Source organism: Amycolatopsis sp. NPDC051102 (assembly GCF_040682815.1).
GTDB lineage: Bacteria > Actinomycetota > Actinomycetes > Mycobacteriales > Pseudonocardiaceae > Amycolatopsis.
This window is the reverse complement of the sequence record NZ_JBFBBT010000010.1, coordinates 278,330-331,777: the sequence shown is the minus strand read 5'-3', so window position 1 is coordinate 331,777 and position 53,448 is coordinate 278,330. Positions and strand designations below refer to the sequence as shown.

Annotated in this window: 54 protein-coding genes (1 of these 54 running past the window's edge); 34 read left to right on the top strand and 20 right to left on the bottom strand. The window is 73.7% G+C overall.

Annotation, left to right across the window (positions count from 1 at the left end; translation table 11 throughout):
• Positions 1–161: 161 nt before the first annotated feature.
• Positions 162–1,667 carry a sialidase family protein gene (locus tag AB0M93_RS27815; RefSeq protein ID WP_364278011.1) on the bottom strand — a complete coding sequence of 502 codons (1,506 nt, stop codon included), beginning with the start codon at positions 1,665–1,667 and terminating at the stop codon, positions 162–164.
• A gap of 113 nt (positions 1,668–1,780) precedes the next feature.
• Positions 1,781–2,749 carry a putative sulfate exporter family transporter gene (locus tag AB0M93_RS27810; RefSeq protein WP_364278008.1) on the bottom strand — a complete coding sequence of 323 codons (969 nt, stop codon included), beginning with the start codon at positions 2,747–2,749 and terminating at the stop codon, positions 1,781–1,783.
• A 70-nt stretch (positions 2,750–2,819) separates the two neighbouring features.
• Between AB0M93_RS27810 and AB0M93_RS27805 the strand changes: the two genes are divergently transcribed.
• The 3 genes from AB0M93_RS27805 to AB0M93_RS27795 all read left to right on the top strand — a co-directional run bounded on the left by AB0M93_RS27805 (position 2,820) and on the right by AB0M93_RS27795 (position 5,627).
• Positions 2,820–3,722, top strand: coding sequence for a LysR family transcriptional regulator (locus AB0M93_RS27805; RefSeq protein ID WP_364278005.1), 903 nt, complete (start codon positions 2,820–2,822; stop codon positions 3,720–3,722).
• Between the two features lie 65 nt (positions 3,723–3,787).
• Complete coding sequence (locus AB0M93_RS27800) at positions 3,788–4,537, top strand: PadR family transcriptional regulator (protein WP_364278002.1); 750 nt, start codon at positions 3,788–3,790, stop codon at positions 4,535–4,537.
• 58 nt (positions 4,538–4,595) lie between these two features.
• Complete coding sequence (locus AB0M93_RS27795; RefSeq protein ID WP_364277999.1) at positions 4,596–5,627, top strand: methyltransferase domain-containing protein; 1,032 nt, start codon at positions 4,596–4,598, stop codon at positions 5,625–5,627.
• Between the two features lies 1 nt (position 5,628).
• On the opposite strand, the gene AB0M93_RS27790 is transcribed toward AB0M93_RS27795, so the two are convergent.
• The 4 genes from AB0M93_RS27790 to AB0M93_RS27775 all read right to left on the bottom strand — a co-directional run bounded on the left by AB0M93_RS27790 (position 5,629) and on the right by AB0M93_RS27775 (position 13,650).
• Positions 5,629–6,948 (bottom strand): M14 family zinc carboxypeptidase, encoded by a 1,320-nt coding sequence (locus AB0M93_RS27790; RefSeq protein WP_364277996.1) that lies wholly within the window; start codon positions 6,946–6,948, stop codon positions 5,629–5,631.
• A 177-nt stretch (positions 6,949–7,125) separates the two neighbouring features.
• Complete coding sequence (locus tag AB0M93_RS27785) at positions 7,126–12,591, bottom strand: biotin carboxylase N-terminal domain-containing protein (RefSeq protein ID WP_364277993.1); 5,466 nt, start codon at positions 12,589–12,591, stop codon at positions 7,126–7,128.
• A gap of 246 nt (positions 12,592–12,837) precedes the next feature.
• Positions 12,838–13,077, bottom strand: a complete 240-nt coding sequence (locus AB0M93_RS27780) for a hypothetical protein (protein WP_364277990.1) — start codon at positions 13,075–13,077, stop codon at positions 12,838–12,840.
• A 114-nt stretch (positions 13,078–13,191) separates the two neighbouring features.
• The gene (locus AB0M93_RS27775; RefSeq protein WP_364277987.1) at positions 13,192–13,650 is read right to left on the bottom strand and encodes a MarR family transcriptional regulator; all 459 of its coding nucleotides are present in this window, start codon (positions 13,648–13,650) and stop codon (positions 13,192–13,194) included.
• Positions 13,651–13,727: 77 nt separating this feature from the next.
• On the opposite strand from AB0M93_RS27775, the gene AB0M93_RS27770 reads away from it, so the two are divergent.
• The 4 genes from AB0M93_RS27770 (at position 13,728) to AB0M93_RS27755 (ending at position 17,117) form a co-directional block, all read left to right on the top strand.
• Positions 13,728–14,024: a DUF1330 domain-containing protein gene (locus AB0M93_RS27770; RefSeq protein ID WP_364277984.1), complete on the top strand. Its 297-nt coding sequence runs from the start codon at positions 13,728–13,730 to the stop codon at positions 14,022–14,024.
• Positions 14,025–14,332: 308 nt separating this feature from the next.
• Positions 14,333–14,653, top strand: coding sequence for a hypothetical protein (locus AB0M93_RS27765; RefSeq protein ID WP_364277981.1), 321 nt, complete (start codon positions 14,333–14,335; stop codon positions 14,651–14,653).
• Positions 14,654–14,732: 79 nt separating this feature from the next.
• On the top strand, positions 14,733–16,235 hold the full coding sequence (locus tag AB0M93_RS27760; protein WP_364277978.1) for a CehA/McbA family metallohydrolase: 1,503 nt from the start codon (positions 14,733–14,735) through the stop codon (positions 16,233–16,235).
• Positions 16,236–16,328: 93 nt separating this feature from the next.
• Positions 16,329–17,117, top strand: a complete 789-nt coding sequence (locus AB0M93_RS27755; RefSeq protein ID WP_364277975.1) for a hypothetical protein — start codon at positions 16,329–16,331, stop codon at positions 17,115–17,117.
• Here the strand turns inward: AB0M93_RS27755 and AB0M93_RS27750 are convergent.
• Positions 17,107–18,327: an MFS transporter gene (locus tag AB0M93_RS27750; RefSeq protein ID WP_364277972.1), complete on the bottom strand. Its 1,221-nt coding sequence runs from the start codon at positions 18,325–18,327 to the stop codon at positions 17,107–17,109. The two genes, AB0M93_RS27755 and AB0M93_RS27750, sit on opposite strands and share 11 nt — an antisense overlap.
• Positions 18,328–18,408: 81 nt before the next feature.
• On the opposite strand from AB0M93_RS27750, the gene AB0M93_RS27745 reads away from it, so the two are divergent.
• A complete protein-coding gene (locus AB0M93_RS27745) occupies positions 18,409–19,827 on the top strand; it encodes a PLP-dependent aminotransferase family protein (protein WP_364277969.1) in 1,419 nt (472 codons plus the stop codon).
• Here the strand turns inward: AB0M93_RS27745 and AB0M93_RS27740 are convergent.
• Together AB0M93_RS27740 and AB0M93_RS27735 are read right to left on the bottom strand one after the other, a co-directional pair.
• Positions 19,755–21,188 carry an MFS transporter gene (locus AB0M93_RS27740; protein WP_364277966.1) on the bottom strand — a complete coding sequence of 478 codons (1,434 nt, stop codon included), beginning with the start codon at positions 21,186–21,188 and terminating at the stop codon, positions 19,755–19,757. The two genes, AB0M93_RS27745 and AB0M93_RS27740, sit on opposite strands and share 73 nt — an antisense overlap.
• A gap of 57 nt (positions 21,189–21,245) precedes the next feature.
• The gene (locus AB0M93_RS27735) at positions 21,246–21,719 is read right to left on the bottom strand and encodes an SRPBCC family protein (protein ID WP_364277963.1); all 474 of its coding nucleotides are present in this window, start codon (positions 21,717–21,719) and stop codon (positions 21,246–21,248) included.
• 161 nt (positions 21,720–21,880) lie between these two features.
• Between AB0M93_RS27735 and AB0M93_RS27730 the strand changes: the two genes are divergently transcribed.
• On the top strand, positions 21,881–22,396 hold the full coding sequence (locus AB0M93_RS27730; RefSeq protein ID WP_354816713.1) for a bifunctional nuclease family protein: 516 nt from the start codon (positions 21,881–21,883) through the stop codon (positions 22,394–22,396).
• A 77-nt stretch (positions 22,397–22,473) separates the two neighbouring features.
• Positions 22,474–23,457 carry a sigma-70 family RNA polymerase sigma factor gene (locus AB0M93_RS27725; RefSeq protein WP_364277959.1) on the top strand — a complete coding sequence of 328 codons (984 nt, stop codon included), beginning with the start codon at positions 22,474–22,476 and terminating at the stop codon, positions 23,455–23,457.
• On the opposite strand, the gene AB0M93_RS27720 is transcribed toward AB0M93_RS27725, so the two are convergent.
• On the bottom strand, positions 23,421–23,900 hold the full coding sequence (locus tag AB0M93_RS27720) for a DUF2087 domain-containing protein (RefSeq protein ID WP_364277956.1): 480 nt from the start codon (positions 23,898–23,900) through the stop codon (positions 23,421–23,423). The genes AB0M93_RS27725 and AB0M93_RS27720 overlap by 37 nt on opposite strands.
• Before the next feature lie 91 nt (positions 23,901–23,991).
• Between AB0M93_RS27720 and AB0M93_RS27715 the strand changes: the two genes are divergently transcribed.
• The 5 genes from AB0M93_RS27715 to AB0M93_RS27695 are packed head-to-tail and all read left to right on the top strand — an operon-like array spanning position 23,992 to position 29,758.
• Positions 23,992–25,626 carry a fatty acyl-AMP ligase gene (locus tag AB0M93_RS27715; RefSeq protein WP_364277953.1) on the top strand — a complete coding sequence of 545 codons (1,635 nt, stop codon included), beginning with the start codon at positions 23,992–23,994 and terminating at the stop codon, positions 25,624–25,626.
• Complete coding sequence (locus AB0M93_RS27710; protein ID WP_364277950.1) at positions 25,619–25,882, top strand: acyl carrier protein; 264 nt, start codon at positions 25,619–25,621, stop codon at positions 25,880–25,882. The genes AB0M93_RS27715 and AB0M93_RS27710 overlap by 8 nt, the downstream gene beginning before the upstream one ends.
• Positions 25,879–26,196, top strand: a complete 318-nt coding sequence (locus AB0M93_RS27705) for a hypothetical protein (RefSeq protein WP_364277947.1) — start codon at positions 25,879–25,881, stop codon at positions 26,194–26,196. The genes AB0M93_RS27710 and AB0M93_RS27705 overlap by 4 nt, the downstream gene beginning before the upstream one ends.
• Entirely contained in the window at positions 26,196–29,378 is a 3,183-nt protein-coding gene (locus AB0M93_RS27700; RefSeq protein ID WP_364277944.1) for a WXG100 family type VII secretion target, read from the top strand. The genes AB0M93_RS27705 and AB0M93_RS27700 overlap by 1 nt, the downstream gene beginning before the upstream one ends.
• An 8-nt stretch (positions 29,379–29,386) precedes the next feature.
• Positions 29,387–29,758, top strand: coding sequence for a hypothetical protein (locus AB0M93_RS27695; RefSeq protein ID WP_364277941.1), 372 nt, complete (start codon positions 29,387–29,389; stop codon positions 29,756–29,758).
• Here the strand turns inward: AB0M93_RS27695 and AB0M93_RS27690 are convergent.
• Positions 29,742–30,536, bottom strand: coding sequence for a class I SAM-dependent methyltransferase (locus AB0M93_RS27690; RefSeq protein WP_364277938.1), 795 nt, complete (start codon positions 30,534–30,536; stop codon positions 29,742–29,744). The genes AB0M93_RS27695 and AB0M93_RS27690 overlap by 17 nt on opposite strands.
• A gap of 178 nt (positions 30,537–30,714) precedes the next feature.
• Between AB0M93_RS27690 and AB0M93_RS27685 the strand changes: the two genes are divergently transcribed.
• Genes AB0M93_RS27685 through ligD (AB0M93_RS27665) form a run of 5 tightly spaced genes read left to right on the top strand, consistent with a single transcriptional unit; the run spans position 30,715 to position 33,425 of the window.
• Positions 30,715–30,903, top strand: coding sequence for a hypothetical protein (locus tag AB0M93_RS27685; protein WP_364277935.1), 189 nt, complete (start codon positions 30,715–30,717; stop codon positions 30,901–30,903).
• Positions 30,903–31,079, top strand: coding sequence for a hypothetical protein (locus tag AB0M93_RS27680; protein ID WP_364277932.1), 177 nt, complete (start codon positions 30,903–30,905; stop codon positions 31,077–31,079). The genes AB0M93_RS27685 and AB0M93_RS27680 overlap by 1 nt, the downstream gene beginning before the upstream one ends.
• A gap of 56 nt (positions 31,080–31,135) precedes the next feature.
• Entirely contained in the window at positions 31,136–31,696 is a 561-nt protein-coding gene (locus tag AB0M93_RS27675) for a hemerythrin domain-containing protein (protein WP_364277929.1), read from the top strand.
• A complete protein-coding gene (locus AB0M93_RS27670; RefSeq protein ID WP_364277926.1) occupies positions 31,693–31,827 on the top strand; it encodes a hypothetical protein in 135 nt (44 codons plus the stop codon). Before AB0M93_RS27675 ends, AB0M93_RS27670 begins: the two co-directional genes overlap by 4 nt.
• A 17-nt stretch (positions 31,828–31,844) precedes the next feature.
• Complete coding sequence (ligD, locus tag AB0M93_RS27665) at positions 31,845–33,425, top strand: non-homologous end-joining DNA ligase (RefSeq protein ID WP_364277923.1); 1,581 nt, start codon at positions 31,845–31,847, stop codon at positions 33,423–33,425.
• Positions 33,426–33,428: 3 nt separating this feature from the next.
• Here ligD (AB0M93_RS27665) and AB0M93_RS27660 read toward each other — a convergent pair whose 3' ends face one another.
• On the bottom strand, positions 33,429–34,370 hold the full coding sequence (locus tag AB0M93_RS27660; RefSeq protein ID WP_364277920.1) for a PfkB family carbohydrate kinase: 942 nt from the start codon (positions 34,368–34,370) through the stop codon (positions 33,429–33,431).
• A 125-nt stretch (positions 34,371–34,495) separates the two neighbouring features.
• Here AB0M93_RS27660 and AB0M93_RS27655 point away from each other — a divergent pair, with 125 nt between their 5' ends.
• The 3 genes from AB0M93_RS27655 to AB0M93_RS27645 all read left to right on the top strand — a co-directional run bounded on the left by AB0M93_RS27655 (position 34,496) and on the right by AB0M93_RS27645 (position 37,545).
• Entirely contained in the window at positions 34,496–36,121 is a 1,626-nt protein-coding gene (locus AB0M93_RS27655) for a RecQ family ATP-dependent DNA helicase (RefSeq protein ID WP_364277917.1), read from the top strand.
• Between the two features lie 144 nt (positions 36,122–36,265).
• Positions 36,266–37,030, top strand: coding sequence for an ANTAR domain-containing protein (locus AB0M93_RS27650; protein ID WP_364277914.1), 765 nt, complete (start codon positions 36,266–36,268; stop codon positions 37,028–37,030).
• Between the two features lie 119 nt (positions 37,031–37,149).
• Complete coding sequence (locus tag AB0M93_RS27645) at positions 37,150–37,545, top strand: STAS domain-containing protein (protein WP_364277911.1); 396 nt, start codon at positions 37,150–37,152, stop codon at positions 37,543–37,545.
• Positions 37,546–37,551: 6 nt separating this feature from the next.
• On the opposite strand, the gene AB0M93_RS27640 is transcribed toward AB0M93_RS27645, so the two are convergent.
• Together AB0M93_RS27640 and AB0M93_RS27635 are read right to left on the bottom strand one after the other, a co-directional pair.
• Positions 37,552–38,958: a PP2C family protein-serine/threonine phosphatase gene (locus AB0M93_RS27640; RefSeq protein WP_364277908.1), complete on the bottom strand. Its 1,407-nt coding sequence runs from the start codon at positions 38,956–38,958 to the stop codon at positions 37,552–37,554.
• Between the two features lie 4 nt (positions 38,959–38,962).
• Positions 38,963–39,694, bottom strand: a complete 732-nt coding sequence (locus tag AB0M93_RS27635) for a GAF and ANTAR domain-containing protein (RefSeq protein WP_364277905.1) — start codon at positions 39,692–39,694, stop codon at positions 38,963–38,965.
• Positions 39,695–39,816: 122 nt separating this feature from the next.
• On the opposite strand from AB0M93_RS27635, the gene AB0M93_RS27630 reads away from it, so the two are divergent.
• The 3 genes from AB0M93_RS27630 (at position 39,817) to AB0M93_RS27620 (ending at position 42,187) form a co-directional block, all read left to right on the top strand.
• Positions 39,817–40,563, top strand: a complete 747-nt coding sequence (locus AB0M93_RS27630) for a GAF and ANTAR domain-containing protein (RefSeq protein WP_364277903.1) — start codon at positions 39,817–39,819, stop codon at positions 40,561–40,563.
• A gap of 9 nt (positions 40,564–40,572) precedes the next feature.
• Positions 40,573–41,493, top strand: coding sequence for a non-homologous end-joining DNA ligase (gene ligD / locus AB0M93_RS27625; protein WP_364277900.1), 921 nt, complete (start codon positions 40,573–40,575; stop codon positions 41,491–41,493).
• Positions 41,494–41,767: 274 nt separating this feature from the next.
• Positions 41,768–42,187 carry a DUF6292 family protein gene (locus tag AB0M93_RS27620; RefSeq protein WP_364277897.1) on the top strand — a complete coding sequence of 140 codons (420 nt, stop codon included), beginning with the start codon at positions 41,768–41,770 and terminating at the stop codon, positions 42,185–42,187.
• Between the two features lie 51 nt (positions 42,188–42,238).
• Here AB0M93_RS27620 and AB0M93_RS27615 read toward each other — a convergent pair whose 3' ends face one another.
• Together AB0M93_RS27615 and AB0M93_RS27610 are read right to left on the bottom strand one after the other, a co-directional pair.
• On the bottom strand, positions 42,239–43,120 hold the full coding sequence (locus AB0M93_RS27615) for a class I SAM-dependent methyltransferase (protein ID WP_364277894.1): 882 nt from the start codon (positions 43,118–43,120) through the stop codon (positions 42,239–42,241).
• The gene (locus AB0M93_RS27610; RefSeq protein WP_364277891.1) at positions 43,117–44,052 is read right to left on the bottom strand and encodes an alpha/beta hydrolase; all 936 of its coding nucleotides are present in this window, start codon (positions 44,050–44,052) and stop codon (positions 43,117–43,119) included. The genes AB0M93_RS27615 and AB0M93_RS27610 overlap by 4 nt, the downstream gene beginning before the upstream one ends.
• 69 nt (positions 44,053–44,121) lie before the next feature.
• Here AB0M93_RS27610 and AB0M93_RS27605 point away from each other — a divergent pair, with 69 nt between their 5' ends.
• Both AB0M93_RS27605 and AB0M93_RS27600 read left to right on the top strand, forming a co-directional pair.
• Complete coding sequence (locus AB0M93_RS27605; protein WP_364277888.1) at positions 44,122–44,682, top strand: TetR/AcrR family transcriptional regulator; 561 nt, start codon at positions 44,122–44,124, stop codon at positions 44,680–44,682.
• Between the two features lie 100 nt (positions 44,683–44,782).
• Positions 44,783–45,124: a DoxX family protein gene (locus tag AB0M93_RS27600; protein ID WP_364277885.1), complete on the top strand. Its 342-nt coding sequence runs from the start codon at positions 44,783–44,785 to the stop codon at positions 45,122–45,124.
• On the opposite strand, the gene AB0M93_RS27595 is transcribed toward AB0M93_RS27600, so the two are convergent.
• Together AB0M93_RS27595 and AB0M93_RS27590 are read right to left on the bottom strand one after the other, a co-directional pair.
• Positions 45,082–45,948: an alpha/beta hydrolase gene (locus AB0M93_RS27595; RefSeq protein ID WP_364277882.1), complete on the bottom strand. Its 867-nt coding sequence runs from the start codon at positions 45,946–45,948 to the stop codon at positions 45,082–45,084. The genes AB0M93_RS27600 and AB0M93_RS27595 overlap by 43 nt on opposite strands.
• Positions 45,948–46,970, bottom strand: coding sequence for an alpha/beta hydrolase-fold protein (locus AB0M93_RS27590; protein ID WP_364277879.1), 1,023 nt, complete (start codon positions 46,968–46,970; stop codon positions 45,948–45,950). Before AB0M93_RS27590 ends, AB0M93_RS27595 begins: the two co-directional genes overlap by 1 nt.
• Positions 46,971–47,104: 134 nt before the next feature.
• Between AB0M93_RS27590 and AB0M93_RS27585 the strand changes: the two genes are divergently transcribed.
• The 3 genes from AB0M93_RS27585 to AB0M93_RS27575 are packed head-to-tail and all read left to right on the top strand — an operon-like array spanning position 47,105 to position 48,743.
• Entirely contained in the window at positions 47,105–47,767 is a 663-nt protein-coding gene (locus AB0M93_RS27585) for a hypothetical protein (protein ID WP_364277876.1), read from the top strand.
• On the top strand, positions 47,767–48,318 hold the full coding sequence (locus AB0M93_RS27580; RefSeq protein WP_364277873.1) for a DUF6529 family protein: 552 nt from the start codon (positions 47,767–47,769) through the stop codon (positions 48,316–48,318). Before AB0M93_RS27585 ends, AB0M93_RS27580 begins: the two co-directional genes overlap by 1 nt.
• 14 nt (positions 48,319–48,332) lie before the next feature.
• On the top strand, positions 48,333–48,743 hold the full coding sequence (locus AB0M93_RS27575; RefSeq protein ID WP_364277870.1) for a Rieske (2Fe-2S) protein: 411 nt from the start codon (positions 48,333–48,335) through the stop codon (positions 48,741–48,743).
• Here AB0M93_RS27575 and AB0M93_RS27570 read toward each other — a convergent pair.
• Positions 48,740–50,197, bottom strand: a complete 1,458-nt coding sequence (locus AB0M93_RS27570) for a hypothetical protein (protein WP_364277867.1) — start codon at positions 50,195–50,197, stop codon at positions 48,740–48,742. The two genes, AB0M93_RS27575 and AB0M93_RS27570, sit on opposite strands and share 4 nt — an antisense overlap.
• A gap of 135 nt (positions 50,198–50,332) precedes the next feature.
• Between AB0M93_RS27570 and AB0M93_RS27565 the strand changes: the two genes are divergently transcribed.
• The 3 genes from AB0M93_RS27565 to AB0M93_RS27555 are packed head-to-tail and all read left to right on the top strand — an operon-like array spanning position 50,333 to position 53,065.
• Complete coding sequence (locus tag AB0M93_RS27565) at positions 50,333–51,259, top strand: DUF3800 domain-containing protein (protein WP_364277865.1); 927 nt, start codon at positions 50,333–50,335, stop codon at positions 51,257–51,259.
• A 13-nt stretch (positions 51,260–51,272) separates the two neighbouring features.
• Positions 51,273–52,175: a MarR family winged helix-turn-helix transcriptional regulator gene (locus tag AB0M93_RS27560; protein ID WP_364277862.1), complete on the top strand. Its 903-nt coding sequence runs from the start codon at positions 51,273–51,275 to the stop codon at positions 52,173–52,175.
• Complete coding sequence (locus tag AB0M93_RS27555; protein ID WP_364277859.1) at positions 52,175–53,065, top strand: NAD-dependent protein deacetylase; 891 nt, start codon at positions 52,175–52,177, stop codon at positions 53,063–53,065. The genes AB0M93_RS27560 and AB0M93_RS27555 overlap by 1 nt, the downstream gene beginning before the upstream one ends.
• Here AB0M93_RS27555 and AB0M93_RS27550 read toward each other — a convergent pair.
• A protein-coding gene (locus AB0M93_RS27550) for a TIGR03086 family metal-binding protein (protein ID WP_364277856.1) crosses the window boundary here: on the bottom strand, positions 53,016–53,448 show its 3' portion. The gene runs 149 nt beyond the window's last position; 433 of the gene's 582 nt are visible here — the last part of the coding sequence; its start codon lies beyond the right edge, outside the window; it ends in the stop codon at positions 53,016–53,018. The two genes, AB0M93_RS27555 and AB0M93_RS27550, sit on opposite strands and share 50 nt — an antisense overlap.

The window sequence follows — 53,448 nt, the reverse complement described above, 5'->3', positions numbered from 1 at the left end:
ACGGTGGCAATGGACGGCCCGCCCCGCCCGCGCCCGCCGGGGCGGGTGCGCGGCCCGCGTGCCCGGGTTGTTGACCCCCCCCCGGCCGCGGGGGGGGGGGGGGCGGCCCCCCCCGCGGGAGGGGTGGGACCCGGCCAGAGGGCGGGTCCCACCCTCGCGGTTCAGCCGCAGTGCTCGAACTCGCTGTCGTAGGCCTGGCCGCCGGCCGAGCCGCCCCACTTCACGCACTTGTCCGCCGCCGCGGCCTCGACCGGGCCGGCGAAGTAGGAGAACGCTCCCGAATCCGTCTGCCGCGCCGAACCCTTGACCTCCAGGTAGGCCGAGGTCGCGGTGGCCGACCCGGCGGCGGCGTTCTTCATGGTGCTGACGCAGTTCCGGCCGTTGGCCGCGTTGTACGACAGGTACACCGTGCCGGCCGCGCCGCCGGTGCCGAGCGGAGCCGAGTCGATGACGCCGTAGCCGCCACCGCAGGCCGGCGCGCCGAGCGCGGCGTCACCGACCGACGCGAACCGGATCGTGTCGTTCGCGTGGAACTCCGGGCCCGCCTCGAACAGCACGCCGACCGAAGCCTGCGACAGCTGGACCATGTCGGAGTACGCCGCGTCCTGGCCCCAGACGAGCAGGCTGCCCGCGGTGCCGGTCCAGTTGGCACCCTCGTCGAACGACGAGTGGATCCGCAGTTCCTTGCGCCGGTCGCAGACCGACGGCGCGGCGAACACGATGCGGTTGTACTTGCCGCCCGCGTCGGTGGCGCTCATCCGCGCCGTCGAGCCTTCGACGACCGGGGTGACCAGGTCGGTGGCGAAGGCGAACTTCGAGCTGAACGTCGCGCCGCCGTCGGAGCTGATCGCGAAGGCCCGGTTGTGGGTGCCGTCGGACAGGCACTTGTCGTCATCGTTGGCGTCGTTGCGCGCGGCGGCGTACACCCGGCCGTCCTGCAGCTCGGTGACGCTGATCTCCTGCGGGTTCATCAGGTCCGAAGTGGACGTGTCGGTCGCGCCGCGGTGCCAGGTGGTGCCCTTGTCGTCGCTGTAGACCAGCGCACCGGTGTTCTTGCCGCCGACGGTGTAGCTCACCCCGGCGACGAGCCGGCCGGCGTGCGCGCCGCGGCTCAGCACGATCCCGTGCGACGGGCCGGTCGCGAGCCAGCCGGGAGCGCTCGCGAAGCCGAGCTCCGTGGTCAGCACCTTCGGCGCCGCCCACGTCTTCCCGTTGTCCTCGCTGATGGACACGCGCGGGACCCGGCCGCACGACGGGTTCGTGAAGCACTGCATCGTCGACAGCAGCACGATCCGGTTGCTGCCCGGGACGACGATCGGCGCCGGGTTGCCCTTCACGTCGCCGAAGGCCTCGATGACGGTGTTCAGCGCACCCCACGTCTTGCCACCGTCGGTCGAACGCTTCATCACGAGGTCGATCTTGCCGAGGTCGTTGCAGAACGAGGCGCCGCCGTTGCGGCCTTCGGCGAAGGCGAGCAGGTCGCCGTTGTTCGCCTTGACGATGGTCGGGATGCGGTAGCAGTCGTGGCCCTCGGTGTTCTTGGTGAACACCAGTGTGCTGGCCACGTCGGCCTGGGCGGTCGCGGTGCCGATGGCGGCCGGGACGGCGACGGCGGCGCACCCCAGCAGCCCGGCGAGCAGGCCGCGGGCGAGTCGGGTGATCTTCACGGTACGGGCTCCCTACGGGTTTCTTCTACGTCTCGGCGACAGCGTCGACGCGGCCCGTACAAGAGGTGTACAACCTCGCGTATAACGAACTATACGTGTCCGGCAGGCGAATTTCAGGTGAACGCGGTCAGGGTGCCGAACCCGGTCGCCAGCACCAGCAGCGTGGAGAGGAACCCCAGGAGCAGTGCCCGCCCGCCGCCGCGCAGCAACGAGCCGAGCCGGACGGCGCAGCCGAGGCCGAACAGCGCCCCCGCGAGCAGGAGCGTCGACACGGTCTTCGCGCCGTCGAGCACGATCGCGGGGACGAGCCCGGTGCTGCGGACGGCGACCATCGCGAGGAAACCGAGGACGAACAGCGGCACGAGCGGCGCGTGTCCCTCGCGGCGGGTGCGTTCGGCGGCGCCGACGAGCGCGACCACCGGGGCGAGCAGGACGACCCGGCTGAGCTTCACCACGACGGCGATCCCGACCGCGGCGGCGCCCGCCGGCCCGGCCGCCGCGACGACCTGGGCGACCTCGTGCACCGAGATCCCCGCCCAGCTGCCGGTCCGGGTCGCGTCGAGGCCGAGGGCGCGGGCGAGGAGGGGGAGGACGGCCAAGGCGAAGCTGCCGTAGCAGGTGACGAGCGCGACGGCGGTCGCCACGTCCTCGTCGTCGCGGTCGACCACGCCCTCCACGGCGGCGATCGCGGACGCGCCGCAGATCGAGAACCCGGTGGCGACCAGCAGGGCGAGGCTGCGCGGCACCCGGACGAGCCGGGCGAGGCCGAGGGTGCCGAGGAAGGTGACCGCGACGGTCAGCACCACGGCGGCGAGCGTGCCGGGGCCGAGCGCGAGCACCGTGGGCACGGCGAGCTGCAGCCCGAGCAGGACGACGCCCGCGCGCAACAGACGTTTCGTGAGGCGGGCGACGGCCTGGCGGTGCTCGCCGGTCAGGACGGGCGTGCTGCCGAGGACGACGCCCAGCACGACCGCGACGGTGAGGGCGCCGACCACCGGCCAGGCCGAGCTGAGCGCGTACGCCGCGGCGACGCCGAGCCCGATGATCGCGAGGCCGGAGGTTTTCGCCGTCGTCAGTGCCATACCCGAAGCGTCGCCGCTCGCGGGCACGCGCGGTAGCCGTCAGTGCGAGGTGAGGTCATAGACTGAAGCTATGACCGGACCCGATCTGGATTCGCTGCGCCTGCTGGTGCTCGTCGACGACCTCGGCAGCATCGGCCAGGCCGCCGGGGCGCTCGGCATCGCCCAGCCGTCGGCGAGCAAACGTCTGTCTACTTTGGAACGCCAGCTGGGACTGTCCCTGGTGGACCGGACGCGCCGCGGCTCGGCCCTGACACCGGACGGCCGGGTGATCGCCGGCTGGGCCCACCGCGTGCTGGCCGAAGTGGACGGTCTGCGCACCGGTGCGGAGGCGCTGCGCACCCAGCGCGGTGCGCAGCTGCGGGTGGCCGCGAGCATGACGCTCGCCGAGCACTTCGTCCCTGCGTGGATCGGCGAGGTCAAGCGGACGGGGCCGGACACCTACGTCGGGCTCGAGGTGGTGAACTCCGAGCAGGTGGCCGAGCTGGTCGCGCGCGGCCGCGTGGACCTGGGCTTCGTCGAGTCGCCGGGGCCGTGGCCGGGCCTGTCGACGCGCCGGGTGGCGACGGACCGGCTCGTCGTCGTGGTCCCGGCCGGGCACCCCTGGGCCCGGCGCCGCCGCCCGCTGACCGCCGCCGAGCTGGCCGCGACGCCGCTGGTGGTGCGCGAGCCGGGGTCGGGCACCCGCGAGACGGTGGAGGCGGCCCTGCGCCGGGCCGGTGCGGGTCCGGTGCGGCCGTTGCTGGAGCTGGGCTCGGCGTCGGCGGTGCGCAACGCGGTGACGGCGGGTGCCGGGCCGGCGGTGATCAGCGACCTCGACGTCGTCCGCGAGGTCGCGGGGCGGCGGCTGGTCCCGGTGCCGGTGGACGGCGTGGAGCTGGGCCGGGTGCTGCGGGCGGTGTGGCCGGGGGGACGGCGCCTGACGGGGCCGGCGGCGGAGCTGCTGACCCTGGCGGTGAAGTCCGGCGCGGGCTGACACCTTGCCGCCGATCGAGCGGCGATATATCGTGTGAATGTCGCCGATACGACTGGGAGGTCGTCATGGACATGCAGACGGGAGCGGACCGGATCTTCGGCGGGTTCGGGCACCACCACCCTCACCACGGCCGGCCGGAGCACGCCGTGCCGGGGCACGAGGAGTGGCACGGCGGCCCCGAGCTGGCCCGCGGCGGGCCGCCCGGTGGGTTCCCGCCGCCACCACCGCACCCGCCGCAGCCACCGGGCTTCCCCGGGTTCCCGGGCGGCCCGGGCTCGTTCGGCGGCCCCGGCGGCTGGTTCGGCGGGCCGGGACCGTTCCAGCGGGTGCGCGAGTTCCGCGGCGGCCGGCCGCCGGCCCGCCCGGTGCGTCCGGCCGTGCTGGCGCTGCTGGCGGAGGAGCCCCGGCACGGCTACCAGCTGATGCAGGAGATCCGGCGCCGCACCCACGACCGGTGGCGCCCCAGTCCGGGCTCGGTGTACCCGATCCTGCAGCAGCTGGAGGACGAGGGCCTGGTCCACACGGTCGAGTCGGCGGGCCGCCGCGTCGCCGAGCTGACCGACGCGGGCCGCGCGCACGTCGCCGGCCGCGAGGAGGAGTTCGCGGCCCTGTGGGAGGAACCGGAGGAAGAGCCGGGCGCCGACCGGTTCGCGGCGCTGTGGCACGCACTGGGCGAGCTCTCGGGCGCGGCGGCCCAGGTGGGCCACAGCGGGACGGAAGCCCAGGTGGCGGAGGTGAAGAAGATCCTCGCCGACGCGCGCCGCCGGGTGTACGCGGTGCTCGCCGACGCGGGCCTGGAGGACGAGGACGCCTGAGGCCCGCCGGCCGGACCGTCCACATCGGACGGTCCGGCCGGCGGGTAAGCTCCACCCCATGGAGGCCGAGGACTTCGCCGCCCACCTGACCGCGACCATGACCGGCAGCGCGCTCACCATGCTGATCGGCGTGGGGCACCGCACCGGGCTGTTCGAGGCCGCCGCCCGCGGCCGGGCCACCAGCGCCGAACTCGCCGAGCGGGCCGGGCTCCAGGAGCGCTATGTCCGCGAGTGGCTCGGGGCCATGGTCACCGGCGGGATCTTCACCTACGCCGAGCCGCACTACACCTTCCCGCCGGAGCACGCGCGGTTCCTGCTCGGCGAGACGGCATCGAACATGATGTCGTCGCTGCTCACGCTGTCCGCCTTCACCGGCATCCTCCCCGACCTCGAACGCGCCTTCGCCGAAGGCGGCGGCGTGCCCAGGTCGGCCTACGGGCCCTACCTCGAAACCCTCGGCGCGAAACCCGGCGACAGCTGGAAGCACATCTACCGCGAGCACCTGGTGGACGGCTTCTTCGGCGCGGTCCCCGGCCTCACGGACCGGCTCACCGCCGGTGCCCGGGTGCTCGACCTCGGCTGCGGTACCGGGAACGCGATCGCCGTGGCCGCGCGGGCGTTTCCCGCCTCGCGGTTCACCGGGCTGGACATCAACCCGAACGTCGTCGAGCAGGCGCGGGGCATCGACCTGCCGAACGCCGGGTTCGCCGTCGGGGACGCCGCCGAGCTGAGCGCCGATCCGCCCTACGACGTCATCACCGCGTTCGACGCCGTCCACGACCAGGACCGGCCAGACGTCGTGCTGCGGCGGGTCCGGGGCGCCCTCGCGCCGGACGGCCTGTTCTTCATGGTGGACACCGACTTCTCCAGCGATGTCGCGGCGAACGTCGGCAACCCGCTGGCCGCCCTCACCTACTCGATCAGCCTGATGTACTGCACGACGACGTCGCTGGCCGAGGGCGGGGCCGCGCTCGGTGCGATGTGGGGCCGGGAAAAGGCGCGGCAAATGCTGGCGGACGCGGGGTTCCGGCACGTCGACGTGCTGGATTCCCCGCGTCCGCAGAACTGCATCTACGTCTGCCGGCCGTGACTCACTGCTGGTACGGCGCCGCCGCGGCCTTGGCGGCGGTCACCAGCGCGCCCTTGTTCTTCGGCCAGAACGTGCTGTCGACGCAGGTGTAGCGCGGCAGGAAGCCGCCGCACGTGCCGCTCGAACCGCCGACCTCGAACGTCACGCTGGCGACGCCGAGTTCGCCGTAGGTGAAGTCGTCGGTGGTGCCGGTCGTGTCGTAGCCGACGGTCTCCTCGTTCGTGCCGACGAGGTAGCCGTTGGACGCCGCGTACTTCGCGCCCAGCCGGCGGTACTGCGCGTCGTTCGGCGCGGTGGCCTGGGTGAAGCCCCACGGGATGATGATGTCGTTGCCGTAGCTGTGCAGCGTGATCATCGTGCCCTTGGCCGTCGCCGGCGCCGGGTCGTTGTCGCCGGTGCCGCGCTGGTCCGGGAAGATCGCGCGGGCCAGCTTCTCCAGCGCCTGCACCTCGGGCTCGGACCCGGCGCCCACGCCCTGGTAGGTCTCGGAGCACGCGGAGTTCGAGTCGCCGCCCCACTTGAACGTCGAGTTCCGGTTGAGGTCGACGCCGATGTTCGTGCCGGTGCAGCCGCCGCGGGAGTTGTTCGCGTTCTTGCGCTGCAGCTTCGGCGAGTTGCCGCCCGAGGCGACGATGTCGACGCCGTCCGGGTTGGCGATCGGCACCACCCACACCTCGGTGGTGTCCATGATGGACTTCGCGGTCGCGTCGGTGGCGTAGCCGTCGGCGAGGTAGTCGATGAAGCGCCACGCGAGCTCGCCGGTCGACAGCTCGCGCGCGTGGATCTGGGCCATCAGGAAGAACTTCGGCTTCGGCGACGTCGCCGACAGCGTGCAGTCGCCGGCCTGCTTCTTCGTCAGGCAGATGGCCTGGATGTCGTGGCCGCCTTGGCCCTTGGCCTTCTTCCAGGACTGCCCGATCGTGTACTTCGTGGCCAGATCGGGGTGCGCGGCGGCGACCTGCGTCAGGTGGTTCTCGTGCGCGGTGACGGTCCGGTACCCGCCGTAGAAGGTGTCCGCCGCCAGCCTGTTCGTCTCGGCGGGCAGGTCCTTGTAGACGGTGTCGAAGAACGACGGCCGGAAGCCGAGCGCCCGCAGCTTCCCGGCGACGGCCTGGCCACCGACGACGTTGACGGTGCCGGCGTCCCCCTCTTCGACGTCGAAGCCGGCCGCGGCCAGCGCCTGCGCTTGGGCGGCGGTGGCCGGGACGCGCCAGAACACCGGCGTGTCGGCGGCCTGCGCGCCGGCGGTGCCGCCGAGCAGGGAGCTGAGCAGGACCCCGCTCGCCACGAGGGCGAGCCGGGACAGGGACCTTGACGCCATCGGGGGATCTCCTCACGCCGCACGGATGGAGGTCCGGTCGGAACCCGTGGTCACCGTACCGGCACGCACAGTGTGTCGGTACGGCACAAAGGGGTCATACCCCCGAAAGTCGCGAGTCGCCGGAAGGCCGAAGGGCGGCACTTTCACGTGAAAGTGCCGCCCTTCTCGTGCGGCTCGCTACTTCTTCAGGCCGTGTTCGATGGCCTCGATGATCCGCGGCCGCAGCTCGGCCGCCGAGATGATCGCGTCCACCGAGCCGACCTCGACCGCGCGCTGGATGCTGTGCACGCGGTCGAACTCCGCCGCCACTTCGCTGACCTTCTCCGCGCGGACCGCCGACTGGACCTCCGCCAGCTGGGCGCTCAGCGAGGCGCGTGCCGCGCCGCTCGCCGCCGCCACCTGGGCCTGCAGCTCCGTCACGCGCGGGTCGTTCGCCGTGCGGTTGTTGACCTCGCCCGCGAACACCACCGCCGCCGCCGGGGCGCCGCCCAGCACCGAGGCGAACGAACCCTCCAGCGCCAGCACCGTCATGTTCGGGTTCAGCGCCTTGGAGAACACCACGAACGCGCCGCCGTGGTACCGCGAAATCACGCAGAACACGATGGGGCCCTCGAAGTTGACGATCGCCCGGCCGATCTCCGCGCCGTACTCCAGCTGCAGCTTGCGCAGCGACTCCGGCGAGCCGTCGAAGCCGGACAGGTTCGCCAGCACCACCAGCGGCCGGTTGCCCGACGCCGCGTTGATCGCCCGCGCCGTCTTCTTCGACGACCGCGGGAACAGCGTGCCCGCGGTGTAGGTGTCCGGGCCGTCGGTGGGCGGGAAGCCGCGGCGGGGGACCGACCGCGACTCGATGCCGATCAGGCAGACCGGGCGGCCGCCGATGTGCACGTCCTGCACCGCGGACGTCTCCGCGTCGGCCATGCCCGCCCAGCGCTCCAGCACCGGGTGGTCCTGGTCGGACAGCGCGCGCATCACCGTGCGGATGTCGAACGGCTTCTTGCGGTCCGGGTTGTGCTCGGCCGAGAAGATCTGGCCGACCGTCGTGAAGTCGCTGCCGACGATCGCGTGCGGGAACGGCGAGACGTCCCGGTCGACCGGGTCGCTCGTGCCCACCTTCCGCGGCCCGGCCTCACCCGGCACCACGTACGTGTGGTCGTAGTGCGCCATCAGCACTTCCCGCGCGGCCGGCAGGTTCGGCGCCCAGTACTGCGCCTGGCCGTTCGGGCCCATCACGCGGTCGTAGCCGCCGATGCCGAAGTTGTCCTCGGCCGACACGCCACCGGAGAAGTCGAGCGCCTGCTTGCCGGTGAGCACCATCGCCGAGTCCGGCGTCATGATCAGGACGCCCTTGGTGCGCATGAGCATCGTGGCTTCGGCGTTCCAGTACGGCTGGGCGCCGACGTTGATGCCGTTGACCACGATGTTGATCTCGCCGCCGTCCTGGGTGAACGTGACGATCCGCTTCAGCGCCGCGGCGACCCAGTCCATGTTCTCGGTGCCCGAGGACATCGAGATCCGCGCGCCCGAGGACAGCGCGAACCACTCCAGCGGCACCTGCATCCGCTCGGCCAGGTCGAGCGCCGCGATCACGCGCGAGCACTCCGGCTCCGACAGCGCACCGAGCGACTTCGTCGGGTCGCCGAGCAGCACGACACGGGTGACGCCCTCGGGGTGCCGCTCGGTCGGGGTCGTGACGACGCCGGCGATGATCGCCGCGGTGTTCTTGCCCTTCGGCCGATCCACCGGAACCAGGGCACCCGACCCATCCAGGTCGTGCTCGGTGAAGGTGCCCTCCGGGCCGGAGAGCAGGCCGGTGATCTCGTACGGGTAGACGGTCCCGCGCCGCGCCGCGCGCAGCACCTTCAGGCGGTAGTCGTCGAGAGGCTTCACCGGCTCGTCCGACGGCGCCTCGACGTGCAGCCGCGCGCCGTGCCCGGCGTCGAGGGCGATCCGGACGGCCAGTTCGGTCAGCTTGCCCGAGTCCGTCCGGCGCCGCGCCAGGAACTGGACCTCCTCCAGCCCGGCGCCCACCGACGTCGGCAGGATGCGCTGGACGAGCTGGTTGAGCTCCTCGGTGGTCAGGTCGGTCGGCGGCCAGACGTACATCATGATCCGGTTCGTGTCGAACCGCTTGTTCGGCGGCCGCTGCGCCTGGATGTTGCGGATCGCGTCGAGGCAGGCGGTGACCGCGTCCTCGAGCGCGGGCAGGGCGACCAGCCGCCCGTCGGCCTCGCGCAGCGGCGTCAGGTCGCGGACCTGGCCCATCGCGATCAGCCGCTCGTCGGCCGGGTTGGTCTTCGCCGCGGCCTTGAACAGGTAGATCTCCTCGTCCGCCGACGGCAGCCGGGTGAGGTCGAACTCGCGCAGCCGCTGCAGCTGCAGGCGCTGCGCGATCTGCGGGTGCAGGCCGCGGATCAGCCTGTCCTCGGTGAAGCCGTCACCTTCGCGCTCGAAGGTGAAGTGGTGGTGCATCACCGCGCCGCCGGTGCCGGCCACGGTGACCACGACCCGGCGGACGCCGGAGGGGAGCGGGTGCTCGGTCAGCAGCGCGCCGAGCCGCTCCGCGGCCGCGTCGACGTCCGGCTGGTCCTCCCAGCGCAGGTACAGGTCGGCGACCACGCCTTCGGTGGCCACCTCGCCGAGCGCGCGCAGGGCGCCGGGCAGCTCGGCGATGTCGACGGCGGTGGTGACCAGCGGCAGCACCCCGTCGGGGGCGTTCAGCTCGGCGGTCAGCCACCGGTGGCCGCCGGTGTCGCGCACGGCGACTCCGGACAGCCGGCGGTTGCCGTAGTACCGGCGGGTCAGGACCTCCAGCAGCGGCGCGTGATCGCGGCCCGGGCGGCCGATCCGCTGCCCGATCAGCCGCACCAGGGGCTGCGAGCCGGTGATCATGGCCTGGATCCGCTCCGCGCGGTCCGGTGCGTCCGGGTGCTGGTCGAGGTAGGTCAGCTCGGTGCGGACGGCGGCGTAGACGCGGGCACGGCTGCGGCGCAGCAGCGGCTGGGCGAACCAGCGGAAGACCACACCGCGGGCCAGGTCGGACACCACCGGGAACCGCACCTGCGTGGCCTCGACCAGGTGCTCCAGCGCGAGCCCGGCGCGTTCGCCCAGCGGCTCGGCCGGCGGCGCCCCGGCCAGCCACTGCCGCAGCAGCTCGGAGACGACGGCGACGTCGGCCGTCATCCGCTGCTGGGCCAGGAAGATCCGGAAGACCGCGGCCTCCAGCTCCGGCGTGCGCTCGAGGTCGGCGACGCCGTAGTGCGCGAGGACGCGCTTCAGCTTCGCCTGGAACCCTTCGGAGACGCCGGCGCGTTCGACGTCGAGGCTCTGCAGGTAGCTGTGGAAGAACTCGCGCGGGCTGTGCACCGCGCCGTTCGGCACGGTGTCCTCGCCGCCCGGGGTGTTGCGGCTCAGCTCGGACAGGTCGGCGAAGACGGTGAGCAGCTCCAGCTCGCCCTCGACCGGCCGGCCGCCGAGCTCGGCGCGGGCTTCCAGGTACGCGGCCAGGACGCGCTTGCGCTCGGCCGGGTCGACGTCGAAGCCGAGCAGCAGGCTGCGCAGGTCCTGGCGGCCGCGTTCGACGCGGTCGGCCGCGGACACGCCGTCCGGGACCGACGGCAGCTCGATCTCGACGGTTTCGCCGGTGTCGGCGGCTTCCTCGGCGTCGTCGTCGGCGAGGGGCTCCAGGCGCATCAGCGGCGCGCCCGTCTCGACCTGGCTGCCGACCGACACCGGGCACTCGCGGACGCGGGCGCGGAACGGCGCGCGCAGCACCGTCTCCATCTTCATGCTTTCCAGCACGAGGATCGGCGCGTTCGCCTCGACCTCGTCGCCGACGGCCAGCGGCGTCGCGACGACCAGGGCGGGCGCGGGGGAGCGGACGACGCCGCCCTCGTCGCGGCTGATGCGGTGGGTGACGCCGTCGACCTCGACCAGGTGGATCGGGCCGTGGGTGGCCGAGATGAGCCGGAAACCCCGCCCGTTGACGACGATCCGGCCGCTGTGGGCGTCGAAGCGGTCGATCTCGATGTCGGCGTGGTGGACGTCGGACGCGCCGGCCGAGATCCCGACGCGGAAGCGGGTGCGGCCGGCCCGGGCCACGGAGACGCGGTAGCCGATGCCCCGGAGCTTGAGGTCGAGCGGGCGGCTCTCGTGCTGCACCTGCGGGCGCCCGCCGTGCGCGGTGGACAGCAGCCGCTGGACGGAAACCTCTTCTTCGTCCTGGTAGGCCTCGATGGCGGCCGCGGCGAGCGCGATCGCGGAGTGCCGGTGGGTGACCAGGCGGCCTTCGGCGCGGACGCGGTCGATCCAGCCGGTGTCGGCGCTGGCGTCGATCACCTCGGGCTGGTCGAGCAGGTCGAGCACGAAGCTCTTGTTGGTCGCGCCGCCCTCGATGATCACCGTGGTCTCGGCCATCGCGCGGCGCAGGCGGCCGAGGGCCTCGTCGCGGTCGCGGCCGTAGGCGATGATCTTGGCGATCATCGAGTCGAAGTCGGCCGGGATGGTGTCGCCCTCGCTGACGCCGGTGTCGACGCGGATGCCGGGGCCGGCGGGCAGGGCGAGCCGCGCGATGCGGCCGGGGGAGGGGGCGAAGTCGCGGTCGGGGTCCTCGGCGTTCAGGCGCGCCTCGACGGCGTGACCGCTCTCGGCGGGCTGGTCGCCTTCCAGCTTGCCGCCGTCCGCCACGTGCAGCTGCAGCTTGACCAGGTCGGTGCCGGTGGTGATCTCGGTGATCGGGTGCTCGACCTGCAGCCGCGTGTTGACCTCGAGGAAGGCGAACAGCTTTTCGCCCGGGTGGTACAGGAACTCGACGGTGCACGCGCCGCGGTAGCCGACGGCGACGGCGAGCCGCTCCGCCGACGCCTTCAGCTCGGCCGTCTGCGGGGGCGAGAGGACCGGCGACGCCGACTCTTCGATGATCTTCTGGTTGCGCCGCTGCACCGAGCAGTCGCGGACGCCGAGCGCCCACGCCGTCGCGCCGTCGGAGATGACCTGGACCTCGACGTGCCGGGCGCCGGTGACCAGGCGCTCCAGGAACACGACGCCGGAACCGAAGGCCCGCAGCGCTTCCTGGCTGGTGCGCTCGTAGGCGTCGGCCAGCTCGTCGGCCGAGGACACCTTGCGGATGCCGCGCCCGCCGCCGCCCGCGGTCGCCTTCAGCATCAGCGGGTAGCCGATCTGCTCACCGGCCTTCAGCGCGTCCTCGAGGGTGGCGACCTCGCCGCGGCTCCACGGCGCGACCGGCACGCCGACCTCTTCGGCGATCAGCTTCGCGCCGATCTTGTCGCCGAGCTTGCGCATCGCGTCGGCGCTGGGCCCGACGAAGGTGATGCCGATCTTCTCGCACAGCTCGGCGAAGGCCGGGTCCTCGGCGACGAAGCCCCAGCCGACCCAGGCGGCGTCGGCCTTCGTCTCGACCAGCGCCTTCTCGAGCTTGGCCAGGTCGAGGTACGGGCGGGCCGCGGCCGGGCCCAGGTCGTAGGCCAGGTCGGCCTCGCGGACGAACGTGGCGGTGCGATCGGCGTCGGTGTAGAGGGCGACCGTCTCGATCCGCGTCCCGGTTTCCGCCGACAGATCCCGGACGGCGTGGATGAGCCGCATCGCGGCCTCTCCGCGGTTGACGATGGCGACACGACTGAACACCGGCTGAGCCTCCCAAGTACGCACGCGCAGAAGGCGACGTACCTGTCCTGGAACGTCGCCCGCACCTGTCTACACCCTGGTGGATGACCGCGGGGGAGACCAATGTCCGCCATGGCGCATGCCGGGGCGGCTGAGTTGTGGAGACCCGACAAAAAGCGACCGGCACCACACGTCCCGGACCGGCTTTCACGCGAGGTCTGCCACAAAACCCCTACACCAGGCGAACAGGGGGTGACGGGCGGGCGATCAGGAGGCGAGCAGGACGTCGGACTCCAGCACCTGCCCGAGCTCGCGGCGTTCGGCATCGGACAACGGGACGGCGGCGACCTCGCACCGGCCGTCGGGCCCGGGCGCGGTGGTGACGGCCAGCACGGGCCGTCCGTCGATCTCGCGCAGCGTCACGCGGCCCCCGCAGGACAGGTCGACGGTGACGCCGGGGCGGTCGCGATGCCTGCCCAGCCAGCGGCTGACGAAGTCGAAGGTCATCGCGGTCTCCCCTCGGTACAGCGTGCTCCCCTCGGAACACAGGTGGTCCTGACAGATGCCCCGGATACGGCGGGTTTACACCCGATCGGGCAAACCGGCGCCACGATCAGGGCGTCACCGCTTCGGCCCTTCCCGGTCCTGGCTTTCGAGCTCTGCCAGGTGCGCCAGCGCCGGAAGCGCCGCCACCAGGGCCTCGACCTCGTCGTCGGCGAGTTCGCCGATCAGCCGGGCGAACCCGTCGACGCCGGCCTGGTGCCGCGTCCGGACGTACGACGCGCCGGCCTCGGTCAGGCACACCAGCGTGACCCGCCTGTCGGACGCGTCGCCTTTCCGTTCGACCAGCCCGGCCTCCTCCAACGCCCGGACCAGAGTGGTCATCGCGGGCTGGGTGACGCCCTCGATCGCGGCCAGGTCGGTGATGCGGCGCGGGCCGGACCTGTGCAGGGTGGCCAGGGTGGTGGCGGACGTGATGCTCATGTCGCGCGGAAGGCGTCTCACCGCCCTGGTGGCCAGCCCGTAGAGGGCCGACCCGATCGCGGTGGAAGCGTCACGAGGGGCGCCTGGCCGGGTCATGACCGAAGCATAGAGTATCTATATTAAAGTCTTATGCATCTCGTCGCGAACGTCGCGGGTGATTCGAGGAGGTCTCCATGGCCAAGGGCTACTGGGTCAGTGTCTACCCCGCCATCTCCGACCCGGAGACGCTGACTGCCTACAACCAGCTGGCCGGCCCGGCCGTCCGGGCCGGGGGCGGGCGGGTCCTGGCCCGTGGCGGCGGCCGGGTCGTCGCCCACGAAGCCGGAATCACCGAACGCGTCGTGCTGATCGAGTTCGACAGCTTCGAACAGGCGGTCGCGGCCTACGAGAGCGAGGCCTACAAGAAGGCGCTGGCGGCCCTCCCCGACGGCTTCCGGCGCGACTTCCGCATCGTCGAAGGCATCGACTGACCGACGCGGCGCGGGCCGGAACCGGGTGCGCGAACCAGACGGCACGACGTGCGGTTTCAGCAAGGGGCCGGCTTGTCGTGGAGTCCCGCCGATCGTCCACAGTGGATGGTTCGGCTCGCCGGATCCGGTGGCATCGGGCTTGTTGCCGCGGCGGTCGTGCCCGCAGACTTCGCCCGCTCGCGTGCACGGGCCCCGGGGGCGCCCCCCGTTTTCCACTTTACCGGACACCACCGACAAAACCGGGCCGCGCGGGGTTGTCCGCCACCCATGAGGCGCGCCCGGCGCCGGTGCGCCGCCATGCTGGCCGGATGAAGCTCGGGCAGTTGGCATCGGCCGTGCGGGAGGTCTTCTCCGCCAGGCTGGTCTACGGCGAACCGGTGGACCGCGACGGGGTCGTCGTCATCCCCGCCGCGACCGTTTTCGGGGGCGGTGGTGGCGGTGCGGGTGACTCCGGGGCGCTGCCCGTGCGGGAGGGCGCCGGGTTCGGGGTGCTCGCCCGGCCCGCCGGGGCGTTCGTCGTGCGGGACGGCTCCGTGACCTGGGTGCCCGCCGCCGATGTCGCGCGGCTGGGGCTGGTCGCCGCCGTCACCGTGGTGGCGCTCGCGAAAATCCTCGCCAAGCGGTCCTGACCGGGTTCCGCCGAAAGTTCACCGCCGGTTCTTGTCCGCGTTCGCGTGGGCCGCCTAGCGTCGGGAGCCGGAGGTAGGCATGAACTCTGGGGACTTCAGCCGGCGGACGCTGCTGCGTGCCGGTGGGGTGGCCGCGGCCGCGGGGATGCTGCCCGGTGTCGCGTTCGCCGCTCAGCCGGACGGCAGCCAGACCCGGACCGTGACCGGCACCCTGAAACCGGACGTGCCCGACTGGTACTACCTGCCCGTCGACGTCCCGCGGGGCGTCCGGCAGATCGACGTCGTGTACTCCTACGACCGGCCGGCCGTGCCCGCCGGTACCCGCGGGAACGCCTGCGACATCGGCATCTTCGGGCCCGAAGGGCACGAGCTGGGCAACGCGCGCGGCTTCCGCGGCTGGTCGGGCGGCTTCCGCGACCGGTTCTCGATCAGCGCGTCCGAGGCGACGCCCGGCTACCTCGCCGGCCCGATCAGGCCCGGCCGGTGGCACGTCATCCTCGGCCCGTACACCGTGGCGCCGCAGGGCTTGAACTACCGCGTGGACATCACCCTCACCTTCGGCCCGGACGGCCCGCCCTTCAAGCCGGACCCCGCGCCGGAAACCGCTCCGGCGCGGGACAAGGGCCGCGCCTGGTACCGCGGTGACAGCCACCTGCACACCGTCCACTCCGACGGCCGCCGGACGCCGGAGCAGCTGGTCGCCGACGCCCGCGCCGCCGGGCTCGACTTCATCGTCTCCACCGACCACAACACCTCCAGCTCGCAGCTGCAGTGGGGGGCGCACGCCACCGACGACCTGCTCATCCTCAACGGCGAAGAGGTGACGACCCGCTCCGGCCACTGGCCGGCGATCGGCCTGCCCGCCGGCACCTGGATCGACTGGCGCTACCGCGCGGCCGACCCGCGCGACTTCCGGCGGTTCGCCGACCAGGTGCACCGCGCCGGCGGCCTGGTCACCGCGGCGCACCCGTTCGCCAACTGCTTCGGCTGCACCTACGAATTCGCCTACGAGCTCGCCGACCTGGTCGAGGTGTGGAACGGCCCGTGGACCCAGGACGACGAGGCGAGCGTCATCCACTGGGACGGCCTGCTGCGCGGCGGCCGGTTCATTCCGGCGATCGGCGACTCCGACGCGCACAACCCGGACCAGCGCGTCGCCCTGCCGCACACCGTCGTGCTCGCCGACCGCCTGCGCCGCCGGGAACTGCTGGCCGGCCTGAAGGCGGGACGCTCGTGGCTGGCCGAATCGGCGTCGGTCCGGCTGGACTTCACGGTGGCCGGTGGCGGCGCGGTCGCGGGCATCGGCGAGCGGCTCGCCGCGGGCACCGGGACGCCGGTGACCGTCAAGGCCGCCGTCGCCGGGGTGCCGGGCACCACGGTCACGTTCCTCGACCAGCTCGGCCCCGAGCACACCGAGACCATCGGCGACTCGGGGGCGGCCACCGTCACGTGGACGACCTACCCGCGGTACAGCCGGTGGGTGCGCGTCGAGGTCCGCCGCCCGTCCGGCGGTCCGAACACGACGGTGCCGAACGCGATGGTGGCGATGTCCAACCCGATCTTCCTCGGTCCCGATCACTGAACCCCGCCGGGCGCGCCGCGTCCTCCCATTGGGCAGACTGGTGCGAACGGGTGACGGGGAGGCAGTGTGCGTGGATGTGGCCTGAAGGTGGCCATGGTCCTGGGGGCGGTCGTCGTGCTGACCGCGGGGATCATCGTGGTGGTGGTGCTGACGCGCAGCCAGGTCCGGACGCCGGGGTGCACGGTGGCGCTGCCGGGTGAGAACGCCTCCGCGTACACGTTCACCCCGGAGCAGATGAACAACGCGGCGACGATCTCGGCCGTGGGGACCAAACTGGGCCTGCCCGCGCACGCGGCCACGGTGGCGCTCGCCACCGCGTTGCAGGAGTCGAAGCTGCGCAACCTCGAAGGCGGTGACCGCGACTCGGTCGGGCTGTTCCAGCAGCGGCCGAGCCAGGGCTGGGGCACGGTGGCGCAGCTGCGCGACCCGGTCTATGCGGCGACAGAGTTCTACCAAAAGCTCGAGAAGCTGGCGAACTGGGACACCCTGCCGATCACCGAGGCGGCCCAGGCGGTCCAGCGATCGGGCGTCCCGGACGCCTACGCCCAGTGGGAGCCGCAGTCCCGGGCGCTGGCGGCGGCGTTCAACGGCCAGTTCCCGGCCGCCCTGACCTGCCGCAACCTGACCTTGGCCGCACCCGGCGACCTGGCCGGAGCGGCCACGGAGGAGCTGGGCACCGCGAGCTTGAGCGGAGCACACCCGGCGGCCCAGGGCTGGACGTACGCGACCTGGCTGGTGGCTCGCGCGGAAGCACTGGGCGTGGACAAGGTGAGCTTCGCGGGCCAGACCTGGACGGCCGAGTCGGGCGCCTGGACCGCCGACTCGGCGGCCGGCCAGGACCTCTCGGTGCACCAAGCCCCGGCGGCCAAGGTCAGCGAGTAGCCGGGCGGGTGGCGGCCGCCCAGCGGACCGCCGGGCCCATCGCCCAGCCCGCCGCCAGGAACACCGCGCCCAGCAGCAGCCAGCCCGGCAGACCCCAGCCGACGACCACCGTGCTCAGCAGCAGCGGACCCACCGCGCGGGCCACCGAAATCCCGCTGCCGAAGAAGCCCTGGTACTCGCCCTGCTTGTCCGCCGGCGCCAGGGCGAAGCCGATCTCCCAGCTGCCCGCCGACTGCAGCATCTCGCCCACCACCTGCACCAGCGCCCCCACCACCAGCACCCCGAACGCCACCGAGGGCGACGTCCCCAGCGCCGACGACGCGAAAGCCACGCACGAGGCCAGCAGCAGGACCCCCGACCGGCGCACCATCCGCGCCGCCGAGCCGAGGGTCGTCAGCCGGCCCGCGACGCGGACCTGCAGCAGCACCACCACCAGCGTGTTGAGCACGAACAGCGCCGACACCGTCCAGCCCGGCGCCGCCGTGCGCTCGACGATCCACAATGGAATCGCGACGCTCAGCAACGGCATGCGCAGCAACAGGATCGCGTTGAGCAACGTCACCAGCGCGTACGGCCGGTCGCGCAGCACTGCCGGCTTCGGTGGCCCGGTGCGCGGTGAGGACGTCCGGGGCAGTGCCGGCAGCGCGCGCAGCAGGGCCGCCGTCGCCACGAACATCGCCGCGTCGAGCACGAAGACCGTCAGGTACGCCGAAGCCGTGTCGGCCGACAACGCGAGGCCGCCCAAGCCGGCGCCGATCGCCAGCCCGGCGTTGCCCGCCGACTGCAGGTGGGCCCGGATGCGCGTCCGCCGTTCCGGGTCGGCGAGGTCGGCCAGCAACGCCTGGCGGACGGCGGCCAGCCCGGTCTGGCAGCTGCCGTAGAGGGACGCGGCGAGGACGAACAGCAACGGGGACCGCACGAACAGGAACGCGAGGATCGACGCGCCCGTCGCCAGGGCCAGCAGCACCGCCGAGCCGCGGGTGCCGTGACGGTCGGCGAGCCTGCCGAGCGGCACGCCCGCGACCGAGCCGGCCGCCCAGCCGAGCGTGAGCCCGAACCCGACCTGGGCCGGGGTCAGCCCGGCGATCCGCGTGAAGAACAGCACCGAGCAGGTCAGGAACGCGCCGTCGCCGAGCGAGCCGGCCAGCTGGGCGGCCGCGAGGAGCCGACCGGCCCGCCGGGTTTCCGGACGGTCGTGAAGCACTGTCATGGGCAGTACGTTAGAGGTCCCTTTGGCCCGATCCCAGATCCAATTCTGACCCTCTGAATTGGACCAATGTAGGGTCGGCCGATGGACTTCCACGTCAGCCTGGCCGGGCGCGGCGACCTCAGCGTCCGGATCTACCGGCAGCTGCGGGACGCCGTGCTGGACGGCAGGCTGCGCGCGGGGGAGCGGCTGCCGCCCACCCGTGAATTGGCGCGGCGCCTGGCCGTTTCGCGCAACACCGTCGCCGTCGCCTACGACCGCCTCACCGCCGACGGCTTCCTCACCGGCCGCGTCGGCGCCGGGACGTACGTCTGCGCGGAATTCCCTTCGCCGAAGCCGCGCAGCGCGCCGTCGAGGACAGGGCCGCAGCCCAAAGCGATCTGGCAGCACCTGCCCGCTCCGGCCGCCGCACCCGGTCCCGCGCCGGTGTTCGACTTCCGCGTCGGCATCCCCGACGCCGCCCTGTTCCCGCTCGAGACGTGGCGGCGGCTGCTCGCGCGCGAACTGCGGGACACCGCCGGGTTCGCGCACTACGCCGGACCGGGCGGCCACCCCGGCCTGCGCGCGGCGATCGCCCGGCACGTCGGCGTCTCACGCTCGGTGCGCGCCGGCGCCGACGACGTGCTCGTCACCCAAGGCGCGCAGCAGGCCCTCGACCTGCTGTGCCGCGTGCTGCTCGAGCCCGGCGACCGGGTCGCCGTGGAGGAGCCGGGCTACCGGATGGCGAGGCTGCTGTTCGCGTCGCACGGCGCCGAAGTCGTCGGGGTGCCGGTGGACGGCGAAGGGCTCGACGTCGCCGCGCTGCCACCGCGGACGAAGCTGGTGTACGTCACGCCGTCGCACCAATTCCCGCTCGGCACGCCGATGTCCCTCGCCCGGCGCACGGCGTTGCTGGCGTGGGCCGGACGCGCCGGCGCGGTCGTCGTCGAAGACGACTACGACAGCGAGTTCCGGTTCTCCGACCGCCCCCTGGAGCCGTTGCAGAGCCTCGACCGCGACGGCCGGGTGGCCTACGTCGGCTCGTTCTCCAAGACCCTGCTTCCCATGCTGCGCCTGGGTTTCCTGATCGCCCCGGCGTCGCTGCGGGACGCGCTTCACCACGCGCGCCAGCTCTCGGGCTGGCACGGCGACCTGCCCGCGCAGGCCGCGCTGGCCCGGTTCGTCGACGAAGGCCTCTTCGCCCGCCACCTCCGCCGCGCCACGAAGGTCTACGCGGAACGCCACGAGCGCATCACGACGGCCCTGGAGAAGGTCTTCGCCGGCCGCCTGAGCGTGGTGCCGTCGGCGGCGGGCCTGCACCTGTGCGCCCTGGCCGGAGACGACGCCACCGACCTGGACCCGGTCGTGGCCCGGGCGGGTGCGGCCGGGGCGGCGATCCAGACGCTTTCCGACCTGTGCGGCGGATTTCCGCGGCAGGGCATCGTCCTCGGCTACGGCTCGATCGCCTCGGACAGCATCGACGCCGGCCTGGCGGTGCTGGACGCCGCCTGGGGTTCGGCGTAGTGGTCCGTGCGGCGCCGTCCCGCGATCAGCAGGCCGCCCAGGCAGGTCGCCACCGCCGTCACCAGGACCACCAGCCAGCCGCGGCGGAAGTCCGCCAGGTCCGGCGGGCCGGCGAACACCGCGACCAGCACCGCCGTGCCCAGGACCGTGCCGATCTGCCGCGTCGTGTTGACCATCGACGAGCCCGCGCCCCAGCGGGCCGCCGGCAGGACCGTGCCGACCACGCCCGACAGGCTCGGCAGGATCAGCCCCACCCCGAGGCCCGTCAGCAGCTGGCCGGGCAGCATCGCCGCCGCGTAGTCGGGCGCCGAACCCATGCGCAGCAACCACACCAGCGCCCCCGCTCCGAACGCGACGCCGCCGAGGGCGACCACCGGGCCGGGGCCGAAGCGGTGCACGAACCGGCCGCCGAGGATCGACACCGGGACCACCACCAGCGGCCCCGGCGCCAGGGACAGCCCGGCGAGCAGCGCCGAGTCGTGCCAGATCGAGGTCAGGAACAGCACGTTGCCGAAGAGCATCGCCGCGAACCCGGCGGCGAACAGCCCGGTGGTCACGCAGGCCAGCCACAACGTCGGGATGCGCAGCGCCGGCAGGTCCAGCACCGGCACCGCGTGCCGCGCCGAGCGCCACGGGACCCAGGCCAGCGCGACGGCGGCCACCGCGAACGCCAGCAGCACCGGCCGCGCACCCCAGCCGTCGTCGGACGCCTCGACCAGCGCATACGCCAGCGCGCCGACACCCACGAGCAGGCCGGCGGCGCCGAGGACGTCCGGAACGCCGGTGGAAGTGTCCCGCGACTCGCGCAGCACGCGCGGCCCGGCCAGCAGCGTCACCGCGCAGATCGGCAGGTTCACCAGGAACACCCAGCGCCAGGACGCTTCGACGAGCAGGCCGCCGACCGGCGGGCCGAGGGCCGCGGCGGCCGCCCCCACCGAAGCCCAGACACCGACCGCCGCCGGGCGCCGGTGCGGCGGGAACGCCGTCAGCAGCAGGGCCAGTGACGTCGGCATGACGAGCGCGGCGCCGATCGCCTGCACCGCGCGGAACGCGATCAGCACGCCGATCGACGGCGCGGCCGCGCACGCCGCCGAGGCGAGGGTGAACACCGCGACGCCGATGAGGAACAGGCGTTTGCGGCCGTACCGGTCGGCCAGCCGCCCGGCCGGGGCGAGGCAGGCGGCGAACAGCACGGTGTAGCCGTTGAGCACCCACGACAGCGTCGCCAGGCCGTCGCCGGGGAACGCGGCCCGGATGCCGGGGAAGGCGATCGTGACGATGAACGTGTCCAGGCTCGCGAGGAACGCGGCCGTCGAGACGACGAGCAGCACGAGGCCGGGTTTCGGCGCGGTGGCGGGCATGGTCCTCCTAGGTTCGATAAGACAACCTAGCTGGCCAAGCGAGTTTCAACAAGAGACTTACGCGGCCGCGCGCTCCTCGGCGCGGGCTTTCAGGGCCGCGAGGGTGTGCTCGATCGAGCGCACGTTGTAGCCGGGCCGGTCGGCGCGGCCGGTGATGCGCGGGCCCATGAACTTCCGCACCACCCAGCTGCCGATCCGGTACCAGTTCTCGGTGACGACGCAGCCGTCCGCGGCCGGCGCCAGCACGTACTCCCACCGCGAGACCCGCGAGCCGAGCGGCGTGCGCACGTCGAAGGCGAACCGGCGACCCGGCTCGAACGCGACCACCCGCACCCGCGTCCACCACTGCAGCTCGCCGTTGCGGTTGCGGCCGCGGAAACGCGCGCCGAGGGCGGGCCCGGCGCCGTCCAGCCAGCGGCCGCCGACGTTCTCCGGGCTCAGCTCGCCCATCCGCGGCAGATCGGTGACCCACGACCACACCGTGCCCGGCGCGGCCGGGACGGTGACACTGCGCGAAATCGTCGGTTCCACGCCCCGACGGTGACAGCGCTTCCGGTGCCGGGCAAGGAAAGCGCGCGCAGTCCGCAGCCGAGAAGAGCCGGACCGGGAAATCCGGCCGCTCCGGACGGGGTTGCGAACCCCTCGATGTGGGTATTACGCGCGCGGAGGACTCCCACGACACGGAGGGTGCGGTGGTCAGCGTGATCCCGATCGAAGTGGTGGGGATGGCCGTTCCGGTGCCCGGCGAGGCGCCCCTGATGCTGCTCCGCGAGCCGGAGGGGGCCCGCCGCTGGCTGGCCATCATGATCGGGTACGGCGAGGCCGAGGCCCTGGTGCGGGCGCGTGAGCAGATCGCGCAGCCGCGCCCGGGCACGATCGAGCTGCTCGGCGACGTCCTCGCGGCGTTCGGCCAGGGTGTCGCCGCGGTCGAGCTGACCGAGGTGCGGGACGGCATCTTCTACGCCGACCTGGTGCTCGCCTCGGGCACCCGCGTGTCGGCCCGCCCGAGCGACGCGGTCGCGCTCGGCCTGCGCCAGGGCGCGCCCATCCGCGTCGCCGAAGAGGTGCTGGACGTCGCGTCCGTGCAGCTCGAGGTCGAGCAGGAGACCGAAGGGCCGGCCGCGGACGTGCTGGACACCGAGGCCGAGGTCGCCCGGTTCCGCGCCGAGCTCGACGGCCTGCGGCCCGAGGACTTCGACGACCTGTAAAAGATCTTCTCCCGGCCGCGATGAATCCCGGCGGTGGCGCCGGTATACCCACCGCCACCGGCCTGGACGGGAGAACAATGCACGACTTCGCGACGCAGGACTTCGGGACGCGCACCGAGCCGCACCGGCGCGAGCTGCTCGCGCACTGCTACCGCATGCTCGGCTCGGTCCACGAAGCCGAGGACCTGGTGCAGGAGACGCTGGTCCGCGCCTGGAAGGCGTGGGCGGGCTACGACCCGGCCCGCGCGTCGGTGCGCACCTGGCTCTACCGGATCGCCACCAACGCCTGCCTCACCGCGCTGGAGGGCCGCGCCCGGCGGCCGCTGCCGTCCGGGCTCGGCGGCCCCGGCGACGACCCGGGCGTGCCGCTCACGCCGTCGTTCGAAATCCCCTGGCTGCACCCGTTCCCGGACGCGCGCCTCGACGACCCCGGCCTGCGCCTGGCCCGCCGCGGCACGCTCCGGCTGGCGCTGCTGGCGGCGATGCAGACGCTGCCGCCGAAGCAGCGTGCGGTGCTGATCCTGCGGGACGTCCTGGAGTTCAGCGCGGCGGAGGTGGCGGGCTTCCTGGACACCACACCCGCGGCGGTCAACAGCGCCCTGCAGCGCGCCCGCGCCGGGCTCGGCGGCCTGTCGGCGGACGAGGTGCCCGAACCGGACGACAGCGCGGTGGAGGCGGTCCTGGACTCCTACGTCCGGGCGTTCGAACGAGCCGACGTCGCGGGCCTGGTCGAGCTGCTGACCGAGGACGTCGTGATGGAGATGCCGCCGGTCCCGCTGTGGTTCCGCGGCCCGGACGGCTACGGCCGGTTCCTCGAGCTGATGTTCGCCAGGCGGGGCCCCGGCTGGCGCATGACGCGCACGAGCGCGAACGGCCAGCCCGCGCTCGTCGCGTACTGCCGCGACGAGGCCGGGGTGTACCGGCTGCACACCTTGCAGGTGTTCACCGTGCGCGGGGGCCGGGTGGCGCACAATGTCGTGTTCGCCGACGCGGGCGTCCTGGCGCTGTTCGACCTCCCCGCGACTCAGCCGGCGACGCGCGCCTCCGACGGGCGGCCGTAGGCGCCGCCGTCGTTGCTGCGCTGCAGCAGGCCCTCGTCGACGAGGTAGCGGCGGAGCGTCGCGTGGTCGTCGTGGACCATCGAGAGCTTCTCGCGGACGTCCTGCTCGGTGTAGAGCCGGCCCGGTTCGAACCGCTCGGCGAGGTAGCCGAGCAGCAGCTGCCGCCGCTTGCCCGAATGCGGGATCGCGATGAGCCTGCCGTGGCGGAAGAGCCCGTCGAGCGGGTCGGCGGGTGCCTTGGCGAGGGCTTCGCGGAACACCTCGGACGTCGCCCGGTAGCGGTCGCCGTCCACCGCGAGGAGTCCCGCGTCGACGAGCCGCTTCGCGAGCTTGGCCGCGGCCGCGTCGGCCGGAAGCCCGTCGGGGGCGGCGCAGACGCGGGCGAAGAACTGCAGTCGGGCCGGGTCCGCCAGGGCGGAGACCAGCGCTTCCGGGGAGGCCATGGTCAGCGACCGTACCCGCGCCCGCCCCGGTGGTGAACCGCTTTCCCGGCCGGGGCGCACGCCGCGCCGGCGGTGCCAGTAGGTTGCCTTCGTGCCCTGTGCGCCCGTGACCGTGCCCGAGGCGGTGCTGCGCGCCTCGATCGTGGACCGGCTGTTCGCCCGCGCGGACGACGATCGGCCGTTGTTCACCCACCAGGACCACACACGCAACGCGGAGCACACCTGGACGTGGGCGGAGTTCGCCGCCCGGGTCCGGGTGGTGGCGGGCGAACTGCGCCGGGTGACCGAGCCGGGGGAGCGCGTCGCGATCCTCGCGGGCCAGGAACTCGCCTACCCGCTGGCGTTCTTCGGCGCGCTGGCCGCCGGGCTCGTCGCCGTCCCGCTGATGGCGCCGTCGAGTCCCGCGCAGGCCGGCCGGCTCACCGGCGTCCTGGCCGACGCCGGGGCACGGGTGTGGCTGACGTCGGCGGCCGCTGCGGAGCGGCTGCCCGCGCACGATGACGTCCTCGTGGCCGACGAGCTGACCGGGCCCGGCGCCGATCCGGTGCCGGTGGCGCCGGAGAGCCCGGCCTACCTGCAGTACACGTCCGGGTCGACGCGCGAGCCGGCCGGCGCGGTGATCCCGCACCGCGCGATCGTCGCGGCCTGCTGGCAGGGCAGCCTCGCCTACGCCGTCGACGAGGGCACCACCTGCGCCGGCTGGATCCCGTTCTTCCACGACATGGGCCTGATCCAGCTGCTGTGCCTGCCCGTCTTCGCCGGCGGCCGGTCGGTGTTCATGGCCCCGGCCGAGTTCGTGCACCGGCCGGGGCGGTGGCTGCGGCAGCTGGCGGACTACCCGGCGGTGTTCACCGCCGCGCCGAACTTCGCCTACGACCTCGCCGCCGACGCCGACACCGGAGAAGACCTCGACCTCAGGGGAGTCCGGGTCGCGCTCAACGGCAGCGAACCCGTCCGGCCGCGCACGATCGAGCGGTTCCAGGAGGTGTTCGGGCCCCGCGGGTTCCGGCCCGCGGCGCAGCGGCCGTCGTACGGGCTCGCCGAAGCCACGGTGTACGTGGCGAGCGCGGGCGAGGACGGCCCGCGCAGCGCGGTGTTCGACCGCGAAGTCCTCGCGCAGGGCCGGGCCGTGGAGACCCCGGACGGGCAGGAGCTCGTGTCCGTCGGCCGCCCGGTCGGGCAGCTCGTCCGGATCGTCCGCGACGGGCAGGCGCAGCCCGACGGCGTCGTCGGCGAGATCTGGGTGCACGGCCCGAACGTCGCCACCGGCTACTGGGGCCGCGGCGACGCGAGCGCGTTCGGCGCCGAGCTCGACGGCCTCGGCGGCTGGCTGCGCACCGGCGACCTCGGCGTCGTGCACCGCGGCGACCTCTACGTCACCGGCCGGCTCAAGGACCTCATCGTCGTCGACGGCCGCAACTTCCATCCGCAGGACATCGAGGCGGCGGCCGCGGAGGCCCACCCCGCGGTCCGCCGCGACCGCGTCGCCGCGTTCGGCGTCACCGGCTCCGGCGGCGAGGGCGCGGTGGTGGTGGCCGAGTGGGCGCGCGGCGCCGACGCCGACGTCCGCGAGGTGACCCGGGCGGTGCTGCGCGCGGTGTCGCGGGAACACGGGCTCACGCTGCGCGCGGTACGTCTGGTCCCTTCCGGTGGACTTCCGCGCACATCGAGCGGCAAAGTCGCCCGGTCCGCCGCGAAGGCACGTTATGGTGACGACTGTGGGTGATCACCGCGCCGAGGTCACGAAGGTCGTCTGCGACACCTTCCGGCTCGACCCGGCTCTCGTCGAGCCCGACGCGCCCCTGGAGGAGCTGGGCATCGACTCGAAGGGGCGGATCAAGCTGCTGGCGGCGCTGGAGATCTATTACGGCGTGACGATCGACCTGGACCGGCTCGACCGGTTCACCGACGTGGGGTCCGTGGCCGACGTGCTCGCGGAAGCCATGGGAACTCACGGATCTTCAGGAGAGGCGCGGAAATGAGCGGCGGGGGCTACACCGCGACGACCGAGGCGTTGTCGACGGCGGCCAAGACCATCGGTGACCTGGCGGAGCACCTGCTCGACGACAACCCGGACCTGCAGAACTCGCAGGTGACGGCGGAGAAGTTCGGCCGGGCGCACGGCGCGCACGCGGCCAAGTACACCGCGGGCGCGCAGGCGCTGTGGGCCGCGGTGTCCGGCTACAGCAGCACCCTCGGCTCGTTCGGCACGAACCTCGGCACCGCCGGGTCGAGCTACAGCACGAACGAGGGCAACCAGGCGGGCGCGATCACGAACGCCGGGGGCTCGCTCTGATGGCCGACAAGAAGAAGTGGTCCGACGTCAAGGCGATCCTGGACGACCCGAGCGTCCCCGCTGGGCAGAAGAGCGCGCTGATCAGCAGCTGGCTGCGGGAAAACCCGCCACCGCCGCCGTTCCTGGCCGACCAGGAACCGGACGAGATCAAGCAGAAGCGGCAGGAAGCCGAGAAGTACGCCAACGCCTACAACGCGAACCCGCTGTTCGCCGGCCAGTCGGTCGACGAGGCCTACGACAAGGCCAAGGCGAGCGGTGACCAGAACAGCTACAACGAGGACCAGGAAAAGAAGGCTGTCGACGACGGCAAGAAGAAGCTCGAGGACACGAAGCCGCCCGCCGTCACCGACGACGGGGCCGACGCCGGCGGGACGAAGACGTCGGACGAGATCTTCGACGCCGCCGCGCCCGCGCTGAAGCTGTTCGAGACGTTCGGTTCGCTGCTGGCCAAGATCCCGGCCGACTGCCGCGGCAACACCCGCGCGCTGGACCTCGACAAGGACATCCGGGCGCCGTTCGACGAGCAGCGCGGGATCAGCTTCGCGGACTTCGTCGCCGACGCCGGGCACTTCAAGCGCGGTTCGCAGACGGTGGACCAGACGGTGCAGGACACCGGCTCGCAGCTGGGCACCCTGTTCCGCACCTGGAGCGGCGCGGGCGCCGACGCCGCGTCGGACACCTACAACGACAAGATCCAGCCGAAGGCGGCGAAGCTGTCCCAGACGCTCGGCAACGCGAGCGAAGCGACGCTGAACACGGCCACGACGGTGTTCCAGCTGTGCAAGGGCAAGGCCGACGCCGTCATCGGGATGTACACCGACCTGGTCGGCAAGGCCGACTACACGATGGCGCAGAAGGTCGTCGCGGTCGCCAGCGGCGAACACGGCAACGAGCAGGATCTGGCCCAGATCGCGGGCTGGATGGACCTCAACTTCGGCACCAACCTGGTCAAGACGCTCAACGACCAGGGCTGCTGCGACGGCGACGAGATCAAGAAGCACGGCCAGGACCTGGCCAAGCAGTGGATCCAGAACCAGTTCAACCCCGACATGTGGGACCGGCTGTACCAGGGCTTCGCCAAGACCTGCAAGGACACGAAGGACCTGGTCGACCAGGCGTACGACGCGCTCGACAAGGTCATGGGCGGGATCCGCAACGAGTTCGAGGGCGTTTCGATGCCCGGCGGTTCCGGATCGACCGGCGGCACGGGCGGTGGTTCGGGCGCGGCCGGGGGTTCCGGCGGCGGCCCGGGTGGCTCGGGCAGCGGGTCGGGTTCGGGCGCGTCCGGCGGCGGCTCGGGCTCGGGCTCGGGTGGCGGTGGCGGTTCGGTGCCGCCGATTCCCGACACGAGCTCGGGATCCGGTGCGCCGGGCGGCGGCGCGGGGTCCGGTGGTGGCTCGGGGTCCGCCGGTGGCTCGGGGGCCGACCTGCCGAGCGGCTCCGGCGGTGGCTCGGGGACGGGCGGCGGCGGTTCGGTGCCGCCGATCCCGGACGGGTCCGCCTCCGCCGGCGGCGGCTCCACGGGCGGTGGCTCCGGCTCGTCCGGCGGCGGCCAGGACGACCAGGCGGCCGCGGCCGAGGCGGCCAAGCAGCAGGCGGCGCAGCAGGCCGAGGCCGCGAAGCAGAAGGCCGCGGACGCGCTGAAGGAGTTCAGCGGCCCGGGCATCCAGACGGACTCCGGCGCCGGCCTCGGTTCCTCCGGCGGTTCGGGTTCGGGTTCGGGTGGCGCAGGCTCCGGGGACACGACGCCGTCGTCCGTGGCGCCGCCGTCCGACACCGGCCAGGACGCCGCGGCCGCGGCGGCCGAGGCAGCCAAGAAGAAGGCCGCGGACGCCCTGAAGGAGTTCAGCGGGCCGGGCATCCAGACCGACTCCGGTGACGGTGCCGGCAGCTTGGGCGGCGGCTCCGGTGCGGGCGGTGGCGCCGGCTCGGGGGGCGACGACGGCAAAGCCGCGGCCGAGCAGGCCGCGGAGGCGGCCAAGAAGAAGGCCGCGGACGCCCTCAAGGAGTTCAGCGGGCCGGGTATCAAGACGGACTCCGGCGACGGTGCCGGCGGCCTGGGCGGCGGCGCCGGCTCGGGTGGGGGCGATTCGGGCGCGGGTGGCGGTGACGACGGCAAAGCCGCGGCCGAGCACGCCGCGGAGGACGCGAAGAAGAAGGCCGCGGACGCCCTCAAGGAGTTCAGCGGACCGGGCATCGAGACCGATCCCGGCGGCGGAACCGGCACCGACGCCGACCACGACGGCAAGCCCGACAGCCTGCTCGGCGACGACGGCAAGCCCGGCGAGCACAAGGGTGACGACGACCCCGACGTCCTCAAGGTCAAGCAGGGCGACAAGACCTTCGAGATGACCGAGCCGGACCACGACGGCAAGATGGACATCAAGGTCGGCGACGGGCCCGGCGAACCGAAGGACTACAAGCTCGACTGGTCCGCCGACGGCAAGCCCGGCGATGGTCCACAAGGGACGGACGACGGCACGTACCACCCCGGCGCGGACGGCAAGATCCACATCAAGGACGGCGACCTCCGGATCACCGCCGAGCGGCCCGACGGCCCGGACGGCCAGACCGTCGTCACCGTCGACGACGGCAAGGGCACCCCGACGACCTACACCCTCGGCGACGACGACAAGCCCGCGCACCCGCTCGGCGACACCCCCGAGAAGAAGATCGACGACCTGCCCACCCACCGGGGCACGCTCGAAGACCTCAAGCCGCACGACGGCGGCGACCCGGGCGCGCACCACGGCGGCGACGGCGGCGGCTCGCACCACGGTGGCGGGGGTGGCCCGTCGGCCGCCGGGATCGGCGGCGGGCACGGCGGCGGGCACGGCGGGGCCGGCTTCTCGGGCGGGGGCATCGACCCGGGCGGCGCCGGGCTGGGGGAGACGCCGACGTCCGGCGGCGCCCACACCGGTGCCGGGGTGACGCAACCGCAGCCCACGCCCGCCTTCGCGTCGGCGGCGGGGGCGCCCGGCGCGCAGGGCTCGTCGATGGCCGGGATGCCGGGCATGGGCGCCATGGGCGGTGCCCACGGCGGTGGCGGCGGTGGCGACACCGAACGCCGTGCCGCGTACCGGATCGAGGGCGCCGTCTTCGACAATCTCGGTGAACCGGGCCGGCGGATCATCGGCTCCCTCAACGACGACGAAGACCCGCCGTCCGCCCGGACCTGGTAGGAGGACCCGTGACCGACATCGCCGGGATGAAGGCCGAGCTCGACGGCCTCGTCCGCGAACAGGCCGATCGCCGTGCCCTGCGGGAACAACAGGGCGAGGAGATCAAGGCCCGCTCCCAGGAGTACATGACCAAGCAGGTCCAGGCGGCCGAGCGGTACGTGCAGCACGTCCGCGAAATGGCGCAGCGCAAGACGAAGTCGGGCTGGAGCACCGACCGGTCGCACGCCGAGCCCGCCTCCGCCTTCGACGCGGAGGCGTACCCCGGCCCGGCCGGCTTCGAGCCGGCGCCGTCGCCGCGGCCGGTGCGGGACGAGCCGCGGGCCGCCCGTCGCCCCCGCACCGCCGTCGAAGAGGACGAGGACTTCAACAACCCCTGGTGAACCACAGGTCGACGGCGACCTTGCGCAGCGACACGGTGAACGTCCGCGCCGGGGCCAGCCGCCGCCGCAGTTCCCCCTCGAACTCGGCCCGCCGCTCGCCGAACAGGTGTGGTGCCGAGCTCGACAGCGAGAACACCCCGGCGACGACGTCGTCGACCGTGCGGGTCACGACCCGGCCCGGCACCTCGAACCGCCGCGGGCCGTGGAAGCCCGCCGCACGGTAGATCGCGGCCTCGCCGCCGGGCGTGCCTTCGGGCAGCGAACCCCGTCCGGCGCGCCGCACCGGGCCCAGGTATTCGCGCACCAGCTCGGCGATCGCCGGGTGCTCGGGTTCGAGCGTCGAGGCGTGCACGTGGGCGCAGATCCCGTCCGGCGCCAGCAATTCGCGCACGGCGGCCGCGACCCGGGGCCGGTCGAACCAGTGGAACGACTGCGCGAAGGTGACGAGCCGGAACCGGCCCAGCCCGGCGGGCAGCTCCTCCGCTCGCCGGTGCACCCACCGGCAGTTCCCGATACCCGCCTCCGCCGCCAGCCGGGCCGCTTCGGCGAGCATGTCGCCGTCGGCGTCGAGCCCGACCGCTTCCTCGAACGATCCGGCCAGCGGCAGCGTCAGCGAGCCGGGGCCGCAGCCGACGTCGAGCAGCCGTCCCGTTCCGTCCAGCCCGAGTTCGGCGGCGAAGGCCGCGGCGAGCTCCGCGGGGTACGCCGCGCGGCCGCGCGAGTAGTACCGCGCGCTGCCCGAATAGAGGGACGGGTCCCATTCCCATGCGTCGGTCACGGCCCCAGCGTAGATACTCGCGTGCCTCGACGGCGGCCGCGTGCCGCCGGACACCGCGGTGTGGCTCGTCAGAGTTGCGCGAGTCCCGCCCGGAAGGGTTCGGTGGAGCGTGTGAAACCCGGCGCGGCGGGGTATCCGGTCGCGTTCGTTTCGCCGCCGAATAGCCGGAGGTCTCCCGATGCCCGTGCGCACCGCCACCCCGCCCGCCACCGACGTCGTCCGCGTGGCCCTGGAAGTCCTTGCCGCGCAAGGGTTGAACCGCCCGGCCGCCAACGCCGCCCTGGCTTCGATGGCGAAGGAACGAGGCTTGACGGTCGCGCGCTGCGCCGCCTTGGTCGTGGCCGCCGTCGACGGGAGGATGGGCTGATGGCGTTCACCGCGCGGGCCGGGAACGACGATACCGCCTCGGTCGGCGGCGGTGTGCTGCTCGCCGTCGGGCTGGTCGTCGCCTTCTTCGGCTGGTGGTCGTGGTGGACCGCCGCCGGTCTGGCCGTGGCCGCCGCGGGCGCGCTGTGGCTCACAGTCGCGAACCGCGACGAGTAACCCGCCGGCGACGGGGAACGCTGCCTCCACCTGACCGAACGAGGAGGAGGCTGTCCATGGCGGAGCACGACGAGGACGTCATCGAGCTGCTGGAGCGCCAGCACCGCGAAATCCGTGAGCTGTTCGCCGGGCTGGAGACCGCGGACGGCGACCGGCGCCGGGAGCTGTTCCACGACCTCGTGCGGCTGCTGGCGGTGCACGAGACGGCGGAGGAACTGGTCGTGCACCCGGAGATCCGCGACCTCGAACCGGCGGCGGGGCCCGTCGTCGACGCGCGGCTGGGCGAGGAGCACCGGGCCAAGGAACTGCTGACCACCCTGCAGAAGCTGGGCCCGGAGGCCGACGGGTTCGACACGCTGCTGGTGCAGCTGCGCGACGACGTGCTCGCGCACGCCGAACACGAGGAGCGGGAGGAGTTCCCGCTGCTGCGGGCGCACCGCCCGCCGGAGCGGCTGCGGGCGATGGCCGCGACCGCCAAGCTGGCCGAAGCGGTGGGGCCGACCCGCCCGCACCCCGGCGTCGAGAGCGCGAAGGCCAACCTGCTGCTGGGCGCGCCCGCGGCGATCATGGACCGGGCGCGCGACCTCATCCGCGGCGCGCTGGGAGGTGGCGCATGACCGAGCCCGGCGACGAAGTCACCGACCCGGAGGAGTTCGCGGAGGAGGTCGGCCCGGACCCGACCCCGCAGGAGGTCGCCGAATACGAGGAACTGGCGCGGAAGAACCCGCCCTGGTCGGCTCCGGACTGAGTGGGTACCCCCACGGCATGGCAGGAGCCCCGGCCCGCAAACTGCGGCGCTACCAGGAGATGCGCGACTTCGCCCGCACCGCCGAACCGGCCGGCGGTGCGGCGGCCGGCCCGGACCGCCACCGGTTCGTGGTGCAGCGGCACCGGGCGCGCCGGCTGCACTACGACTTCCGCCTCGAGCTCGGCGGCGTGCTGGTCAGCTGGGCGGTGCCCAAGGGGCCCACGCTGGACCCGAAGGCCCGCCGGCTGGCCGTGCACGTCGAAGATCACCCGATCGAGTACGCCGACTTCGAAGGGGTCATCCCGCGCGGCGACTACGGCGGCGGGGACGTCATCGTCTGGGACCGCGGCGTGTGGCGGCCGGTCGAAGCCGACCCGGCGCGCGCGATCGAGGCCGGCACGCTGCACTTCGACCTCGACGGCGAGAAGCTGGCCGGGCGGTTCGTCCTCGTCCGCACCAGCCGCGGCGAGAAGGACCAGTGGTTCCTGCTGCACAAGCAGGATGAGCACGCCCAGCCCGGCTGGGACGCCGAAGACCACCCGCGGTCGGTGAAGAGCGGCCGCACCAACGACGAGGTCGCGGCCGCTCCCGACGCCCTGTGGCACGGCGACCGGCCCGCCGCGGAAGCGGAAGAAGCCGTCGGCGGGTGGCAGGCGCCGACCGAGGCCGAGCTCGCGGCCCTCGACGCACTGGGCGCCAAGGGCCGCTGGTCGGTGGCGGGCCGGGAACTGGCCCTGACCAACCTGGACAAGGTGCTCTTCCCGGCGGCCGGCGGCGGCGAGCCCGTCACCAAGCGGGACCTCATCCGCTACTACGTCACCGCCGGGCCGGCCATGCTGCCCTACCTGGCCGGCCGCCCGCTCAACACGCACCGGTTCCCACAGGGCGTCACCGAGCCGGGCTTCTGGCAGAAGGAAGTCCCGCAGCACGCCCCGGACTGGCTGACCACCTGGCGCAACGAACGCGCCGAGCCGGGGGAGAGCCAGCGGTACGTCGTCGCCGACAGCGTGGCGACGCTCGCGTGGCTGGCGAACTACGGCGCGCTGGAGCTGCACGCCTGGACCTCCCGCGCCGCCGACGTCGACCACCCGACGTGGGTGCTGTTCGACATCGACCCGGGCCCGGAGACGACGTTCGACGAGGTGCTGGAGCTGGCGCGGCTGCACCGCACCGCCCTGGAGCACCTCGGCCTCACCGGCCGGCCCAAGGTGACCGGCCAGCGCGGGATCCAGGTGTGGGTGCCGATCGCGCCGCACTGCACGTTCGAGCAGACCCGCGCGTGGGCGGAGACGGTGTCCAGGACGATCGGGCGGGTGCTGCCCGACCTGGTCAGCTGGGCCTGGACGAAGGACAAGCGCCGCGGCCGCGCCCGTCTCGACTACACGCAGAACGTGCTCAACAAGACCCTCGTCGCGCCCTACAGCGTGCGTCCGCGGCCCGGCGCGCCGGTTTCGGTGCCGCTGGAGTGGGACGAGCTGGACGAGCCGGGGCTCGCGCCGGACCGGTGGACCATCCGGGACGTCCCGGGCCGGCTGGCCGAGCGTGGCGACCCGTTCGCGGTCCTGCTCGGTCTCGAGCAGAAGCTTCCGGGCCTGTAGCGCTCAGGCCCGCACGGTTTCGAGCTGCCGGGGCTGCAGCCGGTCCAGTTCCGCGCGCGACAGGTGCGGGCGCCCGCCCGCGTGCTCGGTCGTCGCCGCGGCCGCCGCCACGGCCAGGCTCGCCGCCGTCTCCAGCGGGCGGCGGCGGGTCAGCGCCGCGGTCAGGGTGGCCACGAGCGCGTCGCCGGCGCCGGTGGGGTCGACGACCTCGGTCTCGACGTGCGGCACGAACCAGGTGCCCTCCGGGCCGGCGAAGAGGTTGCCCTGCCCGGCCACCTCGAGCACGGCCAGCGACGGCCCGCGCCGCCGGAGTTCCGCGGCGGCCCGGGCGGCCGAAGCGACGTCGTCCACCGGCTGTCCGGTGAGGAGCTCGGCTTCGTGACCGTCGGCGCGCACGACGTCGGCGAGGGCGAGCAGGTCCGCGGTCAGCGTGTCGGACTCCGGCGCCCCGTCCAGCACGACCCGGGTGCCCGCCGTGTGCGCGAGCCGGGCCGCCAGCAGGGCCACCGGGGCGGGCTGCTGCAGCTGCACGATCAGCGAGGCGGCGGCCGAAATCGGGGCGGACGCGGCGAAGACGTCGGTCTCGGTCAGCAGCGTCCCCTCCGGGACGTGCTCCAGGTAGCGGCGGCGGCCCTGGTCGTCGACGACGTCGACGAGCAGCGCCGTCTCGGTGCCCGGCCGGCGGATCACGTGCGAGGTGCCGATCCGGTCGGCCCGGGCCTGGGCGAGCAGCGCGTCCCCGGTGCGGTCGCGGCCGACGACGCCGACCAGCGACACCGACATCCCGAGCTGGCTCAGCGCCACGGCCTGGTTCGCGCCCTTCCCGCCGAGCAGCTCCTGCCGGTGCCGCACCGGCGCCGACGAGTCCGCGTCCGGCGCGTCGGGGACTTCGATCACCAGGTCGCGGGCGATCTGCCCGGCGACGACGACTTCGCTGAACGTCATCGGGTCCACCGGTGGGTCATGGCGCCTCCTCGGGTCACCGGCTGGCTACCCGGTCCGGCGCGGCGGGTAAACCGCTCGTTCGGGTCGAGTGGTTGCCGGGCGCCGTCGTGGGTAGCCCTGCCGCCATGAACGACGATCCGAACGTGGCCGAGCTGCGCCGGCTGGCCGCGGAGCGCTTCGGCTGGGCCGAGCTGTCCGCCGAGCAGGCCGCCGCGATGAGCGCGGCGCGGGAGGGCCGGGACGTGCTCGCGGTGCTGCCCACCGGGGCCGGGAAGTCGGCGATCTACCAGGTGCCCGCGCTGGTGCTGCCCGGTCCGACGGTGGTCGTGTCGCCCCTGCTGGCCCTGCAGCGCGACCAGATCGAGGGCCTGGACGCCGCGGCCGTGCCGGACGCCGTCGCGCTCGACTCGCGGCAGTCCGCCGCCGCACGGGAGGCCGTGTGGGACGCGATCCGGCGCGGCACCGCCGAGTACGTCTTCCTCTCGCCGGAACAGCTGGCGAAGGACGAGGTCGTCGCCGGGCTGGCCGAGGCGGGGGCGTCGCTGTTCGTCGTGGACGAGGCGCACTGCGTTTCGGCGTGGGGCCACGACTTCCGGCCCGACTACCTGCGCCTGGCGCCGGTCGTCGAACGGCTCGGGCGGCCGCCGGTGATCGCCCTGACCGCCACCGCGGCCGCACCGGTCCGCGACGACATCGTCGCCGCGCTGGGGCTGCGGGACCCGGTGCGGGTGATCGCGAGCTTCGACCGGCCGAACCTGCACCTGGCGGTCGCGCGCTTCACCGACGACGCCGCGAAGCGCGCTGCGGTGGTGGACCGGGTCGCGGCGCTGCCCGGCAGCGGGCTGCTCTACACCGCGAGCCGCCGGGAGGCCGAGGAGTACGCCGCCGCGCTGGCGGACCGCGGTGTCCGCGCCTTCGCCTACCACGGCGGGATGAAGACCGCCGACCGCGACGCCGTCCACGAGCGGTTCGCCGCGGGGGAGACCGACGTCGTGGTGGCGACCTCGGCGTTCGGCATGGGCATCGACCAGCCCCACGTGCGGTACGTAGTGCACGCCTCCGTGCCGGACTCGGTCGACACGTACTACCAGCAGATCGGCCGCGCGGGCCGGGACGGCGAGCCCGCCGAGGTCCTGCTCTGCTACCGGCCGGAAGACCTGGCGCGGCAGCGGTTCCTGACCCGGTCCGCGCCGCCGGAACCGGAAGTCCGCGCGGTCGTCGACGCCCTGCGGGCCGGCCCGCTGAACCGCCGTCAGCTCGCCGAAGCCGTCCCCGGTCCGTCCGCGCGGCGGACCCGCGCCCTCGGCCTGCTCGAACGGGGCGGCGACGTGCTGACCGGGCCGGACGGCCGGTTCACGCTCACCCACGGCCGCGCGGGCACCGACGCCGTCGTCGGGCGGGCGCTCGAAGCGGCGGAGCGGGCGGCCGAGCTCACCCGCTCGCGGGTGGAGATGATCCGCGCCTACGCGGAGACCACCGGCTGCCGCCGCCGGTACCTGCTCGGCTACTTCGGCGAGGAACTCGCGACGCCGTGCGGCCACTGCGACACGTGCGAAGCCGGTGCCGCGGCCGAAGAACCGGCGCCGGCGGGGGAGTTCCGCGCGGAGAACGTGGTCCGGCACGCCGAGTGGGGCCGCGGCGTCGTGATGACCATCGAGGACGACAAGCTGACCGTCCTCTTCGACGACGTCGGCTACCGGACGCTGTCGCTGCCGGTGGTGCGGGAACAGGAGCTGCTCGACCGCTGCTGAGTGCAGCCGGGTGATCGATCTGCGCCGGATGGCCGTACCCGGGCGGGCTGCGCGTGGCCGGTCCCACAATGCGGGCCGCCGCCGCGAGCGGAGTGCGGCGTTCTGGGGTACATCAAGAGAACCATAGAACCGGTGGAGGGTGCGGTGACCGAATCACTGATGAACGCGGCGGACCGCTGGAGACCGCTGACCGAGCTGCTGCAGGCGCTGCTCGAGCGGGTCGCCGGCGAGCTGCCCGGGTGCCTCGGGGCGGGGCTGACGGTCAGCCACGGCGGCCGGCCGCTGCAGGTGCTGGCCACCGCCGGCCTCGGCGAGTACCTGGTGCCCGCCCAGCTGCGCCACGGCGGCCCGGTCACGGTCGCCGACGCCACCGGTGAGCCGGTCGCGACGGACGAGCTCTTCGGCGACGCGCGCTGGCCCGGCCTGACCGGCGAGTCCGTGCCCGGCGGGACCGCGGTCCGCGGCGCCGTCGCCCTGCCCGGGTTCTGGGACGAGCACGGGGTTTTCGTGCTTTCGGCGACGCTGGACCGGCCGCCCGGTTCCACCACGCTGCCCGTCCTGCAGCGGTACGCGAAGCTCACGGAGATGACGCTGGTGGTCGCCGAGACGGCCACCGCGGGGGACCCCGACCAGATGCTCGACCTGCTGGCCTCCCGCGCCGCCATCGAGCAGGCGAAGGGCGCGCTCATGGCGGTCCGGCGCTGCCCGCCGGAGGAGGCGTGGCAGACGCTGCGCCGCGCCAGCCAGGAGTTCAACGTCAAGGTCCGCGAGCTGGCCATCGCCCTCGTCGAGCACCTCGGCGGCCACACGACGACCCAGCCGGCGGGCACCCCGGAGATCCACCCGGGCGAGCCCGCCCGCCACGCCGCGGAGCGGCTCTGGTCGGCCTTCACGGCGGTCTCGTCCTGAAGAAGGGCGTTTCCGAACCACGCGTTTGGGTATCAAGACCCCGTCCTTGATCACGTCCCTGCCCTTGATCACGTCACTGCGTCGCCGGCCCCGGCCGGCGCGGAAGGCCAACCGAACCCGTGTCCCCCACGTTCCCGGTCCCCACCCGGTCCGCGCCCCTCACGGCGCGCCGGACGGAGTACCGCCCCGGTCTCCTCGTGCTGACCTTCGCCGGCGAGATCGACGCGCTGACCCTGCCGATCCTCGACCGCGAGCTGCGTGCGGCCCCACCCGGGACGACGGTGGTGGACCTGACCCAGGTGGCGTTCGTCGGCCTGGCGGGCGCCCGCGCCCTGGCGGCCGCCGCGGAGCGCGCCCAAGCCGACGGCGGGTGCTTCGGGGTGGTGGCGAACAGCCGGACGCTGGCGCGCCTGTTCCGTGTCACGGGGTTGGCGGCGGGGGTACCGATGTTCGCTTCGTTGTCGGATGCGCTGCGGGAGCTGCTGGCGGCGGGCGTGCAGGACCGCGCCTGCTGACCGCGTTCAGCGCGAGATCCACCGGGCGATCAGCACGCCCGCGTCCTGCCGCAGCTCGTCGGCGCCGTGGACGAGTACCGCGCGGGTGAGCCGGCGGGCGATCTCCGGCGGCAGCTCGGCGGCGTCGTGGCCGAGGTGGCGGGCGATCCGGGCGCGGCCGAACGGCTCGCCCGCCCCGTTCGTGGTCTCCGCGACGCCCCGGGAGTACAGCGCCAGCAGGTCGCCGGGTTCGAGCCGCACCTGCGTGGGGTGGAACGGCCCGCCCGCCACGGAAAACCGCGTCGCGAGCGATTCCGTCGCGGGGAGCGCCTCGCCGTCGCGGACGACCAGCAGTGGCGGACTGCCCGCGCCGAGCAGCCGCAGGATTCCCGTGGCCAGGTCCAGTTCGACGACCGCCCCGGTCACGGCCGGGGCGCCGGACAGGGTTTCCAGCTCGGCGGCCACCGCGGTGAACTGCTCGCCGAGGGACGCGCCGCCGTGGCGGGCGGCGCGGTAGGCGGAAAGCGCGGTCACGACCGCGATGTTCGCGCTGCCCGTGCGCATGCCGGCGTCGAACAGCGCCAGCTGCGCGCAGTTCTCGGAAAGCGCGTAGTCGAACACCGTGCCGCAGAGGTCGTACGCCGGCTGGACGCTCGCGCCGACGACCACGCTTTCGGTGGCCGCGGTGAGCGGCGGCAGGCTTTGCCACAGCAGCTCGGCGGGGGAGCCGCGGCGCCGGTGGCGGCGCCGGCTGTCCAGGCCGTCGCCGTACTGGGTCGTGGCGGTGACCAGGTGCCCGAGCAGTGTCGCCAGCCACCGGCACTGCTCCCGCAGCACCGGGTCCTCCGGGTCGGCGTCGTCCGGGACGATTTCCAGCACACCGAGCCGTTCGACGCCGTCGAGCAGGATGGTCCACAGGGTGCCGTCCCGCGTGACGGTGGTCCCGGCGCGGCGGTACACGTCGCCGCCCACCGTGGTTTCGATGTCGAGCTCGGCGCTGCCCGGGCGCAGCGGCACGAGCGTCCGCTGGTCGTAGTCGGCGAGGTAGACGCCGATGGTCAGGTCGAGCGCGCGGCCCGCCTCGGCGACGACGGCCGGGAGCCGCTCGGGCGGGGCCCGGTGCGCGCCTTCGAGCAGGTCCACCAGGGCCTTCAGCGGGCCGTGCAGCGGTTTCGCGTCGCTGACCGAGTGGCTGTAGGGCGCGCGGGCGGGGCCGGCGACCTCGTCGAGCCGCTCGTTGACGGCGTGGGCGAGCATGTCGCGGTCGACGCGGGGCAGCGTGGTCAGCCCGTTCAGGTAGGCGTCCAGCTCGATCAGGCTCAGGCTGCCGCCGAGCGCGAAGTACCGCATCCACAGCTGTTCCAGCGTGAGTTCGCTCCGGGCGAAGCAGGCGGCGATCCGCCGCCGTTGTTCGTCCTCGGGCACGAAACGCATCCGCTCACCTTTCCCGCGGCGCGACGAGCTGCGCGGCGGTCTCGGCCGGACTGCCACCGTCGGCGCGGGCCAGCGCGAGCAGGCGGTCGAACGCCGTTTCCTCGTCGAGGCCGTCGCGGCCCATCAGGAAGCCTTTCGCCATGGTGATCAGGTCCCGGTCGCGCAGGGTTTCCTTGAACTGCGCGCTGAACCGGCTGGCCCGCTCGTAGGCCCGCGCGTTGGCGACCAGGACGGCGGCGCGGTCGGCGAACCGGACCAGCGCGTGCTCGTCGGAGGGGCCGAAGGCGCCGGGAGCCGTGGCGTAGAGCTTGATGGCGCCGTGGCAGCCCTCCCCGGTGACCATCGGCGCGGTGACGACCGACCGCAGCCCCGACCCGGCCACCGCGGCACACCACCGGGTCCACCGCCGTTCGGCGGCGACGTCGTCGATCCGCTGCGGCGAGCAGTCCCGCAACGCGGCCAAGCAGGGGCCTTCACCGAGCTCGTACTGCAGGGCGTCGGCCTCGCGCACGAGCGGACCGGACGCACTGGTGGTGACGAAGTCCCCGTCGCCGTCGATCAGGGTGACCCCGACCCCGGAGGCGGCGGTGATGGTGGTCCCGGCGAGCGAAACGATCAGTTCCAGCACCGAATCGACGGTCTCGCGCGACAGCAGCAGCCCGGACATCCGGGCGGCGACGACGGCCAGCTCATCATCCAGCGGCAGCCCACCGGGCGCAGCCTCTTCCGACGACATGCGTGCTGATTACCTATCCGGCGCGTTCGGCAAACCTGCTCCGGTCCTTCTCCGCATCACGGACATGGATCCGCCCCGGACTGGGTACCCGAGGTCACTTCGCGCCGAGTGGAGGAGCAGGCATGGAACGGTCCGACCCCACCACGACGGCTTCGCCCCTGTTCGACGAGGTCACGGGGGCCCTCGAAGCGCTGTCCGCGGTCCTGCGGGAAGAGGACGACTTCCGGATCCTGCTCCAGCACGTCTGCCTGCAGGTGCGGCACGCCGTGCCCGGGGTCGGCGAGGCTTCCGTCACCCTGGTGACCGGGGAAGCGCCGCACACGGCGACCACCACCAGCGCCGTCGTCGGCGATCTCGACCGTGACCAGTACCGGATCGGGGACGGGCCCTGCCTTGAGGCGATGCGGAGCGGCAAGATCGTCCGCACCACCGTCACCGACGCGCTCGAGCGCTGGCCCGAGTTCGGGCGCGGGGCGCGGGAGGCCGGGTTCGGGAGTTTCCTCGCCGCGCCGCTGGTCGCCGACGAGGAGTTCTCCGGGGCCGTCAACTGCTACGGGCGGCAGGACGACGGCTTCGAGGAGGTCGAGGGGCAGCTGCTGGAGCTCTACACCGCCGCGGTCGAGGCGATCCTGCGCGTCTACCACCGGTACCTGCGGGCGCGGGACACCGCCGAGCACCTCCGGACGGCGCTGACTTCGCGGGCGGTCATCGACCAGGCCAAGGGCATGCTGATGGCCATCCGCCAGGTCGGCGCCGACGATGCCTTCGCCATGCTGGTCGAGCAGTCGCAGCGGGAGAACACGAAGCTGCGGGCGGTCGCCGAGCGGTTCGTCGAACGAGTGGTCTCGGGGCACGTCCCGCCGCGGTAACGTGGGGCCGTGGCGGGGAGCCGGATCACGGTGCAGGTCGGCGAGCGGCAGCTGACGCTCTCGAACCTCGAGAAGGTGCTCTACCCGCGCCACGGCTTCACCAAGGGCGAGGTCCTCGACTACTACACGCGGATCGCGCCCGTGCTGCTGCCGCACCTGCGCGACCGGGCGGTGACGTTCGTGCGCTTCCCGGACGGCGTCGGCGGTGGCTCGTTCTTCGAGAAGGACGTCTCGCGGCACGCGCCGGACTGGGTCCGCACCGCGTGCCTGGCCGTCGGCGGCCGGGGCCAGGAGCCCGAGATCGTCGCCTACCCGATGATCGACGACCTGCCCGAGCTCGTGTGGGCGGCCAACCTCGCCGCGCTCGAGCTGCACGTCCACCAGTGGACCGTCGGCCCCGGCGACGAGCGCCGCACCCCGGACCGGCTCGTGTTCGACCTCGACCCGGGGCCCGGCGCGACGGTGGTCGACTGCAGCCGGGTCGCCGAGCGGCTCCACGACGTCCTCGTGCGGGACGGCCTCACGCCGGTCGCGAAGACGAGCGGTTCCAAGGGCATGCAGCTGTACGCGGGCGTGGTGACCGCGGACGGCGGTGAGCCGTCGCGGTACGCGAAAGCACTGGCCGAGCGGCTCGCCGCGGAGACGCCCGACCTCGTCGTGGCGCGGATGACGAAGAACCTGCGTCCGGGCAAGGTCTTCATCGACTGGAGCCAGAACAACCCGTACAAGACCACCGTGGCGCCGTACTCGCTGCGCGGGCGCGACGAGCCGACCGTGTCGGCCCCGGTCACGTGGGACGAGGTCCGCGCGTGCCGGCACGTCACGCACCTGCGGTTCACCGCCGGCGAGGTTTTGCGGCGCGTCGAGGAGCACGGAGATCTTTTCGCGGATCTGGAACGCACCCGCGTGCCGATTCCTGCGATCGGCTGAACTTCGGAAAGCGCCATTCCTCCCGGTGGCGGCGTGGTTTTGCCGGAAATGGCCGGAAAACGGCGTCACCTGCGGATTTGATCGTCCACATCGGACTGTTGCACGTGCAGATGATCGTGTCGCTGCACGCACTGGCCGCCGGATCAACCGGCGGTGGGCCGAAGTCGATGAAGTCGGTACGGTCGACGCACGAACCGCGGCGTCCGCCGTGGTGGTGAAAGACAATGACACGGCGGCCGTCGCCGTTCTTGTCGAATGCGGCGAAAGGAAACTGGTGTCCGCCCTGATCGACACCGATCTCGAATTCTGGTTCCAGCGCGGCCTGCGCGCGTATCTGGGCGAAGTGGCGCGTGCGCTCGGCTTCGGCTTCGAGTCGTGCACCGTGGACGTCGACGTCCCGGTCTCGGCCTACGTGGCGGTGGACTGGCGGTTGCGGCGCTTCCCCGAGCGCGACGTGGCGCTGCTCTGGGACGAGGTGCACGGCTGGGCGGTCGCGGTCGAGGCGGCGTGCGGCGAGGACATGATCGTGCTGGCCTACCTCGGCGGGGCGGACATCCTGCCGCCGGCGCAGGAAGTCGTGCGGTTCCTGGCCGAGCTGCGGGCCGGTGCCCTGGACCCGCACGAGCCCGGCTCGCCCGTGCTGCGCCGGCCCGGCCGCCACCAGGAACTCCTGCCGCTGCTGCCGGCTCGCTGATCCACAGTGGACGCGGGGCGGTGCCGCGCCTGCCCGGCGCGGCACCGCGGTTCACCGTCCCCCGGCGAAACTCACCAGCGTGATCGACGGACGCAGGTCGCGCAGCCCCGGCAGGTTCGCGATCCGGCGCAGGACGCCCGGCCGCCAGGCCCGGCGCCCGGGCGGCGGCTGCAGGTCTTCGACGGCGGCCACGCCGGGGACGAGCTCGGGCAGGCGCGCGGCTTCGGAGACCGTCAGGCCGAACGGCATCGGCGGCACGGTGTAGCGGGCGGACAGCCGCAGCCCGGAATTGTCGGTGCCGTCCGGTAGCGTGGAAGACGGGGGGCGCCCCCGCGGCCCGGTCGGCAGCGTCCGCCTGCTGAGCCACGGCGGGATCGAGTCGAAGAACAGCTGCCCGCCGGGGAACCGTGCGGCGCAGTCGGCGATCAGGGCGAACACGTCGTCGCGTTCGAGGTACATGAACAGCCCCTCGGCGGAGATGAACACGCCCCGCGCCGGATCGGGGACGTCCAGCCAGGCGCGGTCCAGTGCCGAGGCCGGGATCGACGTCATCCGCGGCTCCGGCGGGAGCAGGCGCCGGCGCAGGTCGATCACGGGTGGCAGGTCCACCGACAGCCAGTCGACCGCCGGCCGCCCCAGGCGCCAGTAGGTCGTCTGCAGGCCCTCGCCGAGGGCGACGACGGTCGCGCCGGGATGCCGGTCCAGGTAGGCGCGGAGGGCGAAGTCCAGGGTCAGCGCGCGCAGCGGGTGGAGCTGGCCCGGCTTGCCGAACCGCGCGTAGTCGTACTCGATCCGGCGCTGGAGGCGTTCGGCCCGCGGGTCGGCGAACGCCGAGCCGGGGTGCCGCGACTCCTCGGCGCGGTTGCGCAGCGTCCACAGGCAGGTGACCGCGACACCGTCCAGCGCTTCGCCGTCGATCGCGGGCCCGGTCATGCGGCGAAGGAGGTCCGGAGGAATGCGAGGATCTCCGCCCGCGCGGCCTCGGCCTGCGGCGCCACGCCCGGCAGGCTGAGGAACGCGTGCCCCGCGCCGGCGTGTTCGGTGAGCCGCACCGGGGTGCCCGCCGCGCCGAGCCGCTCGGCGTAGCGGCGGCCGTGGTCGGCCAGCGGGTCGTGCGTCGGCACCACCACCAGTGCCGGGGCCAGCCCGCCCAGGTCGTCGGCGTGCAGCGGCGACACCGCGCGGGCGTCGGCGCCCGGCGGGACGGCGAGCTGCCGGAACAGGCGCAGCACCGGCACGCCGAGGGTGGAGGTATGGGCGTGCTCGGCGGCCGAACCGTGGTCGAGCATCGCCGCGGTCACCTCGGTCACGGGGTTGACCAGCACCTGCGCCCGGAGGGACACCCCGGCGTCACGGGCCCGGATCGCCGCCAGCGCGCTGATCAAGCCGCCGCAGCTTTCGCCGAAGACCGCGGCCCGCGCCGGGTCGACGCCCCACGGTGCGGCGTCGCCCAGGAGGTGCCGCAGCGTGTCCCAGCCGTCGTCGACGGCGTCCGGCAGCGGGTGGTCCGGCGCGACCAGCCGGTGCTCGACCGAGACGACGACCGCGGGCAACCGCGCCGCGAGGTGGCTGTTGACCCAGTCGCTCTGCACCGCCGTGCCCACGAACCCGCCGCCGTGCACGTGGACCACGAGCGGCAGCGCGGCGCCGCCGTGCTCCGCGGGCCGGTACACCCGGACCGGGAGGTCGCGGCCGGGCAGCGCGAGGTCCCGCCACCCGAGCACGGCGCCGTCGTCCGGTTCCCCGGTGAACGCCCGGGCGGCGGCGGACGCCCGGAAGCGGTTTTCCGCCTCTCGGTAGGCGATCAGCTCGCCGGTCGTCAGCGCGAGCCAGTCGGGTTCCGGCGGGCGGGTTTCCTGGATCATGGTCGGCTCCTTAATTTCGAAACCTGCGGTATCGAAACCTACGGTAGCGAAAACCGCTAGGGTGGCGCCATGCCTTCCGGACCAGCCCGGCCACCGGGCCGCCCCCGCGCCGGGGTCGACGCCGCGGTGTTCGCCGCGACGCTGCGGACGGTCCACGAGCTCGGCTACGCGCGGGCCACCGTCGAGCGCATCGCCGCGGCGGCCGGCATCGCCAAGACGACGATCTACCGGCGCTGGCCGTCCAAGGGCGAGCTCGTCGTGGACGTCCTCCTGGACGCGTTCGGCCCGGCACCGCTGGTGGGCGGGACCCGGGCGGAAATCCTGGCCTCGGTCATCCGGTGGGGCGCGGCGAAGATCGCCGAACCCGGTGTGGGTGACGCGTTCGCGGGCGTGTTCAGCGACGCGGTCAGCGATCCGGCCCTGCGCGTGGTGCTGTCTTCGCGGCTGCAGGATCCGTACCGGCTCGCGCTGCAGGACGCGCTCGGCGAGCCGGAACACCGGGTCCTGTTCTTCGTCGACGTCGTCGTCGGCACCCTGCTGCACCGGATGGGCATGACCGGCGAGCCGATGGTCGACGCCGACGTCACCGCTCTCGTGGACATGGTCGTGGCCCACTTCGCGAACGAGTGACCGCCGTCACGGCCCGGGCTGTCACATCGGCCCGGACCGCGGAGTCGTGGGGGTGATGGACCCCGGCTCGTGGGGTCCGCGAAGCCCCCGAGGAGTTCCGATGTCCACCGCACACCTGATCGTCACCATCGCCGCCGCGGCCTGGGTCGGCTTCTCGGCCGTCTCGATGCTGGCCCGCGCGAAGTGGGTCGTCGAGCCGATCACCGAGTACGGCGTGCCCGAGCCGTGGTGGCCGTGGCTGGGCACGGCGAAGGCAGCCGGCGCGGCGGGGCTGCTCGCCGGGCTGTTCTGGCCGCCGATCGGCCTCGCGGCGGCGATCGGCCTGGTGCTGTACTTCGCCGGCGCACTCGTCACCGTGGCCCGGGCGCGGGCGTACGGGCACCTGGTGTTCCCGGCGCTCTACCTGGCGCCGGTGGTCGCTTCGCTGCTCCTGCTGCCCTGATCGGCGAGCCAGGTGAGCGTGTCGGCGGCGTGGCGCAGCACGGACAGGTGCCCGTCGCCGGGCGAGGGCCGGTACTCGGCGGCCGGGCACCGGCCGGCGAGCCACGCGCTGTGCGTCGCGGGGATCATCCGGTCCTGCTCGCCGTGCACCAGCAGGACGGGCGCGCTGATCGACGCGGGATCGCCGCCCCACGGCGTGACGTAGGCGAGGTCGTCGTCGATCAGCCCGCCGGGCCCGTCCGCGAGCGCCGCGCGGACGACCTCGCCCAGCCACGACCACGACCCTTCGAGCGTGGCGAAGTCGGCGTCGGTGAAGACAGCCGGATCGAACTCGGCGGCGGCTTCGTGCTTTTCCTTGGCGGCCCGCCCTTCCGTGGCGGCCCGCAGCGAAGCGGCACTGGCCGCGGCCATGCCCCCGAACCAGTCGAGCCCGGCCGCGTCGAAGGGCGCCACCGCGGCCAGGCTCCCGACGGCGAGCACCCGTTCGGGCAGCAGCGCGGCACAGGCGAGGGCGTGCGAGCTCCCACCGGAGTGCCCCAGCACGGCGAACCGCCCGACACCGAGCGCATCGGCCACGGCGGCCACCCACCCGGCGACCTCTCCGACGGTCCGCCCCGGCACCGGCGTGGAGGTGCGGTAACCGGGCCGGTCGAAGGACACGAACCGCACGCCGAGCTCCCGCGCGAGCGGCAGCAGCGGCCCGGGCGGCGCCCCGGTGTTGGGCGTGCCGTGGTGCCAGAAGACGGTGAGCCGCGCGGGGCCGCCGGTGTCGTAGACGTGCAGCGAACGCCCGCCGGGCAGGGTCAAGTCCGTCTCGGTGACCATCAGCGGGCCAGCCGCTCCGCCAGCCAGGCCAGGGAAAGCGGGTAGCGGTAGTCGATCCCGCCGTGGCCGGCGTCGAACAGCTCGAAGCGGACGCGGTCGTCCGGCAGGCCCGCCGCCGCCACCTCCGCTCGGAACGCCTGCGCGCCCAGGTCGAGGAAGTACTCGTCGCTCGTGCCCGCGTCGATCCACACCGCGTGCAGTGACCGGATCGCCTCCGCGTGGTGCGGCACCATCCGGACCGGGTCCCAGTCCAGCCAGCGCTGCCACGGCTCCGGCCGCAGCGCGCCGGTCAGCGGGTCGAACGGCAGCTCCGGGATCCCGTCCGCCGAGGCCGAGAAGCACGCCGAGACGCCGAGGATCATCAGCAGGGTCGCGTCCTCGGGCTCGGTGAACGCCGGGCGGCTCCGGAAATCCGCCCACCACGCCTGGATGTCCTGGTCGTACTCGCGCAGCGCGCGGACCGCCTTGCCGAAGTCGGGGACGTAGCACAGCTCGTAGAGCGAGTCGCCCGCGTGCGTGGCCAGCGCCCCGAACAGGTCCGGGCGCAGCATCGGCGTGATCATCGCGCCGAACCCGCCCGAGGACTTGCCGGCGATCGCGCGGGACGCCGGGGTGGTGAGCGTCCGGTAGCGCTCGTCGACCCACGGCACGATCTCGTCGCACAGGTACGAGTGGTAGCGGCCGGTGCCCGGCGAATCGACGAACTGCGAGCCGCCGTAGGCGGTCCACGCGTCGACGTAGACCACGACGCACCCCGGTGCACCGCCGGCGAAGACGGCGTCGGCCGTCTCCACGAACGGCTGGCGGAACGGGGTCCGGTTGGCCCACATCGTCAGGTGCCCGGTGTAGCCCTGGATGACGTAGACCGCCGGGTACCGCTCGTCGCCGTCGTCGTAGCCCGGCGGGACGTACACCCACAGCGGCCGTTCGTGCGGATCGCCGAGCGGGTTGCCGCGCAGCAACGCGGAAGTCACGGTGTGCCGGTCGAGCCGGCCGGCGAGTTCGCCGTCCCAGGGCAGCATCCGGCCAGTCAACCACGATCCACCCGGTTGCCGTGGCTAAGCAATACCTCTTTTCCACGCGTAGCGTTGAGCCGTTTCGGCTCGGCCTCCGTGTTCAGGACACGGTGGTGGACCGGGGAGATGCGGGGCAGACCATGAAACATCCGGGTCCGTTGTTCACTTTGCTCGCCGGTGTGGTGCTCGCCGGCGGGATCGGCGTCGCCGACCTGGCGGCGGGGACCGGTGCGGCGCCGGTCGCCGGGGCCGCGAGCACCTCGAGCACCACGACGGCCGCGCCACCCGCGACGACGTCGGCGCCGCCGAAGCCCGCTGCGCCCGCGCGGGCGGACTACGCCGGGCGGGTGACCGGTGGCGGCGCGTCGATCGCGGTGTCGGCGCGCGACGGGCACGCCATCGCGTACGTCTGCGACGGCAAGAAGCTCGAAGCGTGGCTCCAGGGCGTGACCGCCGGCGGGAAGCTGGACCTGAAAGGCGCCCGCAACGCGAGCCTGACGGGCAGTTTCGACACGGCTTCGGCTACTGGGACCGTGACGGCGGCCGGCCGGACGTACGAGTTCACGGTGCCGACGGCGAAGAAACCCGCGGGCCTCTACCGCGCGACGCCGAAGGTGAAAGGTAAGTCCGCGAGGGCCGGCTGGATCGTGCAGCCCGACGGCAGCCAGGTCGGCCTCCTCACGACCGGCGAAGACGCGACGGCGGCCCCGGCACTCGACCCGGCGGCCGGTACCGCGACCGTCGACGGCGTCCCGGTGACCGCGGAGCCGATCAGCGGCCTAACCGGGACCGGGGACTTCTGATGACCGCCCCGGCAGCGGGCCGCCGCACCGCGGTCGCGCTCGTGGTGCCGCTGGTGGCGGGCGCCGTCGTCTCAGTGGTCCTCGGGGTCTACGGCGGCCTGCACACCCCGACCGGGGTTGCGGTGAACGTCGCGGGCTTCTCCGGTCCCCAGTCCGTGAAGGCGTGGCTCGCCACGGTCGTCGTCGTGCTCGCCCTCGTCCAGCTGGGGTCGGCCCTGGCGATGTACGGCAAGCTCGACGGCGGTGTGCCCGCCTGGGTCGCGCCGGTGCACCGGTGGTCGGGCCGGCTGGCCTTCCTCGTGTCGATCCCGGTGGCGATGCACTGCCTCTACGCGCTCGGGTTCCAGGCGTTCGACCTGCGCGTTCTCCTGCATTCCCTGCTCGGCTGCTTCTTCTACGGCCTGTTCGTCGCGAAGATGCTCCTGCTGCGCAAGGACGGCGCGCCGGGGTGGTCGCTGCCGCTGCTCGGCGGCCTGGTCTTCACCGCGCTGGTCGGGTTGTGGCTGAGCGCGTCACTGTGGTTCTTCACCCAGTCCGGCCTGACCTTCTAGCGCGGAGGACGAAGATGCGGAACGACGACGCGGACCCGGTGCTGGCGCGCCGGACGGCCCTCGCGGTCCTCGGTGCCGGGCTGGTGGCCGGCTGCAGCACCTACGGCGGCAGCCCGGGCGGGACGCCGCCGGCCGGCGGCACCGAGCTCGGCCCGTCCGGTGACATCCCGGTCGGCGGCGGCAAGGTGTTCGCGGACAAGCAGGTAGTGGTGACGCAGCCGGTGGCCGGGACGTTCGCGGCCTTCTCGGCGATCTGCACCCACCAGGGCTGCACGGTCGGCGCCGTGGCCGGCGGCACCATCGACTGCCCGTGCCACGGCAGCCGGTTCAAGATCGCCGACGGGTCGGTGGCGACCGGCCCGGCGTCGAAGCCCCTGGAGAAGAAGGCGATCACGGTCGACGGCGGCAAGATCACCTTGGCCTAGCCGTAGGCCTTCGCGACCGTCCGGCCCTCGATCGTCCACAACGGACTCGCCGTGTCCGGCACGCCGTGCAGGACGGTCCGGCCGTCCGAGCAGGTGTACCGGACTTCCGGTCCCGCCACGGCCGCGCACTGCAGGCCGTTCTCCAGCACCAGCAGGAAGGGATCGGCCGTCCCGCCGGGCCGGGGTGGCACCGGCAGCGCGCCCGAGGCGGTCAGCAGGACGGCCTTCGTCGCCGAAGCCGGGCACGAGAGCTGCGGCCGCGGTCCGGCGAAACACGGGTCGTACGTCGTGCCGCCGGCCGAGCAGCGGTAGGCGTCGTGGCGGCCGGACACCGCAGACACCGTCGCGCAGGAGCCGGTCACCCGGGCCGTCGCGGCCCGCGGCCGGTACGCGACGCTCTGCGTGAACCGCTGCGCGCGGCTGGTGGTCACCGGGAGCTCGAAGGCGGGACTCGCCGCGGCGACGCTGCTCGTCACCGCCCCGATCCCGGCGGCGACGAGCCGGCGCACGACCGCGCCGCCGTCCGGGTGGCACGGTTCGAGCGCGGTCCAGACGTCGGCCGCGACCTCGGCGAACGGCCGGTCCGGGGTGTACCGGGCGGCGCCGGCGTCCGCGGCGCAGGCGAGCACGCCGGCCGCCGGGCCGGCGTCGCCGGCCAGGCCGAACAGCCCGGCGGCGCGGTGGGCCGCCGTGGCGAGCGCCGTCCCGAGGGCGGGTCCGGGGTCGGCCTGGCCGCGCACGCTCGCCGGCAGCAGGCCGAACGGGACGCTGTAGGTCACGCCGGCGCCGGGCCAGAGCAGGTCGCGCTGCCTCGGGCGGCCGAACAGCTGCACGGCGGACGTGCTCGCCGCCGCGGTCCGGGCGCCCGGTGCCGGCCAGCCCGGCGGCAGGACGATCCGGTAGGGCACCCTCGCGTTCGACGTCAGCGTGACGTCCGCGCGGCCGTTCCCGGCCGTCACGCAGACCCACACCGGCGTCCGCGGATCCGGCTCGCCGACGTCGACGGTCACCCCGCCGGAGCTCGCCGCGTGCCCGGCGCAGTCCGGCCGCGGCGCCGGCTCGGCCTCGCGACCCAGCGCGGCGAGGTCGAGCAGGCCGCCCCAGAACCTGCCGGAGTGCGCGGCCTCCGCGACGACGGTCCGGGTGGCGCCGTCGTAGGTGGCGGGCACGAGCAGGGAACCGTTCTCGGCGATGACGACGGGCGCGAACCCCGCGGGCGGCGCGCCGGGCACCGGGATCCGCACCTGCCGTGGCGGGCCGCCGTCGACGCTCAGGTCCACGCCGCCGCCGAACCGGCGTGTCATCGGCGCCAGTGCGCCCGGCTCCGCCCAGTCGCCCTGCGGCGGGCCCGTGGCGAAGACCTGTTGCCGCACAAGGACTCCCGCGGCGCCCAGCAGGAGCAGGACCACGGCGGCCGTCAAGGCGAGCCGGGCCGGTCGTTCGTGTGTGGCCATCGGCACCTCCCCGGAACACCCTGCTCCCCGCGAGTCACCGGAGCCGCCGTGGTCGTTAGCCGCCGTGGCCCAACCGTGACGCCGCGCCGCCGATCGGGTCGCCCGCGGGCGGCTCCCTCTGGCACGATCGGGTGGGTGCAGCCGGTCGAGATCGCCTGCGACGAGTCGGGCTCGGAGGGCGAGAACCTGCTCGGCGGCGAAACGGACGTCTTCGCCCACGCCGGCGTGCGGATGCCGCTGCCCGCGGCGGCCGCCTGCGTTCGCGAGATCCGCGAGCGCATCGGTTCGCCCGCGGAGGAGTACAAGGCCAACCACCTGCTTCGCGCCAAGCACCGCGCGGTCCTCGAATGGCTGCTCGACCCCGGCGGCCCGCTCGCCGGCCGCGGCCACGTCCACCTGACCGACAAGACGTTCTTCGCCGTCCGGGCCGCGGTCACGCTGCTGGACGAAGCGGGCACGGAGGCGTCGGCCCGCACTCTTCACCGCGCCGGCCCGGCCGCTTTCGGCGCCGCCCGCTGGGAGTTCTTCCTGACGGCGTTCACCAGCGTGCTGCGGCTGAAGCCCCGGCGCGGGGTCACGACGTCGCCGGGGGAGTTCTTCGCCCTCGCCGCCGAACTCGCCCGGGTGCCCGGCGAGGCCGGGGAGATCGTCGGCCGGTTCCGCGGTGGCGAGGAGCGGGTCGCCGCCTACCGCGCCCGCCTGGCGAGCGACCCGGGCCTGGTGCCCGTGCTGGATCCGCTGGTCCCGGCGGTGATCCACACGGTCCGCCACTGGAGCGCGGACGGCACCCCGGTCGCCCTGGTGCACGACGAGCAGCTCGCCCTCACCGCCGAGCGCGTCCTCCAGCTGAAGGCGACGCTCGGCCACCGCCTGGCGGGCGTCCGGTTCGTCGACTCCAGGTCGGACGCACGCGTCCAGATGGCCGACTTCCTGGCGGGCGTGGCCCGCCGGATCGCCTCCGACGAGCTGAACGGCCGCGGCGACGCCCGCTTGAGCGCCCTGCTGGAGGCGTTCGCGGACGAAGGGTCGGTCTGGGACGGCCCCCGGCCGGCCGTTCTCTGACTAGAGTCAGGGAATGGACCAGGACCTGGTGCGGGGCCTCCGGCGGTTCAACCGGACCGTCACGCAGCGGATCGGTGCGCTCGACGACGCCTTCCTGGCCCGCGCCCGTCCGCTGGGGCAGGCTCGGGTGCTGTGGGAGATCGGCGCGGCGGGCCGGGACGTCAGGGAGCTGCGTGCCCGGCTCGGCCTCGACTCCGGGTACCTGAGCCGGTTGCTGCGCGGGCTGGAGCAGGACGGGCTGGTGCGCGTCGAGGCCGGGGCCGGCGACGGGCGTGTCCGGACGGCGCGGCTCACCGAAGCCGGGCTCGCCGAGCGTGCGGCTCTCGACCGGCTCTCCGACGCCGCGGCCGGCGCGATCCTCGCGCCGCTGTCCGGTGGGCAGCGCAGCCGGCTCGCCGCCGCGATGGCCGAGGTCGAGCGGCTCCTGACGGCTTCGGCGGTCGAGGTCGCTCCGTGTCCGCCCGGCCGACCGGCCGCCCGGTTCTGCCTGCGGGCCTACTTCGCCGAGCTGGCCGAGCGGTTCGACGAAGGCTTCGACCCGGCCCTCGGCATCTCCGCCGACGACGTCGAAATGACCCCGCCCGCCGGGGTGCTGCTGGTCGCCACGCTGCACGGCGAAGCCGTGGGGTGCGGTGCGCTGAAGTTCCACGGCGACGCGCCGGCCCAGGCCAAACGGATGTGGGTGGCGCCCGGGGTCCGCGGCCTGGGGCTCGGGCGGCGGCTGCTCGGCGAGCTGGAGGCGTACGCCTTCGACGCCGGCGTCCGCACGCTACGGCTCGAGACGAACCGTGCGCTCGCCGAAGCGATCGCGCTGTACCGCGCCGCGGGGTACCGGGAGGTCGCGCCGTTCAACGACGAGCACTACGCCGATCACTGGTTCGAGAAGACGCTCACCGGCCCACGTACCCTGGCCTAGTGCGAACCCGGCCCACGCTGTCCTGGACGTCGGCGGACGCGCCGCTGCCGCGGACGTCCGGTCTCGACGAGCTGACGGACGTCGTCGCGCGCGGCGGGGTGGCCGTGCTCAGCGGGGCCGGGCTGTCCACCGAATCCGGGATTCCCGACTACCGCGGCGAAAGCGGCAGCCTGCGCCGGCACACGCCGATGACCTACGACGAGTTCGTCACCAGCGCCGAAGGGCGGCAGCGGTACTGGGCGCGCAGCCACCTCGGCTGGCGCACGATCGCCCGCGCCGACCCCAACGACGGCCACCGCGCGGTGACCGCCCTGAGTGACGGGGGATATGTCGACAGCGTCATCACGCAGAACGTCGACGGGCTGCACCAGGCGGTCGGCACCGACGCGGTCGAGCTGCACGGCAGCCTGGACCGGGTGATCTGCCTGGGTTGCCGCCGCACGAGCCCGCGCGCGGAGCTGGACCGGCGGCTGCGGGCGGCGAACCCCGGTTTCGCGGGGGCGGCCACCCGGATCAACCCGGACGGCGACGTCGAACTGCCCGCCGATGTCGTGCGTGGCTTCCGGACGGTGCCGTGTGAGGCGTGCGACGGCGTCCTCAAGCCGGACGTCGTGTTCTTCGGCGAGAACGTGCCGCGGCCGCGGGTCGAGCAGTGCTACCGGCTGGTCGACGCCGCCGCGGCGCTGCTCGTGCTGGGCTCGTCCCTGACGGTGATGTCCGGGCTCCGGTTCGTCCGCCACGCGGCGGCCGCGGGCAAGCCGGTGGTGATCGTCAACCGCGGCGAAACCCGCGGGGACCGCTACGCGTCCGTGCGGGTCGACCGGCCGCTCGGGGATGCGCTCACCGAGCTGGTCGGGCGGCTCGGCCGGGGTTGCGACCGAAGCGCGTGAGCAGCCGGTCCTGGCGGGACGCGCCGGGCGCGGCGGCCGTCGGTTCGGCGAAGATGCCGGGGCCCAGTCCCGCGAAGATCGCGTCGTAGTCCTCGTCGATCCACGCGACCAGGCCCGGGTCGAGGGTCTCGTCGGCGCCGAGCGCGCGGGCGAGGTCCCAGGTGTGCACGGTGCTGTCCGTCGTGCGCACGGCCAGGGCGCGCCGTCCGGTGAGCTTGCCGAGCGGGTAGTCGACCACGCGGTCCAGCGCCCCTGCCTCGGCGAAGGCGGCAGCACAGGCCTGGACCGAGGCGATGTACGCGGCGACGGGGTCGTCGCCGAGGGCGTCTTCGTCCCGCCGGGCCAGGAATTGCTCCCGGGTGGCCCCGCGCAGCAGGCCGACG

What these genes read in the sequence shown, in the direction of transcription:
- AB0M93_RS27610 (WP_364277891.1), bottom strand. Translation starts at nt 44,052, where the DNA reads ATGATCCAGGAAACCCGCCCGCCGGAACCCGACTGGCTCGCGCTGACG.
- AB0M93_RS27805 (WP_364278005.1), top strand. Translation starts at nt 2,820, where the DNA reads ATGACCGGACCCGATCTGGATTCGCTGCGCCTGCTGGTGCTCGTCGAC.
- AB0M93_RS27655 (WP_364277917.1), top strand. Translation starts at nt 34,496, where the DNA reads ATGAACGACGATCCGAACGTGGCCGAGCTGCGCCGGCTGGCCGCGGAG.
- AB0M93_RS27670 (WP_364277926.1), top strand. Translation starts at nt 31,693, where the DNA reads ATGACCGAGCCCGGCGACGAAGTCACCGACCCGGAGGAGTTCGCGGAG.
- AB0M93_RS27705 (WP_364277947.1), top strand. Translation starts at nt 25,879, where the DNA reads ATGAGCGGCGGGGGCTACACCGCGACGACCGAGGCGTTGTCGACGGCG.
- AB0M93_RS27700 (WP_364277944.1), top strand. Translation starts at nt 26,196, where the DNA reads ATGGCCGACAAGAAGAAGTGGTCCGACGTCAAGGCGATCCTGGACGAC.
- AB0M93_RS27780 (WP_364277990.1), bottom strand. Translation starts at nt 13,077, where the DNA reads ATGACCTTCGACTTCGTCAGCCGCTGGCTGGGCAGGCATCGCGACCGC.
- AB0M93_RS27790 (WP_364277996.1), bottom strand. Translation starts at nt 6,948, where the DNA reads ATGGCGTCAAGGTCCCTGTCCCGGCTCGCCCTCGTGGCGAGCGGGGTC.
- AB0M93_RS27575 (WP_364277870.1), top strand. Translation starts at nt 48,333, where the DNA reads ATGCGGAACGACGACGCGGACCCGGTGCTGGCGCGCCGGACGGCCCTC.
- AB0M93_RS27585 (WP_364277876.1), top strand. Translation starts at nt 47,105, where the DNA reads ATGAAACATCCGGGTCCGTTGTTCACTTTGCTCGCCGGTGTGGTGCTC.
- AB0M93_RS27680 (WP_364277932.1), top strand. Translation starts at nt 30,903, where the DNA reads ATGGCGTTCACCGCGCGGGCCGGGAACGACGATACCGCCTCGGTCGGC.
- AB0M93_RS27795 (WP_364277999.1), top strand. Translation starts at nt 4,596, where the DNA reads ATGGAGGCCGAGGACTTCGCCGCCCACCTGACCGCGACCATGACCGGC.
- AB0M93_RS27775 (WP_364277987.1), bottom strand. Translation starts at nt 13,650, where the DNA reads ATGACCCGGCCAGGCGCCCCTCGTGACGCTTCCACCGCGATCGGGTCG.
- AB0M93_RS27560 (WP_364277862.1), top strand. Translation starts at nt 51,273, where the DNA reads ATGGACCAGGACCTGGTGCGGGGCCTCCGGCGGTTCAACCGGACCGTC.
- AB0M93_RS27720 (WP_364277956.1), bottom strand. Translation starts at nt 23,900, where the DNA reads ATGGCCTCCCCGGAAGCGCTGGTCTCCGCCCTGGCGGACCCGGCCCGA.
- AB0M93_RS27755 (WP_364277975.1), top strand. Translation starts at nt 16,329, where the DNA reads ATGGTCCTGGGGGCGGTCGTCGTGCTGACCGCGGGGATCATCGTGGTG.
- AB0M93_RS27740 (WP_364277966.1), bottom strand. Translation starts at nt 21,188, where the DNA reads ATGCCCGCCACCGCGCCGAAACCCGGCCTCGTGCTGCTCGTCGTCTCG.
- AB0M93_RS27635 (WP_364277905.1), bottom strand. Translation starts at nt 39,694, where the DNA reads ATGTCGTCGGAAGAGGCTGCGCCCGGTGGGCTGCCGCTGGATGATGAG.
- AB0M93_RS27675 (WP_364277929.1), top strand. Translation starts at nt 31,136, where the DNA reads ATGGCGGAGCACGACGAGGACGTCATCGAGCTGCTGGAGCGCCAGCAC.
- AB0M93_RS27615 (WP_364277894.1), bottom strand. Translation starts at nt 43,120, where the DNA reads ATGACCGGGCCCGCGATCGACGGCGAAGCGCTGGACGGTGTCGCGGTC.
- AB0M93_RS27750 (WP_364277972.1), bottom strand. Translation starts at nt 18,327, where the DNA reads ATGACAGTGCTTCACGACCGTCCGGAAACCCGGCGGGCCGGTCGGCTC.
- AB0M93_RS27770 (WP_364277984.1), top strand. Translation starts at nt 13,728, where the DNA reads ATGGCCAAGGGCTACTGGGTCAGTGTCTACCCCGCCATCTCCGACCCG.
- AB0M93_RS27580 (WP_364277873.1), top strand. Translation starts at nt 47,767, where the DNA reads ATGACCGCCCCGGCAGCGGGCCGCCGCACCGCGGTCGCGCTCGTGGTG.
- AB0M93_RS27765 (WP_364277981.1), top strand. Translation starts at nt 14,333, where the DNA reads ATGAAGCTCGGGCAGTTGGCATCGGCCGTGCGGGAGGTCTTCTCCGCC.
- AB0M93_RS27595 (WP_364277882.1), bottom strand. Translation starts at nt 45,948, where the DNA reads ATGGTCACCGAGACGGACTTGACCCTGCCCGGCGGGCGTTCGCTGCAC.
- AB0M93_RS27685 (WP_364277935.1), top strand. Translation starts at nt 30,715, where the DNA reads ATGCCCGTGCGCACCGCCACCCCGCCCGCCACCGACGTCGTCCGCGTG.
- AB0M93_RS27660 (WP_364277920.1), bottom strand. Translation starts at nt 34,370, where the DNA reads ATGACGTTCAGCGAAGTCGTCGTCGCCGGGCAGATCGCCCGCGACCTG.
- AB0M93_RS27590 (WP_364277879.1), bottom strand. Translation starts at nt 46,970, where the DNA reads ATGCTGCCCTGGGACGGCGAACTCGCCGGCCGGCTCGACCGGCACACC.
- AB0M93_RS27600 (WP_364277885.1), top strand. Translation starts at nt 44,783, where the DNA reads ATGTCCACCGCACACCTGATCGTCACCATCGCCGCCGCGGCCTGGGTC.
- AB0M93_RS27570 (WP_364277867.1), bottom strand. Translation starts at nt 50,197, where the DNA reads ATGGCCACACACGAACGACCGGCCCGGCTCGCCTTGACGGCCGCCGTG.
- AB0M93_RS27725 (WP_364277959.1), top strand. Translation starts at nt 22,474, where the DNA reads ATGCACGACTTCGCGACGCAGGACTTCGGGACGCGCACCGAGCCGCAC.
- AB0M93_RS27640 (WP_364277908.1), bottom strand. Translation starts at nt 38,958, where the DNA reads ATGCGTTTCGTGCCCGAGGACGAACAACGGCGGCGGATCGCCGCCTGC.
- ligD (WP_364277923.1), top strand. Translation starts at nt 31,845, where the DNA reads ATGGCAGGAGCCCCGGCCCGCAAACTGCGGCGCTACCAGGAGATGCGC.
- AB0M93_RS27810 (WP_364278008.1), bottom strand. Translation starts at nt 2,749, where the DNA reads ATGGCACTGACGACGGCGAAAACCTCCGGCCTCGCGATCATCGGGCTC.
- AB0M93_RS27800 (WP_364278002.1), top strand. Translation starts at nt 3,788, where the DNA reads ATGGACATGCAGACGGGAGCGGACCGGATCTTCGGCGGGTTCGGGCAC.
- AB0M93_RS27630 (WP_364277903.1), top strand. Translation starts at nt 39,817, where the DNA reads ATGGAACGGTCCGACCCCACCACGACGGCTTCGCCCCTGTTCGACGAG.
- AB0M93_RS27745 (WP_364277969.1), top strand. Translation starts at nt 18,409, where the DNA reads ATGGACTTCCACGTCAGCCTGGCCGGGCGCGGCGACCTCAGCGTCCGG.
- AB0M93_RS27760 (WP_364277978.1), top strand. Translation starts at nt 14,733, where the DNA reads ATGAACTCTGGGGACTTCAGCCGGCGGACGCTGCTGCGTGCCGGTGGG.
- AB0M93_RS27605 (WP_364277888.1), top strand. Translation starts at nt 44,122, where the DNA reads ATGCCTTCCGGACCAGCCCGGCCACCGGGCCGCCCCCGCGCCGGGGTC.